This is a genomic window from Serratia sp. CY55921, assembly GCF_052167655.1.
Lineage (GTDB): Bacteria > Pseudomonadota > Gammaproteobacteria > Enterobacterales > Enterobacteriaceae > Serratia > Serratia ureilytica.
In genome coordinates this window covers 57084-114008 of the sequence record NZ_JBJNMU010000005.1, presented here as the reverse complement: position 1 = coordinate 114008, position 56925 = coordinate 57084, and the positions used below count along the sequence as shown (strand labels likewise).

At 59.3% G+C, this 56925-nt stretch carries 53 protein-coding genes (1 of these 53 cut by a window edge); 22 read left to right on the top strand and 31 right to left on the bottom strand.

The genetic code is table 11. The features are described 5' to 3' along the window. Positions 1–121: 121 nt before the first annotated feature. Positions 122–1033 carry a LysR family transcriptional regulator gene (locus ACJ8M3_RS19990; protein ID WP_033645108.1) on the top strand — a complete coding sequence of 304 codons (912 nt, stop codon included), beginning with the start codon at positions 122–124 and terminating at the stop codon, positions 1031–1033. 11 nt (positions 1034–1044) lie between these two features. Here the strand turns inward: ACJ8M3_RS19990 and ACJ8M3_RS19985 are convergent, their stop codons facing one another. From ACJ8M3_RS19985 to fdnG, 10 genes are all read right to left on the bottom strand, one after another. Continuing rightward, a complete protein-coding gene (locus ACJ8M3_RS19985) occupies positions 1045–1320 on the bottom strand; it encodes a type II toxin-antitoxin system RelE/ParE family toxin (protein WP_033636570.1) in 276 nt (91 codons plus the stop codon). Further along, the gene (locus tag ACJ8M3_RS19980) at positions 1320–1580 is read right to left on the bottom strand and encodes a CopG family ribbon-helix-helix protein (protein ID WP_033639076.1); all 261 of its coding nucleotides are present in this window, start codon (positions 1578–1580) and stop codon (positions 1320–1322) included. Before ACJ8M3_RS19980 ends, ACJ8M3_RS19985 begins: the two co-directional genes overlap by 1 nt. Positions 1581–1662: 82 nt before the next feature. Then, on the bottom strand, positions 1663–3504 hold the full coding sequence (selB, locus tag ACJ8M3_RS19975) for a selenocysteine-specific translation elongation factor (protein ID WP_176589458.1): 1842 nt from the start codon (positions 3502–3504) through the stop codon (positions 1663–1665). Then, positions 3501–4895 carry an L-seryl-tRNA(Sec) selenium transferase gene (gene selA / locus ACJ8M3_RS19970; protein WP_069100545.1) on the bottom strand — a complete coding sequence of 465 codons (1395 nt, stop codon included), beginning with the start codon at positions 4893–4895 and terminating at the stop codon, positions 3501–3503. Before selA ends, selB begins: the two co-directional genes overlap by 4 nt. Before the next feature lie 69 nt (positions 4896–4964). Then, positions 4965–5570, bottom strand: a complete 606-nt coding sequence (locus ACJ8M3_RS19965) for a glutathione S-transferase (RefSeq protein WP_069100544.1) — start codon at positions 5568–5570, stop codon at positions 4965–4967. Positions 5571–5610: 40 nt separating this feature from the next. Further along, positions 5611–6261 carry a DcrB-related protein gene (locus ACJ8M3_RS19960; RefSeq protein ID WP_033645112.1) on the bottom strand — a complete coding sequence of 217 codons (651 nt, stop codon included), beginning with the start codon at positions 6259–6261 and terminating at the stop codon, positions 5611–5613. A 114-nt stretch (positions 6262–6375) separates the two neighbouring features. Then, the gene (gene fdhE / locus ACJ8M3_RS19955) at positions 6376–7305 is read right to left on the bottom strand and encodes a formate dehydrogenase accessory protein FdhE (RefSeq protein WP_069100543.1); all 930 of its coding nucleotides are present in this window, start codon (positions 7303–7305) and stop codon (positions 6376–6378) included. Continuing rightward, complete coding sequence (gene fdoI, locus ACJ8M3_RS19950) at positions 7305–7940, bottom strand: formate dehydrogenase cytochrome b556 subunit (protein ID WP_004934017.1); 636 nt, start codon at positions 7938–7940, stop codon at positions 7305–7307. The genes fdhE and fdoI overlap by 1 nt, the downstream gene beginning before the upstream one ends. Beyond that, positions 7937–8839 (bottom strand): formate dehydrogenase subunit beta, encoded by a 903-nt coding sequence (gene fdxH / locus ACJ8M3_RS19945; protein WP_004934014.1) that lies wholly within the window; start codon positions 8837–8839, stop codon positions 7937–7939. The genes fdoI and fdxH overlap by 4 nt, the downstream gene beginning before the upstream one ends. A 12-nt stretch (positions 8840–8851) precedes the next feature. Then, positions 8852–11899 carry a formate dehydrogenase-N subunit alpha gene (gene fdnG, locus ACJ8M3_RS19940; protein ID WP_103101707.1) on the bottom strand — a complete coding sequence of 1016 codons (3048 nt, stop codon included), beginning with the start codon at positions 11897–11899 and terminating at the stop codon, positions 8852–8854. Positions 11900–12326: 427 nt separating this feature from the next. Here fdnG and sodA point away from each other — a divergent pair, with 427 nt between their 5' ends. Next, the gene (sodA, locus tag ACJ8M3_RS19935) at positions 12327–12947 is read left to right on the top strand and encodes a superoxide dismutase [Mn] (RefSeq protein ID WP_089197726.1); all 621 of its coding nucleotides are present in this window, start codon (positions 12327–12329) and stop codon (positions 12945–12947) included. A gap of 125 nt (positions 12948–13072) precedes the next feature. Next, positions 13073–15001: a methyl-accepting chemotaxis protein gene (locus tag ACJ8M3_RS19930; protein WP_089197566.1), complete on the top strand. Its 1929-nt coding sequence runs from the start codon at positions 13073–13075 to the stop codon at positions 14999–15001. Positions 15002–15033: 32 nt separating this feature from the next. On the opposite strand, the gene ACJ8M3_RS19925 is transcribed toward ACJ8M3_RS19930, so the two are convergent. Beyond that, a complete protein-coding gene (locus ACJ8M3_RS19925; RefSeq protein WP_031299772.1) occupies positions 15034–15648 on the bottom strand; it encodes a histidine phosphatase family protein in 615 nt (204 codons plus the stop codon). Between the two features lie 131 nt (positions 15649–15779). Between ACJ8M3_RS19925 and yiiM the strand changes: the two genes are divergently transcribed. Continuing rightward, positions 15780–16451 (top strand): 6-hydroxyaminopurine reductase, encoded by a 672-nt coding sequence (gene yiiM / locus ACJ8M3_RS19920; RefSeq protein WP_033645117.1) that lies wholly within the window; start codon positions 15780–15782, stop codon positions 16449–16451. Positions 16452–16553: 102 nt separating this feature from the next. Then, on the top strand, positions 16554–17333 hold the full coding sequence (locus ACJ8M3_RS19915; RefSeq protein WP_047025984.1) for a class I SAM-dependent methyltransferase: 780 nt from the start codon (positions 16554–16556) through the stop codon (positions 17331–17333). A gap of 11 nt (positions 17334–17344) precedes the next feature. Here ACJ8M3_RS19915 and ACJ8M3_RS19910 read toward each other — a convergent pair whose 3' ends face one another. Both ACJ8M3_RS19910 and ACJ8M3_RS19905 read right to left on the bottom strand, forming a co-directional pair. Continuing rightward, on the bottom strand, positions 17345–17707 hold the full coding sequence (locus ACJ8M3_RS19910) for a YibL family ribosome-associated protein (protein ID WP_021504152.1): 363 nt from the start codon (positions 17705–17707) through the stop codon (positions 17345–17347). A 73-nt stretch (positions 17708–17780) separates the two neighbouring features. Beyond that, positions 17781–19247, bottom strand: coding sequence for an aminotransferase-like domain-containing protein (locus ACJ8M3_RS19905; RefSeq protein WP_033645119.1), 1467 nt, complete (start codon positions 19245–19247; stop codon positions 17781–17783). Between the two features lie 148 nt (positions 19248–19395). Between ACJ8M3_RS19905 and ACJ8M3_RS19900 the strand changes: the two genes are divergently transcribed. Next, a complete protein-coding gene (locus ACJ8M3_RS19900; protein ID WP_060660109.1) occupies positions 19396–20004 on the top strand; it encodes a LysE family translocator in 609 nt (202 codons plus the stop codon). Here ACJ8M3_RS19900 and ACJ8M3_RS19895 read toward each other — a convergent pair. The 4 genes from ACJ8M3_RS19895 to ACJ8M3_RS19880 all read right to left on the bottom strand — a co-directional run bounded on the left by ACJ8M3_RS19895 (position 20001) and on the right by ACJ8M3_RS19880 (position 25026). Beyond that, entirely contained in the window at positions 20001–20552 is a 552-nt protein-coding gene (locus ACJ8M3_RS19895) for an MltR family transcriptional regulator (protein WP_016929575.1), read from the bottom strand. The two genes, ACJ8M3_RS19900 and ACJ8M3_RS19895, sit on opposite strands and share 4 nt — an antisense overlap. Positions 20553–20646: 94 nt before the next feature. Further along, the gene (locus tag ACJ8M3_RS19890) at positions 20647–21792 is read right to left on the bottom strand and encodes a mannitol-1-phosphate 5-dehydrogenase (protein WP_033652306.1); all 1146 of its coding nucleotides are present in this window, start codon (positions 21790–21792) and stop codon (positions 20647–20649) included. 58 nt (positions 21793–21850) lie between these two features. Beyond that, positions 21851–23764 carry a PTS mannitol transporter subunit IICBA gene (locus ACJ8M3_RS19885; protein ID WP_033652307.1) on the bottom strand — a complete coding sequence of 638 codons (1914 nt, stop codon included), beginning with the start codon at positions 23762–23764 and terminating at the stop codon, positions 21851–21853. Between the two features lie 542 nt (positions 23765–24306). Then, a complete protein-coding gene (locus ACJ8M3_RS19880; protein ID WP_025304780.1) occupies positions 24307–25026 on the bottom strand; it encodes a DUF3053 domain-containing protein in 720 nt (239 codons plus the stop codon). Between the two features lie 33 nt (positions 25027–25059). Here ACJ8M3_RS19880 and ACJ8M3_RS19875 point away from each other — a divergent pair, with 33 nt between their 5' ends. Then, a complete protein-coding gene (locus tag ACJ8M3_RS19875; protein WP_308455557.1) occupies positions 25060–25839 on the top strand; it encodes a Fic family protein in 780 nt (259 codons plus the stop codon). Positions 25840–25879: 40 nt separating this feature from the next. Here the strand turns inward: ACJ8M3_RS19875 and glyS are convergent, their stop codons facing one another. Together glyS and glyQ are read right to left on the bottom strand one after the other, a co-directional pair. Further along, complete coding sequence (gene glyS / locus ACJ8M3_RS19870) at positions 25880–27949, bottom strand: glycine--tRNA ligase subunit beta (RefSeq protein WP_033645123.1); 2070 nt, start codon at positions 27947–27949, stop codon at positions 25880–25882. Between the two features lie 9 nt (positions 27950–27958). Beyond that, complete coding sequence (gene glyQ, locus ACJ8M3_RS19865; protein ID WP_004933966.1) at positions 27959–28876, bottom strand: glycine--tRNA ligase subunit alpha; 918 nt, start codon at positions 28874–28876, stop codon at positions 27959–27961. Positions 28877–29351: 475 nt separating this feature from the next. Here glyQ and ACJ8M3_RS19860 point away from each other — a divergent pair, with 475 nt between their 5' ends. Then, positions 29352–30026 (top strand): acyl-homoserine-lactone synthase, encoded by a 675-nt coding sequence (locus ACJ8M3_RS19860; protein WP_042783396.1) that lies wholly within the window; start codon positions 29352–29354, stop codon positions 30024–30026. Here the strand turns inward: ACJ8M3_RS19860 and ACJ8M3_RS19855 are convergent. After that, positions 29973–30719, bottom strand: coding sequence for a helix-turn-helix transcriptional regulator (locus ACJ8M3_RS19855; RefSeq protein ID WP_033652310.1), 747 nt, complete (start codon positions 30717–30719; stop codon positions 29973–29975). The genes ACJ8M3_RS19860 and ACJ8M3_RS19855 overlap by 54 nt on opposite strands. 592 nt (positions 30720–31311) lie before the next feature. Next, positions 31312–33300, bottom strand: coding sequence for an autotransporter domain-containing esterase (locus ACJ8M3_RS19850; protein WP_046687999.1), 1989 nt, complete (start codon positions 33298–33300; stop codon positions 31312–31314). Positions 33301–33497: 197 nt separating this feature from the next. Here ACJ8M3_RS19850 and ACJ8M3_RS19845 point away from each other — a divergent pair, with 197 nt between their 5' ends. The 8 genes from ACJ8M3_RS19845 to ghrB all read left to right on the top strand — a co-directional run bounded on the left by ACJ8M3_RS19845 (position 33498) and on the right by ghrB (position 40933). Next, positions 33498–34064, top strand: coding sequence for a DNA-3-methyladenine glycosylase I (locus ACJ8M3_RS19845; protein ID WP_042783395.1), 567 nt, complete (start codon positions 33498–33500; stop codon positions 34062–34064). Then, entirely contained in the window at positions 34061–34513 is a 453-nt protein-coding gene (locus tag ACJ8M3_RS19840; RefSeq protein WP_033645128.1) for an N-acetyltransferase, read from the top strand. The genes ACJ8M3_RS19845 and ACJ8M3_RS19840 overlap by 4 nt, the downstream gene beginning before the upstream one ends. Positions 34514–34761: 248 nt before the next feature. Beyond that, positions 34762–35424, top strand: a complete 663-nt coding sequence (locus tag ACJ8M3_RS19835) for an OmpA family lipoprotein (RefSeq protein ID WP_033645129.1) — start codon at positions 34762–34764, stop codon at positions 35422–35424. A gap of 124 nt (positions 35425–35548) precedes the next feature. Then, on the top strand, positions 35549–36583 hold the full coding sequence (locus tag ACJ8M3_RS19830; protein ID WP_004933951.1) for a LacI family DNA-binding transcriptional regulator: 1035 nt from the start codon (positions 35549–35551) through the stop codon (positions 36581–36583). A gap of 165 nt (positions 36584–36748) precedes the next feature. Next, positions 36749–37501 (top strand): sugar phosphate isomerase/epimerase family protein, encoded by a 753-nt coding sequence (locus ACJ8M3_RS19825; protein ID WP_060660112.1) that lies wholly within the window; start codon positions 36749–36751, stop codon positions 37499–37501. A gap of 7 nt (positions 37502–37508) precedes the next feature. Then, complete coding sequence (locus ACJ8M3_RS19820) at positions 37509–38474, top strand: sugar kinase (RefSeq protein WP_046688560.1); 966 nt, start codon at positions 37509–37511, stop codon at positions 38472–38474. A 139-nt stretch (positions 38475–38613) separates the two neighbouring features. Further along, positions 38614–39882 (top strand): MFS transporter, encoded by a 1269-nt coding sequence (locus ACJ8M3_RS19815; RefSeq protein ID WP_033645131.1) that lies wholly within the window; start codon positions 38614–38616, stop codon positions 39880–39882. 73 nt (positions 39883–39955) lie between these two features. Next, positions 39956–40933, top strand: coding sequence for a glyoxylate/hydroxypyruvate reductase GhrB (ghrB, locus tag ACJ8M3_RS19810; protein ID WP_033645132.1), 978 nt, complete (start codon positions 39956–39958; stop codon positions 40931–40933). A gap of 67 nt (positions 40934–41000) precedes the next feature. Here ghrB and ACJ8M3_RS19805 read toward each other — a convergent pair whose 3' ends face one another. The 5 genes from ACJ8M3_RS19805 to ACJ8M3_RS19785 form a co-directional block, all read right to left on the bottom strand. Beyond that, entirely contained in the window at positions 41001–41951 is a 951-nt protein-coding gene (locus tag ACJ8M3_RS19805) for a hypothetical protein (RefSeq protein ID WP_060660113.1), read from the bottom strand. Further along, positions 41941–43203 (bottom strand): ATP-grasp domain-containing protein, encoded by a 1263-nt coding sequence (locus ACJ8M3_RS19800; protein WP_060660114.1) that lies wholly within the window; start codon positions 43201–43203, stop codon positions 41941–41943. The genes ACJ8M3_RS19805 and ACJ8M3_RS19800 overlap by 11 nt, the downstream gene beginning before the upstream one ends. A 103-nt stretch (positions 43204–43306) precedes the next feature. Continuing rightward, positions 43307–44245 (bottom strand): phosphotransferase, encoded by a 939-nt coding sequence (locus tag ACJ8M3_RS19795; RefSeq protein ID WP_080273428.1) that lies wholly within the window; start codon positions 44243–44245, stop codon positions 43307–43309. Positions 44246–44250: 5 nt separating this feature from the next. After that, on the bottom strand, positions 44251–45390 hold the full coding sequence (locus ACJ8M3_RS19790) for a trans-sulfuration enzyme family protein (protein WP_046687995.1): 1140 nt from the start codon (positions 45388–45390) through the stop codon (positions 44251–44253). A 79-nt stretch (positions 45391–45469) separates the two neighbouring features. After that, on the bottom strand, positions 45470–46249 hold the full coding sequence (locus ACJ8M3_RS19785) for a 2OG-Fe dioxygenase family protein (protein ID WP_033645137.1): 780 nt from the start codon (positions 46247–46249) through the stop codon (positions 45470–45472). Between the two features lie 1034 nt (positions 46250–47283). On the opposite strand from ACJ8M3_RS19785, the gene ACJ8M3_RS19780 reads away from it, so the two are divergent. The 3 genes from ACJ8M3_RS19780 (at position 47284) to ACJ8M3_RS19770 (ending at position 49209) form a co-directional block, all read left to right on the top strand. Then, the gene (locus ACJ8M3_RS19780) at positions 47284–48534 is read left to right on the top strand and encodes a valine--pyruvate transaminase (protein WP_033645138.1); all 1251 of its coding nucleotides are present in this window, start codon (positions 47284–47286) and stop codon (positions 48532–48534) included. A 73-nt stretch (positions 48535–48607) separates the two neighbouring features. Further along, a complete protein-coding gene (locus ACJ8M3_RS19775; protein WP_025304767.1) occupies positions 48608–48829 on the top strand; it encodes a ribbon-helix-helix domain-containing protein in 222 nt (73 codons plus the stop codon). Further along, positions 48829–49209 carry a type II toxin-antitoxin system VapC family toxin gene (locus tag ACJ8M3_RS19770; protein ID WP_025304766.1) on the top strand — a complete coding sequence of 127 codons (381 nt, stop codon included), beginning with the start codon at positions 48829–48831 and terminating at the stop codon, positions 49207–49209. Before ACJ8M3_RS19775 ends, ACJ8M3_RS19770 begins: the two co-directional genes overlap by 1 nt. A 10-nt stretch (positions 49210–49219) precedes the next feature. Here ACJ8M3_RS19770 and ACJ8M3_RS19765 read toward each other — a convergent pair whose 3' ends face one another. The 3 genes from ACJ8M3_RS19765 to ibpA all read right to left on the bottom strand — a co-directional run bounded on the left by ACJ8M3_RS19765 (position 49220) and on the right by ibpA (position 51994). Then, positions 49220–50878, bottom strand: a complete 1659-nt coding sequence (locus ACJ8M3_RS19765; RefSeq protein WP_069101019.1) for a putative transporter — start codon at positions 50876–50878, stop codon at positions 49220–49222. Positions 50879–51045: 167 nt separating this feature from the next. After that, a complete protein-coding gene (gene ibpB, locus ACJ8M3_RS19760) occupies positions 51046–51474 on the bottom strand; it encodes a small heat shock chaperone IbpB (protein ID WP_004933922.1) in 429 nt (142 codons plus the stop codon). A gap of 106 nt (positions 51475–51580) precedes the next feature. Beyond that, positions 51581–51994 (bottom strand): small heat shock chaperone IbpA, encoded by a 414-nt coding sequence (gene ibpA, locus ACJ8M3_RS19755; RefSeq protein WP_004933919.1) that lies wholly within the window; start codon positions 51992–51994, stop codon positions 51581–51583. A gap of 309 nt (positions 51995–52303) precedes the next feature. Between ibpA and ACJ8M3_RS19750 the strand changes: the two genes are divergently transcribed. Next, complete coding sequence (locus ACJ8M3_RS19750; RefSeq protein ID WP_016929593.1) at positions 52304–52651, top strand: YceK/YidQ family lipoprotein; 348 nt, start codon at positions 52304–52306, stop codon at positions 52649–52651. A 30-nt stretch (positions 52652–52681) separates the two neighbouring features. On the opposite strand, the gene ACJ8M3_RS19745 is transcribed toward ACJ8M3_RS19750, so the two are convergent. After that, the gene (locus ACJ8M3_RS19745; protein WP_103101713.1) at positions 52682–53962 is read right to left on the bottom strand and encodes a DUF3748 domain-containing protein; all 1281 of its coding nucleotides are present in this window, start codon (positions 53960–53962) and stop codon (positions 52682–52684) included. A 462-nt stretch (positions 53963–54424) separates the two neighbouring features. Here ACJ8M3_RS19745 and ACJ8M3_RS19740 point away from each other — a divergent pair, with 462 nt between their 5' ends. Next, complete coding sequence (locus ACJ8M3_RS19740; RefSeq protein ID WP_042783385.1) at positions 54425–55393, top strand: threonine/serine dehydratase; 969 nt, start codon at positions 54425–54427, stop codon at positions 55391–55393. Beyond that, entirely contained in the window at positions 55380–56321 is a 942-nt protein-coding gene (locus ACJ8M3_RS19735) for an ornithine cyclodeaminase family protein (RefSeq protein WP_033645142.1), read from the top strand. The genes ACJ8M3_RS19740 and ACJ8M3_RS19735 overlap by 14 nt, the downstream gene beginning before the upstream one ends. Positions 56322–56346: 25 nt before the next feature. Here the strand turns inward: ACJ8M3_RS19735 and yidA are convergent, their stop codons facing one another. Continuing rightward, on the bottom strand, positions 56347–56925 hold the 3' portion of the coding sequence (yidA, locus tag ACJ8M3_RS19730; protein ID WP_033645143.1) for a sugar-phosphatase. 237 nt of this gene lie beyond the right edge of the window; the window shows 579 of its 816 coding nt (coding positions 238–816); its start codon lies beyond the right edge, outside the window; the stop codon is at positions 56347–56349.

Below are 56925 nucleotides of genomic sequence, written 5' to 3'. Positions count from 1 at the left end.
CTTTATTTCACTCACATTCAGACGGTTGGCATCGGATCATTATGATGCCGCCGCCCCCGCCTTGAAAAAGGAGTAATCCTGTCGTTTACTGTGAATCAGACTCATCCTGAGAGACGCCGCGATGGCCAGTTCCCTTCCGCCGCTTTACGCCCTGCGCGCCTTCGAAAGCGCCGCCCGCACCGGCTCGTTCACGCTGGCCGCCGACGCGCTGCATCTCACCCCCAGCGCCGTCAGCAAGCATATCAAAACGCTGGAGCAGCACTTTGGCTGTCGCTTGTTCCAGCGCAATGGCCCGCGCATCGAGGTCACCCCGCAGGGAAAAATCTTCGCCGCCGAGCTGCAGCAGGGGTTTGCGCGCATCGAGCAAGCCTGCGAGCTGTTCAGAAGCCACCGCGATCTGCTGCGGCTGAAGGCGCCCTCTACCCTGACCCTGCGCTGGCTGCTGGACTGCCTGAGCCGGTTCCGGCAAACGGCGCAGGCGTTCGAAGTGCAGGCAGCCAGCGTGTGGATGGACATCGACAACGTGGACTTTTTCAGCGAACCCTACGACTGCGCCATTCTGCTCGGCAACGGCTATTTCGGCGCCAACACCGCCGCCGTAAAACTGTTCGACGAATGGCTGATCCCGATTTGCGCCCCTGCGCTGCTCGCCGACGCGCAGCGCGATCTTGCCGCCTGCCCGCTGCTCCATCCTTCGCCCGATCGGCGCGACTGGCGGCGCTGGCTGCAAAAAAGCGGCATCGCGACCCCGATCGATCTTATGCGCGGCCAGGTATTTGATTCGCTGGAACAGGGCAACGCGGCGGCCATCGCCGGGCACGGCGTCTCGATCGGCGATCTGGCGCTGAGCCTGCGGACGATTGAGGAGGGGTTATTGGCGGTGCCCTGTGACGCCGCCGTGCGCACCGGCGACGGTTACTATCTGGTTTGGCCGGAGGAATCGGCGAAACGGCCGCTGATCGAGCGTTTACAAGCGTTTCTCGCCGCCCAAACGCCCGACGTCAGCCGGGCCGCCGTCAGGTTTATCGGGTAGGGGAATTCGGCCTATCGCTCTTCGCGGGTATGCCAAATACGCAGAACATAAATCGTTGCCGGCTGCACCTGGTAACGTATCTCATAACGGCCGACCAGAATACGCCTCACTTCCTGCGGTAAAAACTCGTCCAGTCTTTCACCCAGGCGAGGATTATCGAGCAACGCTTTAGGCGCGGCGACCAAGGCCTTCACCGAATTCGCTGCCGCAGTGCGGTTAGCCAAGGCAAGAAACTCAAACAAACGCGCCAAATCCGATAGCGCCTTACTCGTCCATTTTAACTCCATCAGCGCGGTACCGGCAGCGGCTCGTCACTGTCCAGGCTGGCCGCCCAGGCTTCTACCGACTCATGATCGATAACGTTTTGCTGTTCGACATCGGCCAGCGCCGCCAGCGTTAACCGACGGCGCTCTTCCTCTTGCTCAAGCCAGGCGGCGAGGGCTTGCTTCACTATCCATCCCCGTGAGCGTTCAAGTTTGGCGGCCATTTCATCCACCTTTTCAGCCAAAGGCAGCGGGACATGAGCGGTGATGACTTTCGTATTCATCGTCTTGCTCCTCAGTACAATCAATATCAATCAAAGTGATTAAAGCTGATTATACCGGCATCAGAGAACAAAAAACACGCAATCAGTTGCCGAACAGCCCGCCGTCTCGCAGCAGATGCTCGTTGCCCTTGCGGCGGGTAAAGCCGCTGCGATCGAAGAACTCCAGCACCTGGATCGCCAGCTTGCGCCCGACGCCGAGCCGATCGCGGAAATCGGCGGCGTTGGCGCCCCCGCGCTCCGCATCCAGCTCGCGGATCAGCGCCGCGAACTGATCGATGCGTCGGCTGAGGTAGTAGCGATCCACCACCACCGCCGTCACATGGCCCAGTTGAGCCGCCTTGCGCAGCAGCGCGCGCACCCGGCTCTCCTCTTCGCCCAGCTCGCTCGCCAGATCGCGCACCCACCACGGCTCGTCGCCGAACAGCGGCTCGATGCGCGCCCACAGCGGCGCCTCGTCGGCGCTGAACGCCAGGCCGTGTTCCGGCAGGTGCAGCCAGCCGCGCGTATTGTGCAGCGCGCCGGCCTTCAGCAGCCGATCGATCATCATAAACACCAGCGTTTCCGGCTGCTGAGGCAGGGCCATGCGCCGCAGGCGGGCGCGCCCTAAGCCCAGCTGATCGGCGTGCTGTTGGTGATACTCCGCCAGCACCTGCAGCAGGCGGCTTTCCGCCTGTTGCACCTGATCCTGCGCCAGCGCCCGGTCACCGACGATCAGCAGATCGCGGTTCGCCAGCAGTGCCGCCAGGCCGTCGTCGGTCAACTGACGCGCCCAGGCAAACGCCGCCAGCGACAGCGCGCCGTGCGGCAGCTCAAGCGCCAGCGCCTGCGCATCGTCCTGCGCCTGCGCCAGGGCCTGCAGCCAGGCCAAATAGTCCGGCTGGCGCTTGCCGCGCTTGGGCGCATTCAGCCTGAGTACCCGGGCCGCGCCCAGCGTTTGCCGCGCGCCGATATCGCGCAGCACCAGCCGATCGTTCTCCGCCAGCCACAGCGGACGATCGAGGATCAGTTCCGCCAGTCCGTCGTTCAGCAGCGAAATGCGTCCGGTGATGTGGCTGGCGGCATGGTGCAGATGCAGCGGCTGCCAATGGCGGATCGGCCGATCCGTCTCAAGCGCCACCAGAATGCGTTCCGCCGCCTCCGGCGGGCGCTGCGCCAGCAGCCAATCGCCGCGCGCGATCCGGTCTTTATCGACATCGCCGCTGATGTTAAGCGCGATGCGTTGCCCGGCCTGCGCCTGTTCCACGGTCTGATTCTGGGCATGCAGGCCGCGCACCCGCACCGGCGCGTCGGCGCCGGTCAGCCACAGCGTATCCCCCACCTTCACCCGGCCGCCGAGCGCGGTGCCGGTCACCACCAGCCCCGCCCCTTTGACGCTGAACGCACGGTCTACCGCCAGACGAAAACGGCGCGTCAGCGCATGCTCGCCGGGCGACAGCGCCAGCAAATGCGCGCGCAGCGCCTCGATACCCTCGCCCGCCGCCGCCGCGGTGACAAACAGCGGCGCATCGGGCCAGCCCTGGCGCGCCAGCTCGTCGCGCACCTGAACGCGCACCTCATCGATACGCGCCGCCTCCACCCGGTCGGCCTTGGTCAGCGCCACCGTCAGCGCCGCCCGCCCGCTCAGGCGCAGGATCGCCAGATGCTCGCGGGTCTGCGCCATCACACCATCGTCGCAGGCCACCACCAGCAGCGCATGGTCAATGCCGCCGACGCCCGCCAGCATATTGGCGAGGAATTTTTCGTGGCCGGGCACGTCGATAAAGCCCAGCACCCGGCCGTCCGGCTGCGGCCAGTAGGCGTAGCCCAGATCGATGGTCATGCCGCGGCGCTTTTCTTCCGGCAGGCGATCCGCGTTGATCCCGGAGATCGCCTGCAGCAGAGTGGTTTTGCCATGATCGACATGGCCGGCGGTGGCGATGATCATGATGCGCTCAACGCGTCGATCAGCGCCCCTTCCTGTTCCAGACAGCGCAGATCCAGCCACAGCCGGCCGTCGCCAAGGCGGCCGATCACCGGCTGCGGCAGGCGGCGCCAGCGTTCAGCCAGCGCTTCCAGCGTAGCGCCACGGCCGTCGCGCGGCGTGAAGGTCAGCGCATAGCTGGGCAGACGATCCACCGGCAGCGAACCGCTGCCAATCTGCGACCAGCACGGTTCGGCGCGCAGCGCGAAATCGGCGGTGAACCGTGGCGTCAGCGCCGTCAGCAGCCGCTCGGCCGTCTGTTGCATCTCCTGCTGCGGGCGGGTCAGCAGCCGCAGCGTCGGCAGTTGCTCAGCCAGTTTTTCCGGCTGCAAATAAAGCCGCAGCGTGGCCTCCAGGGCCGCCAGCGTCAGCTTGCCGACGCGCAGCGCGCGCTTGAGCGGGTGCTGCTGCAGGCGCGCGATCAGCGCCTTTTTGCCGACGATGATGCCGGCTTGCGGGCCGCCCAGCAGCTTATCGCCGGAGAACGTCACCAGATCGACGCCGGCGGCCAGCAACCGCTGCGGCATCGGTTCGGCGGGCAGGCCGTACTGCGCCATATCGATCAGCGAGCCGCTGCCCAGATCGGTGGCGGTCGGCACGCCCTGTTCGGCCCCGAGCTGCGCCAGTTCGGCCTCGTCGACCGCCGCGGTAAAGCCCTGAATGCTGTAGTTGCTGGTGTGCACTTTCATCAACAGGCCGGTCTGCTCGTTGATGGCCTGGCGGTAATCCTTCAGATGGGTGCGGTTGGTGGTGCCGACCTCAACCAATTGACAGCCGGCCTGGCGCATCACGTCGGGAATGCGGAACGCGCCGCCGATCTCCACCAGCTCGCCGCGCGACACCACCACCTCTTTGCCGGGGGCGATCGCCGCCAGCATCAGCAGCACCGCCGCCGCGTTGTTATTGACGATGCAGGCGTCTTCCGCGCCGGTCAGCCGGCACAGCAGACTCGCCACCGCCCGATCGCGATGGCCGCGCCCGGCGCCGTCCAGATCGTACTCCAGCGTCACCGCCTCCCCCATCACCGCGCTCACCGCATCCTGCACCGACTGCGCCAGCAGGGCGCGCCCGAGGTTGGTGTGCAGCACAGTGCCGCTGAGGTTGAACACCGGCAATAACGCCGGGCGTTGCTGCCGGGCCAGCTCCGCGCGCAGCGCCTGCGGCCAGTCGCCGCACCAGGCCGGTAAACGTTGCTGCTGTTTTATCGCGTCGCGCGCCTCGGCCTGCAGCCGGCGCAGCAGTTCGCCGATCAGCGTCTGGCCATGCTGCGCCACCAGCGGTTCAATCGCGGGTTCACGCAGCAGGCGGTCGATGGCGGGCAGTTGGCTGTAAAGAAGGTGGGATTCAGTGCTCATGGTCGCTCGGTTTTCAGTTTAGACGTATCGGCATAGCAAAACCCCGCCGCGGCGGGGAGAAAAGAACGTTCAGGGCGGCGCCGTGCGGGCGAAACTTTCGCGGGCGAACAGGCGTTCGGCCAGCTTGACCAGCGCCGGACGTTGGACGCACCAGTTGGGCAGGATGCGGCGGAAATTCAGGTAGCCCAGCGCGCAGCCGGTGGCGATATCCGCCAGCGTCAGCCGCTCGGCATTGAGCCACGTTTTTTCCTGCGCCAGCGCCTCCAGCGCATCCAGGCCGTGCGTCAGCTTGTCACGCTGGCGCAGCATCCAGTTTTCGTCCTGCTTTTCCGGCGCGCGCCGGCTTTCGCGGTACAGCGTCGCCGCCGCTTCGGTCACGCCGTCCGCCAGCGCCGCCACCTGGCGGACGCGCAGCGCTGCGGCGCGATCGGCCGGCAAAAACGCCGGCTCCACCGTCAGCAGTTCGAGGTATTCGGCCACGATCGGCGAGTCGTAAAACACCTCGCCGTCATCGGCGATCAGCACCGGCACTTTGCCGAGCGGGTTCTGCTCCTTCACCCGGCTGCCGGGCTCATACGGCGGATCGTTGACGAATTCAAACGCGATCCCCTTCTCCAGCAGCATCACGGAAATCTTGCGCACAAAGGGGCTGGTGTAACTGCCGATAAGCTTCATCCGGTCTCCTCCGCTTCGTCCTGGCCGCGGCGCAATGCCCTTACTTCACCGCCAGAGTATCGATAATCCGCTGCACCAGCGCCTGATGCACTTCCGGCGTTTTGGCCGGCGACAGCATTTGCAGCGTTACCACCCGTTTGTTGAACACCGTCAACACCAGGGTGGACACCACCTTTTGGCCGTTGACGGTCTGCTCGGTATCCACCCGGCGAAACTTCTGTTTGCCGACGGTGAAGTTCTCTTCTTTGGTGGTCTGGATATTCTGATAGCGCTCGGCCAGCACCGTGATGGCGCTCTGCGTCAGCTCTTTCAGCATTTTGTCGCTGGTATTGATCTTCATGCCGTCCGGCGGGATCACTTCGGACGAAACCGCGCTCTGGCGCGACTTGCCGTCAAGAAAGCGCTGGATGGTGGAGGTGCTGTCATTGACGATGCCGCTGTTCAGCGTTTGATCGCTAAAGCCCGGCGGCAACTCGAAGGTGATCTTGCCCTTCTGCAGCGACACGTTCAGCCCCGGCGGCGCGGGTGGGGCCTCTACCGGCGCAGGCGGCGGCGGTGGCGCGGGCTGCGTCACGGTCGGCTTGGTGTCCGGTGGCGGCACCGCCGGTTTGGTGTCGTCCTTGTTGTCGCAGGCCGCCAGTCCGATCGCCAGCACGGCGACCGCGGTCAGTTTTGCCAGGGTGTTTAACATCGTGGTTCCTTTCGCTTGGCGCGTCATGGCCTAAACGTAGCAACTCGCCCGGGCGAATGCCAGAAGCCCGTTCTGAAATTGCTTGTCCGGCCCCGCGCGAACGGGGCCGGGCGGTTACTCCGCCGGGAACAGGAACGGATTGATGCTGCTGCGGCCGAAGCCTTCCTCTTCCATGCGGGCGTCCAGCACCAGCGAAGCCAGATCGTCGGCCACCGCTTCGACCTGCGGGTCTTTTTCCTGATAGAGGATCTTCAGGTAAGTGCCGCAGTCGCCGCAGCTTTCCGCCTTCACCGCCGCCTGCTCGCTGTCCAGCGACCAGTAGTTGAGATCGCGGGTCTGCTCGCAGTTGCTGCACTTCACCCGCACCACGTGCCATTCGCTTTCGCACAGGTTGCAGTGCAGGTAGCGCAGGCCGTTGACGGTGCCGATATGCACCATGCTGGAAACCGGGATGCTGCCGCACACCGGGCAGAACTGGCGCTGCTCGCCGTATTCGGCGCGCGCCTTGCCGGGGATCAGGCTGGCCATCTGCGCCCAATAGAGCGACAGTGCGGCCCAGAGGAACGGCGCCTTCTCGCTGCCCACCTTGCCGAACTCGCGGTTGAGCAAGGCGTCGGCCATCAGCTCCAGCTCGTGCGCCGAGGTCTTCTCCAGGTTGTCCAGCACCACCAGAATGTGTTCCGGCGCCTGCGGACGCAGCTCGGCGATCAGCGACGTCAGCAGCTTGCGCCAGTGCTCGCTGCGCGGGAACACGCTCAGATCGAGCGGCGGTTTGCCGCTGGCGGCACCCTGCACCAACGCTTCACTCAGATCGAGCTGCAGCGGGTTATCGTGCAACGCATGCTGCTGCGCCTGCGCCAGCTCGGCGGCAAAGTTCAGGTAGTCACCCAGCGGGTTGTCGACCGCCAGCTGACGCAGACGATCGGCGCGGCGGCTGTACAGGCTTTTCAGGTTGGCGAAAAGTAACGGCGGGATGTTCTCCGCCGTTGTGGACTTCTCACGCTGTGCCCCTAACTGCTCTTTAGGAACGATGCGGATACTCATCAGGGTTTATCTTCCTGTCGTTTCTCGCGGACCTCACGGTACCAGCGCGGATGATGTTTCTTGGCCCAGGCCGCCGGCACCCAGCCTTCCACCATCGCGGTAATGGTGCCTTTTACCCACAATGCGGCGTAAATGTGCACCATAATCACGATGATAAGGCCGACCGCGGCCAGCGAATGCACCAGCAGCGCGATGCGGATCAGCGGGATGGAGAACGACGGCGCAAAATACGGCCGCCAGATCACCACGCCGCTGGCCAGCAGCAGCACCAGGCTGATAATCGCCGCCCAGAACACGCACTTCTGGCCGAAATTATAGCGCCCGGTGTCACCCACTTCCTCGTTCATGGCGATTTTGTGGATGTTCTTGGCCCAGACGATATCTTCCCGGTTGATCAGGTTATGCTTCCAGTAGCGCAGGAACATCAGCAGGAACGCGGCGAACATGATGACCCCGACAAACGGGTGCAGAATGCGCGCCAGCTGCGGCGTCCCGAAGATGTTCATCAGCCAGTTGAAGGAGGGGAAGAAGAACCCCAGCCCGCTGATGGCGGCGAACACGAAGCAGAACGCCACTATCCAGTGGTTGATGCGCTCCGGCGCGCTGTAACGCTGAATGGGCTTTTCCTTTCTCATTTGCGCGTCTCCTCGTCATGCGACTCGTCGTGCTCGTCCTCATCCTCGACGCGGTTAGGCCCGACGCCGACATAGTGGAACACGCTGGCCGCGAAGGTGGCGGCAAAGCCGATGGCCGCCAGGGGTTTCCACACGCCCTTCCAGAAGGTCACCGCCGGGCTGATGCTCGGGTTGTCCGGCAAACCGTGGTACAGCTGCGGTTTGTCGGCGTGGTGCAACACGTACATCACGTGCGTGCCGCCCACCCCTGCCGGATCGTACAGACCGGCGTTCTGGTAGCCGCGGGTGTTCAGCTCGCTAACGCGATCCGCCGCCACCTGCTTCATCGCTTCCTTGGTGCCGAAGTGAATGGCGCCGGTCGGGCAGGTTTTCACGCAGGCCGGTTCCTGGCCGACGTCCACGCGGTCGACGCACAGGGTGCACTTGTACACCCGGTTGTCGTCCTTGTTCATGCGCGGCACGTCGAACGGGCAGCCGGCGATGCAGTAGCCGCAGCCGATGCAGTGCTCGGACTGGAAGTCGACGATGCCGTTGGCGTACTGAATGATCGCGCCTTCCGACGGGCAGGCCTTCAGGCAGCCCGGATCGGCGCAGTGCATACAGCCATCCTTGCGGATCAGCCATTCCAGCTTGCCGTTTTCCTCCACCTCGGAGAAGCGCATCACCGTCCACGACTTGGCGGTCAGATCGGCGGGGTTATCGTACACCCCGACGTTGTGCCCCACTTCGTCGCGGATGTCGTTCCATTCGGAACAGGCCACCTGACAGGCTTTGCAGCCGATACAGGTGGTGACATCGATCAGTTTGGCCACTTCTTCCTGGTGGTCACGGGCGCGCGGCGCCGGCGTGAAGCCATTGGTGGCGGATTTACGAATGATGTCTTGAGATTGCATGGCCATAATTCGTCTCCGTTACACCTTTTCCACGTTGACCAGGAACGCCTTGAACTCCGGCGTTTGCGTATTGGCGTCGCCGACGAACGGCGTCAGCGTGTTGGCGATAAAGCCTTTCTTCGCCACCCCTTCGTAACCCCAGTGAATCGGGATGCCGATGGTGTCGACTTCCTGGCCGTGCACCTGCAGCGTGCGAATACGCTTGGTCACCACCGCCTTGGCCTTGATGTAGCCACGGTTGGAACTGACCTTCACGGTATCGCCCTGCTTGATGCCCTTCTTCTCCGCCAGCTTTTCGCCGATTTCCACAAACTGCTCCGGCTGCGCGATGGCGTTCAGCCGCGCGTGCTTGGTCCAGTAGTGGAAGTGCTCGGTCAGACGATAGGTGGTGCCGACGTACGGGAACTTGTCGGATTTGCCCATCGCCGCCAGATCGTCCTTGAACACGCGCGCCGCCGGGTTGGACACCACGTTCGGGTGCAGCGGGTTGGTGCCGAGCGGCGTTTCGAACGGCTCGTAGTGTTCAGGGAACGGCCCTTCCGCCATCTTGTCGGTGGCGAACAGGCGGCCCATGCCTTCCGGCTGCATGATGAACGGCCCGACGTCGCTGCCCGGCGCGGCGGTGCTGTAGTCCGGGATATCGGCCCCGACCCACTTGGCGCCGTCCCACTCCAGCAGCTGGCGTTTCGGATCCCACGGTTTACCCTGCGGATCCGCCGAGGCGCGGTTGTACAGAATGCGACGGTTGAGCGGCCATGCCCAGGCCCAGCCCAGCGTGTTGCCGAGGCCGGACGGATCGGCGTTGTCGCGCCGCGCCATCTGGTTGCCGGCCGGCGTCCAGCTGCCGGCGAAGATCCAGCAACCGCTGGCGGTGGTACCGTCGTCGCGCAGCTGCGCGAACGAGCTGAGCAGCTCGCCTTTTTTCACCACCACTTTGCCGTCGGCATCCAGCAGATCCGCCAGCGCCTTGCCGTTGTTCTCCTGCGCCACCTCTTCCGGCGCCGGGTTGTCCGGCGTCAGGTAGTCCCAGCGCATGTTCAGCACCTGTTCCGGCACCGCGCCGCCGTCGCGCGCATACATCTCGCGCAGGCGGCTGAAGATGCCCGCCAGGATCTCGCCATCGTTCAGCGCTTCACCCGGGGCGTCCGCGCCTTTCCAGTGCCACTGCAGCCAGCGGCCGGAGTTGACGATCGAGCCGTTCTCTTCGGCGAAGCAGGTGGACGGCAGGCGGAACACTTCGGTCTGGATCTGCGAGGAATCCACCTCGTTGAACTCGCCGTGGTTCTGCCAGAAGTTGGAGGTCTCGGTGTTCAACGGATCGATGGTCACCAGGAACTTCAGCTTGGACAGCGAAGCCACCACCTTGTTTTTGTTCGGGAACGACGCCACCGGGTTAAAGCCTTGGCAGAAGTAGCCGTTGACCTTGCCCTGCGACATCATCTCGAAGTACTGCAGCACGTCGTAGCCCTTGTCCCACTTCGGCAGCCAGTCAAAGCCCCAGCTGTTGTCCTTCTGCGCCTTGTCGCCGTAGAAGGTCTTCATCATGCTGACGAAGAATTTCGGGTAGTTGCCCCAGTAGTTCACCTGGCCCGGCAGCAGCGCCTTCGGCGTGTTGGCCTTCAGGTAGGTCTCGAGATCGGTCTGTTTCTCCGACGGCAGCGTCAGGTAGCCCGGCAGGCTCTGCGACAGCAGGCCGAGATCGGTCAGCCCCTGGATGTTGGAGTGGCCGCGCAGCGCGTTGACGCCGCCGCCCGCCATGCCCATGTTGCCGAGCAGCAGCTGGATCATCGCCATGGTGCGGATGTTCTGCGCGCCGACCGAGTGCTGAGTCCAGCCCAGGGCGTACAGGAACGAAGCGGTCTTATCCGCGACGCAGGTTTCGGCGATGTATTCGCACACCTTGAGGAAATCGTCCTTCGGCGTGCCGCAGATGTTGGTCACCACGTCAGGCGTGTAGCGGCTCACGTGCTGCTTCAGCAGGTTCCACACGCAGCGTGGATCCTGCAACGTGACGTCGCGCTTGGCGAAGCCGTTCTCGTCGAACTGGTAGTTCCAGGTGGTTTTGTCGTACTTGCGGTTTTCCGCGTCGTAGCCGCTGAACAAGCCGTCTTCGAAGGCAAAGTCTTCCCGCACCAGCAGGCTGGCGTTGGTGTAGGCCTCGACGTACTCGCGGTTAAACTTGTTGTTGGTCATCAGATACAGCAACACGCCCGACAGGAAAGCGATGTCGGTCCCGGAGCGGATCGGCGTGTAGAAGTCCGCCACCGATGCGGTTCGGGTAAAGCGCGGATCGATCACGATCAGCTTGGCATTGTTATGTATTTTGGCTTCCATCGCCCAGCGGAACCCCACCGGATGCGCTTCCGCCGCATTACCGCCCATGACGATAATCAAATTCGCGTTCTTGATATCAACCCAGTGGTTGGTCATCGCACCGCGACCAAATGTTGGAGCAAGACTTGCTACCGTTGGTCCGTGTCAGACACGCGCCTGGTTGTCTACGGCAAGCATGCCGAGAGCGCGACTAAATTTTTGCGACAGAAAACCGGTTTCGTTGCTGGCGGCCGAGGCGCACAGCATGCCGGTGGTCAGCCAACGGTTGACGGTAACGCCCTGGTCGTTGGTTTTGATGAAGTTGGCGTCACGGTCTTCTTTCACCAGCTTGGCGATGCGGGTAAAGGCGTCGTCCCAGCTGATGCGCTGCCATTTGTCCGACCCCGGCGCCCGGTATTCCGGGTACTTGAGGCGGCTTTCGCTGTGGATAAAGTCAACCAGGCCGGCGCCTTTCGGGCAAAGCGCGCCACGGTTTACCGGGTGATCCGGATCCCCTTCGATATGGAAAATGCTTTCTTTGGCGTTTTTGGCGCCATCACCAAGGCTGTACATCAACAGCCCACAGCCGACGGAACAATACGTACAGGTATTACGGGTCTCGCGGGCGCGCAGCAGTTTGTACTGCCGGGTTTCCGCCAACGCCACTTCGGGGGCAAAGCCCAGCGCGGCTACCGTCGTTCCTGCCATACCGCCAGCGCAGATCTTAAAGAACTGCCTTCTGCTGACCTGCATGGGGGTCTCCTTTACTCTCGATTGTCACATTGTTCAAATGGCGCTCCTCGCCAAAACGGCGGAGCGCTAATGTCACTGTTGTTATGCTGATACGCGACGCGGCGATATTACCACAGCGTGCTTGTGGTTGTTACACACTCGTGCTCATTCAGTGAACGCATTGGCACATTTCGATACATTTCGGCGTCGCAGCAGGCTCGGCGCTCTCTACAGTATAGAGAGTAACCAACGCATCGGCGCCAAGGCATGAAGAGGCGCTCAAGGCCTCCTTTCTATCAGTATGTTAACGCAGCGATTTGTTCATTAACCACACAGTCAGCAGGGCATTGATAATCATTTTCAATATCATTTAATTAACTATAATGATCCGACTGCTTACGCGGTGCTCGCCCTTTGCGCCGCCCATACACCACTGGAGATGATGATTATGAGTTATTCACTGCCATCCCTGCCGTACGCTTACGACGCACTGGAACCGCATTTCGACAAGCAGACGATGGAAATCCATCACACCAAACACCATCAGACCTACGTCAACAACGCCAACACCGTGCTGGAAGCTTACCCTGAGCTGGCCAAATACAGCGTTGAAGAGCTGATCCAGGATCTGGATAAAGTGCCTGCCGACAAACGCACTTTCATGCGCAACAACGCCGGCGGCCACGCCAACCACAGCTTCTTCTGGAAAAACCTGAAAACCGGCACCACGCTGGGCGGCGATCTGAAAGCGGCCATCGAGCGCGATTTCGGCAGCGTTGAGAAATTCCAGGAAGAGTTCGAGAAAGCCGCAGCCACCCGCTTCGGTTCCGGTTGGGCCTGGCTGGTGCTGAAAGACGGCAAACTGGACGTGGTGTCTACCGCTAACCAGGACAGCCCGCTGATGGGCGAAGCCGTCGCCGGCGCTTCCGGTTTCCCAATCATCGGTCTGGACGTGTGGGAACACGCTTACTACCTGAAATATCAGAACAAACGCCCTGACTACATCAAGGCGTTCTGGAACGTGGTCAACTGGGACGAAGCGGCCGCACGCTTCGCCGCGAAGAAGTAATTCGCCCCCGTTGATGAAGATGCCCGCCGCAGGCGGGTATTTTTTTGCCTGAAATCCGCTAAAGTTTGACCACTTCTTGCCGATGGTTTGTTCAATTGACGTTCGCCCGGAGAAGGAAAAACGCTATGGCGGCATTGCAAGCATTGGCAGGAAAGTTCACCCATCTCACCGTAGGTAAAAAGCTCGGCTTCGGTTTCGCGCTGTTGCTGCTGTTGGCGGTCGTCATCGCCGGCACCGGGGCGCAATACCTGCACATCATCGAATCCCGCGCCGATCGCATCGACTTCAGCAACCGGCTGAACGAGGAGATCAACCAGGCCAAATACAACCGCGCCATGTACGGCCAGACCTACCAGCCGGAGTATCTGCAGAACAACCGCGCCAATATCGATAACGCCGTCAAACTGATAGACCAGGGCCAGACGTTGGACTGGGACGCCCAAAGCCGCAAGGATCTGCAGCGTCTGGTGACGCTGATTGGGGAATATCAGCAACAGCAAAAAATCTTTGAGCAGGCGGTCTCGGCGAAAGACGCGGTGCGCCAGAGCTGGAACATGTCGGAAGTGCAGGCCAGCCTGAGCCAAGTGGAGCGGCAGCTCACCAACGGCGATCTGCAGTTGGCCTTCATCCAGCTGAACCAGAAGCTGACCCAGGTGCGCTACGGCGCGCGCGGTCTGCTGCTGAGCCTGAACAAGGAAACCGAAGCGCCGCTGATGGCGGCCATCGACGACGCGCGCGACGCGGCCAACGCCTTGAGCCGCCGGGTCAGCGACGCGCAGCGCCCGCAGCTGCAACCGCTGCTGGCCGCCCTGGACGATTACAAAAACCGTATCGCGGCCTACCTGCCGGCCTATGAGCACGAGCAGCAGATCAGCCGACAGCTCGGTGAACGCGCGCATGAGATCGGCACGCTGGTGAACGCCTTTATGCAGGACGAATTGGTGCAGACGCGCAGCAACATCAACCTGGCGCAGCTGCAGATGGGCATCACCACCCTGATCGCGATTATCGCCGGAGTGCTTATCGCCTGGCGCATCACGCTGCAGATCACCCGTCCGCTGCAAAGTACGCTGGCGATGGCGGAACGCATCGCCAGCGGCGATCTGCGCCAGGCGCAGACCAGCACCCGCCGCGATGAGTTGGGGCAGTTGCTGAACGCGGTGGCGGCGATGAGCCAAAATCTGCGCACCATGATTGAGAAGATCCAGATGGGGGTCAGCCAGGTCTCCACCGCCTCGGCGGAAATCGCCGCCGGCAACACCGATCTCTCTTCCCGCACCGAGCAGCAGGCGGCGGCGGTCGAGGAAACCGCCGCCAGCATGGAACAGCTGACCGCCACGGTGAAACAGAACGCCGACAACGCCCATCATGCCAATCAGCTGGCCACCGACGCCTCGCAGACCGCGCAACAGGGCGGCAAGCTGGTGGAGAACGTGGTCAGCACCATGCGCGATATTTCCAGCAGTTCGCAGCGTATCGCAGAAATTACCACCCTGATCAACGGTATTGCCTTCCAGACCAACATCCTGGCGCTCAACGCCGCGGTGGAAGCGGCGCGCGCCGGCGAACAGGGACGCGGCTTCTCGGTGGTCGCCAGCGAAGTGCGCAGCCTGGCGAGCCGCAGCGCCCAGGCGGCGAAGGAGATCGAAGGGCTGATCGCCGAATCGGTCAGCCGGGTGAAAACCGGCACCGAACTGGTGGAAAGCACCGGCAATACCATGGAGCAGATCGTCCGCTCGGTTACCCACGTGCGCGACATCATGGCCGAGATCGCCGCCGCCTCCGATGAACAGACGCGCGGCATCGCCCAGATTGGCCAGGCGATCGTCGAAATGGACCATACCACTCAGCAGAACGCCGCGCTGGTGGAAGAGTCCGCCGCCGCCGCCGATTCACTGGAAGAGCAGGCCGACATGCTGTTGCAGAGCGTTTCGGTGTTCCGTTTGGCGGAGCAGACCGAACCCGCCGCCGTGAAAGCCGCTGCGCAGAAAGCGCCAGCCGTAAAACCCGCGGCCGCCAACGCCGCAGCGGAAGAGAACTGGACCACCTTCTGACGCCCTCAGGCGAGGAATAGCCGTTCCTCGCCCTATCTTTGTGGCAACAGGTGGGTCGCGACTCCCCAATTCAACAAGTTAAAACCAGAGGCGGTCGCATCAAGCATTGCGTAGCCGCAATTGCGATGACCGTATCTGCGGAGGTCCTCCTGCGGGTCGGCCCCTTTAAGCCACCAAATCAGTGCCTGCAGAGCATGGCCGTGCGTAACAACACCAAGCGTTTGATTTTGTCCATCGACAGCCAGATCGGACAGACAAGCCATCAGGCGCCAGGCAACCTCATAAGCATTCTCCCCTCCCGGAGCCGACGCCTCTGCCTTACCGGCAAAGAGGCACTGCGTCGCTTCTGGATAATCGCGCATGGCCTGCGCATAAGATAATCCTTCCAGTCGGCCAAAATCTTGCTCCTGCAAACGCTCATCCATTTGCACAGTGCAGCCACATCTCTCAGCCAACGTCTCCGCTGTCGTAAAAGCCCGACCAGCCGGTGAACTGATCAACAAAGTGACCGATAACATTTGCAAGCGAGCGCCAAGCCCAGCGATTTGACGTCGCCCCTCTTCTGTCAGCGGACTGTCACTTCGCCCCTGAATAATCCCCGAGCGGTTCCATTCTGACTCCGCATGCCTCAATACAATGAAACGCATGGTTTTTTCTCGACGATAAAAGCCTAAATATAGACAGGAAAAACACATCCTTCCGTACAGGTAAATGCCGGGTAGTGTACGAGAACAACTCAGGCTATGCTGAGCCCTCGACGCGAGACACGGAGGCGCACATGCATCACCCAGACGTTTACATCGGCAGCATCCAACCCTATGAAGGCGGGCGCCCCAGCGCCATCGCCAAACGCCAGGTGGATGGCGCCATCCGGCTCACGCCGCTCGGCCTGGAAGGCGACGAACAGGCCGAAAAAAGCTACCACGGCGGGCCGGACCGCGCGCTGTGCCACTACCCGCGCGAGCATTATGCCCACTGGCGCGAGCAGTTTCCGGCGCAGGCCGAGCAATTTTGCGCCCCGGCCTTCGGCGAGAATATCTCCACCGAAGGGCTGACCGAACACAATGTGTTTATGGGCGACATCTTCCGCTGGGGCGAGGCGCTGATCCAGGTCACCCAGCCGCGCTCGCCGTGTTTCAAGCTCAATTATCACTTCGCCATCGAGGACATTTCGGTGCTGATGCAGCAAAGCGGCCGCTGCGGCTGGCTGTATCGGGTGGTGTCGCCGGGCGCGGTCAGCGGCGATCGTCCGCTGGCGCTGGCGGCGCGCAACAGCGATGTGTCGGTGGCCGAAGCCATCGCCATCGCCTGGCACATGCCGTTCGATGCGGAACAGTATCGCCGCCTGTTGGCGGTGGCCGGCCTCTCCGCCAGCTGGAGCAAGACCATGCTCACTCGGCTCGCCGAAGGGCGCCTTGAGGATTTCAACCGCCGCCTGCTCGGCCATTGAAAGCGCGGGCGGAAAAATGAAAAACGTGCGCCGAATGCCGCGTTAACCCTTTTCTTCCGCCTATACTGTAGCCGCACGTTTTTTCAGCCAGGAGCCAGGTATATGACCACCCCGACCCATTCGATTCATCACGCCGCCGCCGAGGGCTATCAGGCCAATGCCGATCGCTATGTGAAAGGCCGGCCGGATTACCCGCCGGAAATCGCCGCCTGGCTGCGTGACGTCATCGGCCTGCACGCCGGCATGACGGTCATCGATCTCGGCGCCGGCACCGGCAAGTTCACCCCGCGCCTGCTGGAAACCGGCGCGCAGGTGATCGCCGTCGAACCGGTGCCGCAAATGCTGGAAAAACTGTCGGCGGCGCTGCCGCAGGTGAAAACGCTGGCGGGCACCGCCGACGCGATCCCGCTACCGGACGAGTCGGTGGATGCCGTGGTGTGCGCCCAGTCCTTCCACTGGTTCGCCACGCCGCAGGCGCTGGCGGAAATCCAGCGCATTCTCAAGCCCGGCGGCAAACTCGGCCTGGTGTGGAACATGCGCGATGCGCGCGTCGGTTGGGTGCGTAAACTGAATCAGATCGTCGATAGCCACGAAGGCGATGCGCCGCGTTTCTATACCGGCGAATGGCGCAAACTCTTCCCGTTCAAAGGCTTTGAACCGCTGCAGGAGCAGGTGTTTATGCTCGGCCACCGCGGCGCGGTGGAGGACGTGATCTACAACCGCGTGCGTTCAACCAGCTTTATCGCCGCGCTGCCGCAGCCGCAACAGGAGCAGGTTATCGATCGGTTGCGCCAACTGGTGGAGGAAGAAGAGGAACTGCGGGGCAAGGACACGGTCACCGTGCCCTATCAGACCAAGGCGTATTTCACCACCAAGGTCTGACGCCCGGGGATTCAGAACGCTTTCTTGGCGTAGCCGGTGACCGCTTTCAGGCCCATCTCGCGGCCCAGCGCGGTCATCGGGTGCACGACGATCAGCCCGCGCGCGCTTTTCTTCAGCGCGCCCATATCGGCCTGCTCTTTCTTGGTGATCTCGCGGCTGAACGGCAGCTGGCTCAGCTTCTGCGCTTCGGCGCTCAGCTTCTCGCCGCGCACGTTTTTCAGGCGCTCGATCTCCGTCGCCAGTTTCTCTTTCTCTTTGGTGTGCTGCGCGATCAACTCAGGGTTGCCCTGTTGGATCACGGTGGCGTCTTTGTGGTTCAAGGCGTCCAGCAGGTCGCTCAGGCGCTTGATCTCTGCCTTTTCTTTCTCTTTCATGGTCTCTGGCCCGTTGTGCCCAAAATGGCACGCTAATCAATGATACCGGCATTGTAGCAAAAGGCGCGCGCCGTTACCCGCCCTGCGCAATGCCGGGCGGCAGGCCGCTCATCTCGCAGGCCCTGGCGCCGAGCCGAGCCAGCGCCTGGGTGTAGCGCGCGTTGAACGGGTAGCAGCAGGAGAGCCGCAGCGCGTTGCGGTAGCGCCCGCTCGGGGAATACAGGGTGCCCGGCGTCAAACAGATCTGCTCCTCCAGCAGCTGATGGAACAGCGCCACGCTGTCCACGCCGGGAGGGAATTCGACCCAGAACACGAAGCCGCCCGCCGGCTGCGTGGCCAGCGTGCCGCGCGGGAAATGCCGGGCGATCAGCGCCCTCGCCTCGTCGACCTGCGCCGCATAGCGCTTGCGCAGGTTGCGCAAATGGTGATCGTAGCCGCCGCTCTCCAGGAAGGTCGCCAGCGTTTCCGACAGCAGCTGCGACTCGGACATCGACGACACCGCCTTCAGCTTGCGCAACGCCTCGTGAAAACGGCCGCCGCAGATCCAGCCGACGCGAAAATCCGGCGCCAGCGTTTTGGTAAAGCTGGAGCAAAACAGCACCCAGCCGTCGCGATCGAACGCCTTCACCGCCGGCGACAGCGCGCCGCCGAACTGGATCTCGGCATACAACCCATCTTCAATCAACGGCACCTGATGATCGTTCATCAGCCGCGCCAGCCGCTTTTTCGCCGCCAGCGGCATGGTGCAACCCAGCGGGTTTTGCACCGTCGGCATGGCGATCACCGCATTCAGCCGCTTCTCGTTCAGCAGCAGCTCCAGCGCGTCCAGCGACAGCCCCAGCTGGGGATCGGTAGGGATTTCCAGCGCTTTCAGCCCCAGGCTGGCCAGCAGCGGCAGCAGATAAAAGTAGGTCGGTGACTCCAGCCCGACACAGTCGCCCGGTTTGGTGGTGACGCGCAGCGCCAGCTGCAGCGCCTCCATGCAGCCATGGGTCAACACCACGTCGCCCGGCTCCAACAGCATGCCGAGCGTCATTGAGCGGCGGGCGATCTGCTGACGCAGCCGCAGGCTGCCGGGCGGCAACGGATATTGTCCGATCAGACCCGGCTGGCGGCGCAGTTGGGAAGACAGCATGCGCCCCAGTTTGCCGCCGGGATAGAAATCGCTGGTCTGCGGGCAGGCCAGCGCAATGTTGGTGAAGGCCGGGTTCTGCTGGGCGGCGAACACCGTATCGATCAACGCCAGCACGTCGTCCGCCGGCGGCTCGATGCGGCCGCTGGGCGCCGAGGCCATCTTCAGCGCCGGCAGCGTGCTGCGGACATAAAACCCCGACTGCGGCCGCGCTTCGATCAGCCCGCGATCCTCCAGCGTGCGGTAAGCCGACACCACGGTATTGATGCTGACCCGATGGGTTTGCGCACAGCGCCGCACCGAAGGCAAGCGGTCGCCGGGCTGCAGCGTGCCGCGGCGAATGGCTTCGGCCAGCGTATCCGCCAGCTGCAGGTAACGGGTATCCGGGGTTTCATCGAGCAAGGTCACAGTTTCTCTCCAGGTAATGGGTACAGTTTACATTTCATACAACTGTAACCATGACAATATCCGATTTGTGATTCTGTCACCATCCCATCGCAGCGATTATGCTGATCCTCTCGTTATTACCGTCATTTTCACGTTCAAGGAACCTGCCATGCTGGACTCCGCCTTTGTCAGCTACGTCACCGTCATGTCGATCACTCCCGGCCCCAACAACCTGCTGCTGGCCTCGTCGGGCGTTAACTTCGGCCTGCGCCGCACCCTGCCGATGCTGTTCGGCATCTGCGTCGGTTGTGCGGTACAGCTGGCGATCATTATCCCGCTGCTGGCGCTGGCGCTGAGCTGGGCCGGCGTCATCCGCCTGCCGCTGGCGGTGATCGGCTGCGCCTATCTGCTGTGGCTGTCATGGAAGCTGTTTCAGGCGGCCTCGCCGGACGCCAAAGAACAGGCGCAGCCGATGAGCCTGCTCAGCGGCGCGCTGTTTCAGGCAATCAACCCCAAGGCCTGGCTGATGGTGATCAACGTGGCGATCCTGTTCACCCCGCGCGAAGGCGCCACTTTCGTCCATACGCTGTCTATCATCGCCGGTTTCGCGCTGCTGAACTTGCCGTGCGTGCTGCTGTGGGCGGTGTTGGGCGACCGGTTGCGCAACGCGCTGCGGGTCACCTGGAAACTGCGCGCCTTCAACGGCGTGATGTCCGGGCTGATGGCCGCCACCGCGCTGTGGTTGCTGTTCGACGAATGGCGCGCGGCCTTCGCTTAGCCGCGGCCGAGAGGAGAGAGTCGGGAAGGTTGTTTGGCGCCGATGCCGGCGATCAGGTCGGTAATGGACAGCACCATGGTGGAGCGCACCATCTGCTGATAGCGCTGGCGCTGCATGGCGATCAGCGCTTCATCCGCCTCGCCCGGCTGCAGGAAGGTCGGCACCGGCGGCAGCGCGGCCACGCAGTGCAGCTCGCCGAACGGCCCGAGGATTTCGTCGTCGACGAAGCGGTATTCCGAACCGTCGTGGTTCAGCTCTTCGCGCATCGCCATCAGCAGCTCGGCGTCTTCATATTCGTGGCGGGAAATCACCCCCAGCCCGTACATCAGCTTCAGGCGCACCGACAGCTCCCCCAGCGGGCCGCTGCCGGACAATAGCGGTTCGACGGCGTATTTCACCGCATAGTCGTCCTTGCGGAATACCTGCACCACCAGCACGTTGAGCGCTTCCGCCAGCAGCTCTACCGCCGCGATCAGGAAGCTGCGCACCGTTTTGCCCGCGTTCAGCTTTTCCAGAACCTGGTTTTCAAATGCCTGTGCTTCTTCCATCGTCGCTTTTCGAAAGGCGTGGGGAGGGCCGTCGATGCCGAACTCGGGTTCCAGGAGCGCAGCAAGCTGCGCTCGGGTGTTCATCATCACGATTCTACTTGTGCATGGCGTTATACACAGCAACGGCCTCTTCTACAACCTCGCTTTCCGCCGGCAGGCCGGAAATTTGCGCCAGCGCGGCTTTCGGCCCGAGCGTGTTCAGCAGTTCCGCCAGTTCCTGCGCCTGCGGATCCTGTTCGCTGCGGTAGCTCATGGCGGCGGCGATGCCCTGGATCAGGTTGGCATGCGGCAGGCCGTATTCCAGCGTGCCCAGCAGTGGTTTGATCAGGCGATCGCCGGCGCTCAGTTTGCGCAGCGGCTGGCGCCCTACGCGCTCGACGTCGTCGTGCAGATACGGATTTTCAAAGCGGCCGAGGATTTTGTTGATGTAGGCGGCATGCTTGTCGGCGTCGAAGCCGTAACGCTTGATCAGCACCGCGCCGCTCTCTTCCATCGCCCCTTTCACCACGCGGCGGATCGCCGGGTCGAGAATGGCGTCGCGAATGGTTTGCAGCCCGGCCCGTTGGCCGAGGTAGGCGGTGATGGCGTGGCCGGTGTTGAGGGTGAACAGCTTGCGCTCGACGAACGCCATCAGGTTGTCGGTCAGTTCCATGCCGGCGATCGCCGGAGGCTGGCCTTTAAACTGCGTCTGATCGACGATCCATTCGCTGAAGGTTTCCACCGTCACTTCCAGCGGATCGCTACTGTCCGCCGGCGGCACGATGCGGTCGACCGCCGAATCGACAAAGCCGACGTGCTGTTCAACCCATGCCTGCTCGTCCTGCGGCAGCGCGGCGAACACGTGCTGCTTCAGCTGGCTGGTGCCGCGCACCATGTTCTCGCAGGCGATGATGTTCAGCGGCTGCACATTGCCCTGCTGATGGCGCAGCACCAGCCCTTTGGCGATCGTGCCGGCGATTTTGGCGAGAATTTGCGGACCCACGGCGGTGGTCACCAGATCCGCCTCGGCGATCAGCGCCGCCGCGGCCTCGCTGCCGCTGTTGACGGCGCTGACGTTGTTGACGCGCTCCACGCGCTCTTGCTCGCCCACCACGTGCACCGAGTAGCTTTTTCGGCTGTTCAGCAGATCCAGCACCGTTTGATTGACGTCGGCGAAGGTCACCTCAACCCCCGCGTCCGCCAGCAGCTTGCCGATAAAACCACGGCCGATATTCCCTGCGCCAAAATGTAATGCTTTCATAACTCTACCTTCTTAATGTCGAAGGGTGCAGCAAGCTGCACCCTTTAAAATGATTCCGTTATCCGGCTTTTTTGCCGCCGAGCAGGTCCAGCACTTCCTGAACGCTGGTGGTATTCGCCAGCCGCTCGATCACGCTCTCGTCATCCAGCGCGTTGGTCAGGCTGGTGATCACCTGAATATGCTCGTTGTTGCGCGCGGCGATGCCGATCACCAGACGGGCCACTTCATCCTCTTCATCGCCGAAGCGCACGCCCTGTGGGTACTGACAGAACACCACGCCGGTGCGCAGCACCCGGTCTTTGGCCTCGATGGTGCCGTGCGGCACGGCGATCGATTCGCCCAGGTAAGTGGAGGTGAGCTTTTCGCGCTCCAGCATCGCCGGCACGTATTCCGCCTCGACGTAGCCGCCCTTCACCAGCTGCTCGCCGGCGAAGCGGATCGCCTGCTCTTTGTCGCTGGCCTGCAGGTTGAGGAACACGTTGCTCTCGCTCAGCTTGAACAGGTTCGGTTCCCCGGCTTCAAAGCTGTCGTCCAGCGCGCCCAGCACCTTCTGCTGGTTGTCGGTGGTTTTGTTGACCGCCACCAAACGCTCAACCAGATCGCTGTACAGCTTGCTGTCGAGGAAGTTGGTCAGCGAGATGTGCTGGGCCTGCGGCGCGTGGCGCATCGCGCGCTCGGTCAGATCGCGGTGGGTGATCACCAGATCCACGTCGTCCGGCAGGCTGTTGATGGCGCTGTTGGTCACCGAGATGTTCTTCAGCCCGGCGTCGGCCACTTTCTTGCGCAGCACCCCGGCGCCCATGGCGCTGGAACCCATGCCCGCATCGCAGGCGACGATGATTTTGCGCACGGTGCTCAGATCGCCGTCGACCGATGCCGCCGCGCCGCCTTTGGACTGCGATTTCATCTCTTGCATGCGACGGGTCGCGGCTTCCAGATCGTCATCCTCTTTCACCTTGGAGGTTTTCAGCAGGAAAGCGGATACCACGAAGGAGACGGCGAAGGCTGCGCATACCGCCGCAATGTTGGCGAAGTAAGCGCCTTTCGGCGTCATCGCCAGCACCGCCAAAATCGAACCCGGGGAAGCCGGAGAAACCAGGCCGCCGTTCAGCATCGTCAGGGTAAAGACGCCGGTCATGCCGCCCAGGATCACCGCCAGCAGCAAGCGTGGGTTCATCAGCACGTAGGGGAAGTAGATTTCGTGGATGCCGCCCAGGAAGTGAATGATCGCCGCACCGCCGGCGGATTGCTTGGCGCTGCCGCGGCCAAAGAACATGTAGGCCATCAGCACGCCCATGCCCGGACCTGGGTTGGCTTCTATCAGGAAGAACACCGATTTGCCGGCTTCCGTGGCCTGCTGAATACCCAGCGGCGAGAAGATGCCGTGGTTGATGGCATTGTTCAGGAACAGGATTTTCGCCGGTTCAACGAAAATGGACGCCAATGGCAGCAGGTTGTTCGTCACCATCACGTGCACGCCCGCCGCCAGCAGTTTGGAGAGCACCTCCACCAGCGGCCCGATGCCCAGGAAGGCCAGGATCGCCAGCAGCATGCCGATGATGCCGGCGGAGAAGTTGTTCACCAGCATTTCAAAGCCGCTTTTGATCTTGCCGTCCACCCAGCGATCGAAATGCTTGATGGCCCAACCGCCCAGCGGGCCGGCGATCATCGCGCCGAGGAACATCGGCATGTCGGCGCCGACGATAACGCCCATGGTGGTGATGGCGCCGACCACGCCGCCGCGATCGCCGCCCACCAGCCGCCCGCCGGTGTAGCCGATCAGCAGCGGCAGCAGGTAGGTGATCATCGGGCCTACCAGCTTAGCCAAGGTCTCATTCGGCAGCCAGCCGGTTGGAATGAATAGCGCGGTGATAATCCCCCAGGCGATAAAGGCGCCGATGTTGGGCATCACCATGTTGCTCAGGAAGCGGCCAAAGTTTTGCACTTTAACCTTGATGTCTGGTGAAAACATAAAACACACCCCTATTGTTACGCGCTGACAATAGAGCGCGTGATTATTGTTGTGACGATCCAGCCGTGTTGCCGCTGTATGCGAAACGGACTCTATCACGCTGTTTTTGTCACGCGAACTTCTCGGATTTTTTGTGATACAAATCACACACAACACCCCAATAAACCACCCTTTATAGTGACTAAGATCACATTTATGGCGTGTAAAAAAAGCACAGTGAGAAAAAAGTCGCCACAAAACCCCCAATAAAGTGACTATGATCACATTTTTAAATTGGCGTTTTGTTTTTAAATTGTGACATTAGTCACAATTTATTTTTAGCTGCAGCGCCGATCGCAACGCTCTGTTTGATCTTCCCTGTGAGCACTCATCCCGCCGGGAACTAGCGAAGTGATGAATGAAAGAAAACTACATTGCCTAATGAATGGATTAATTGAAGTGTAGTACAGAAGCCTGCGCAATAAGCCAGCAAGCGATTGGAAACGCTGAGGGGAAATAAAACAGGCCGGCAATGCCGGCCTGTTTCGCGCCTGGACGCGTTATTATTGCGTCACGCTTTGAATGGTTTTCTGCGCATTCATCAGGTTCTGCTGCTTAGCCACCAGATTCGACATCATGGTGTTGTATTGCGCCACCTGCTGCGCAGTGCGGAACTGCACGCCGTTGTTGTTGAAGCTGACCTGATTGCCCTGGCTCTGCAGGAAGTCGCCGACCTGCACCAGATCCTGCACAAAGCTGGCGGTAGTCGGGATCGCCGGCATCAAGGCGTTGGCCGGGGCGGTGACTATCTTGTCATAGGCCTGGTTGTACACCGCCTTCAGATCGTCAGGCTGCTTCAGCGCCGCGTGGGCAGTATCCGCCTGCGATTTGGCCGACTGGATCTGCTGGCCCAACAGGTTCAACGCCCCGACCGATTGCTGCAGCGCGTCGCGTTTGTTCAGGTAGTCCTGCGCGGTGCGGATCTGGTTAATCTGATCCAGCGCCGGCGTCAGGCTGGCGCCGACCGACTTGGACAACTGCTGCGAAAAGCCGACCAATATCGCGTAATCACCGGCATAGTTGCCGAACTTCTGTTTCTGGTCTTCGCTCAGCGTGGGGATATTCGCCCCGCTGCGCATCACGGTATTCTGTAAGTAATCGATAAATGCTTTGCGCTGTTCCGGCTCTTTATCGCCGCAGGCGGTCAATTGCATGACCACCAACAATGCCAATACCGGTGCCAACCAACGCGCGAAACCTCTGCTCTGGATCCCTACCGCCATGTGACATAACTCCTGTTATAAACCTGCTTTTTCATTGGACTCCGCCCCTTTTTCCGCACTCCGTGCGCCTATAAGAATAGATCAACTGGCGGCGTTCCGATACGCGATTCCGCTTGCGGTGAACATTGTCTCGGCCGGGCGGTTGAAAACGGCGTACTGCCTGATGCTGGCCGCTATCGTCAAAGCGGCGTCGGCGTGATGAACGGCAATGTTGTGATCCATATGGCTCCACCGGCGGAACGCGTACCGTTGCTAATCCGTCAATTGCTCATCTGGCTGCAACAAACCGACCTGCCACCGCTGATCGGCAGCTGTGTATTTCACTATGAATTCGAATTTATCCATCCCTTTGCCGATGGAAACGGCCGTATGGGACGGTTGTGGCAAACGCTGATTTTGTCACGCTGGGATCCGTTGTTCGCCAACGTGCCGGTTGAGAGCCTGGTACATGATAACCAGCCCGGATATTACCAGGCGCTGAATGCCAGCAACCAAAAGACCGATTGCTCACCCTTCGTTGAATTCATGCTGGAAATGATTCTAAAAGCGCTTGAGCTGAGCATTACCCCCCAAGTCACCCCCCAAGTCACCCCCCAAGTCGCTGACTTGCTAGCGGCGCTGCAAGGGGAGATGTCGCGAGAAACGCTTCAGAATGTTCTACAGTTGCAAGATCGAAAATCTTTCCGCGAGCGCTATCTACAGCCGGCCTTGAATGCGGGTTGGATTGAAATGACGCTACCGGATAAACCCAAGAGCCGTTTACAACGCTATCGCTTGACCGCTGCCGGTATCAGACTGTTACGCCAACCATAAAAAAGGCGCCCGCAGGCGCCTTTTCACAGCAAAGAATCGCTTACTGCAGCACGGAGATATCCGCCACCTGCAGGAACAGCTCGCGCAGTTTGCTCAGCAGCGTCAGACGGTTAACGCGCACTTCCGCATCGTCCGCCATCACCATCACGTTGTCGAAGAACGCATCCACCGGCTCACGCAGCGCGGCCAGTTCCACCAGCGCTTCCTGGTAGTTGCCCGCCGCGAAATACGGCTGCAGCTTGTCGCGCAGCACCACCAGGTGAGTCGCCAGCTGGATCTCCGCCGCATCCTTCAGCACCGAGGCGCGCACGCTGTCGTTCAGCGTTTCGGTAGACTTGGCCAGAATGTTGGAGACGCGTTTGTTGGCCGCAGCCAATGCCGCCGCCTCGTCCAGCGTACGGAAATGGGATACCGCCTTGACGCGCGCGTCGAAGTCGGCCGGTTTGGTCGGACGGCGCGCCAGCACCGCCTGAATGGTATCGACCGCGTGGCCTTCTTCCTGATACCAGGCGCGGAAACGACCCAGCATGAATTCCACCACGTCGTCGACCACCTTGGCATTGGTCAACTTGCTGCCGTACAGGCGCACGGCCTCTTCGGTCAGAGTCTGCAGATCCAATGGCAGGTTTTTCTCGACGATGATGCGCAACACGCCCAGCGCGGCGCGGCGCAGCGCGAACGGGTCTTTATCGCCCTTCGGATGCTGCCCGATGCCGAAGATGCCGGCCAGGGTGTCCATCTTGTCGGCGATCGCCAGCGAGCAGGCCACCAGCGACTGCGGCAGCGCATCACCGGCGTAGCGCGGCTGATACTGCTCGTTCAGCGCAACGGCGACGTCTTCCGCCTCACCGTCGTGGCGCGCATAATGCATGCCCATCACGCCCTGGGTGTCGGTGAATTCGAACACCATGTTGGTCATCAGGTCACACTTCGACAACAGGCCAGCACGGGTGGCGTGGTTGACGTCGGCGCCAATCTGGCCGGCAACCCAGCCCGCCAGCGCCTGGATGCGATCGGTTTTGTCGCGCAGGGTGCCCAGCTGCTGTTGGAACAGCACGGTTTCCAGGCGCGGCAGGTTGTCTTCCAGACGTTTTTTGCGGTCGGTGTTGAAGAAGAACTCGGCGTCGGCCAAACGCGGACGCACCACCTTCTCGTTGCCGGAGATGATCTGCTGCGGGTCTTTCGACTCGATGTTGGCCACGAAGATAAAGTTAGGCAGCAGTTTGCCCGCGGCGTCGTACACCGGGAAATACTTCTGGTCGCCCTTCATGGTGTACACCAGCGCTTCCGCCGGCACCGCCAGGAATTTCTCTTCGAATTTGGCGGTCAGCACCACCGGCCATTCCACCAGCGAGGCCACTTCTTCCAGCAGGCTGTCGCTCAGATCGGCCTTGCCGCCGATCTTCTGCGCCGCCAGTTCGGCGTCGCGTTTGATAAGGGCTTTGCGCGCTTCGTAGTCAGCGACCACTTTGCCGCGCTCCAGCAGGATCTGCGGGTATTGGTCGGCATTGTCGAGGGTGAACTCGGCTTCGCCCATGAAGCGGTGGCCGCGCACGGTGCGCGCGGATTCGATGCCCAGCACGGTGCCCGGGATCAGATCGGCGCCCAGCAGCATCGTGACGGTGTGCACCGGACGCACGAACTGCACGTCGGAATCGCCCCAGCGCATCAGTTTCGGGATCGGCAGCTTGCCGAGCGCGGTGCTGACCATGCCGGCCAGCAGTTGTTGCGCCGACTGGCCTTTGACATGGGCGCGGTACATCAACCACTCGCCCTTGTCGGTCACCAGGCGCTCCGCCTGATCGACGGTGATGCCGCAGCCGCGCGCCCAGCCTTCGGCCGCTTTGCTCGGTTTGCCTTCGGCGTCGAACGCCTGAGCGATCGCCGGGCCGCGTTTTTCAATTTCGCGATCGGCCTGCGCCGCGCTCAGGTTGGCCACTTTCAGCGCCAGACGGCGCGGTGCGGCGAACCAGCTCACGTCACCGTGTTCCAGGCCGGCGTTGTCCAGCTCGGCGGTGAAGTTGGCGGCGAAAGATTCCGCTAGGGAACGAAGAGCCTTCGGCGGCAGCTCTTCCGTGCCGATTTCCACCAGGAAAGTCTGTTGAGTCATGGCTGCCTCTTAGTTCTCGTTCTTCTTGTTGCACATCGGGAAGCCCAGCGCTTCGCGGGAAGCGTAGTAGGCTTCGGCAACGGCTTTGGTCAGCGTGCGGATGCGCAGAATGTAGCGTTGACGCTCAGTCACCGAAATCGCCTTGCGCGCGTCCAGCAGGTTGAAGGTATGGCCCGCCTTCAGGATGCGTTCGTAGGCCGGCAGCGGCAGCGGTTTTTCCAGCGCCAGCAGCGATTGGGCTTCTTTCTCGTACTGCTCGAAGCAGGAGAACAGGAAGTCGACGTCGGCGTATTCGAAGTTGTAGGTGGACTGCTCCACTTCGTTCTGATGGAACACGTCGCCGTAGGTGGTGACGCCCAGCGGGCCGTTGCTCCACACCAGATCGTACACGCTGTCCACGCCCTGGATGTACATCGCCAGACGCTCCAGGCCATAGGTGATCTCGCCGGTCACCGGCTTGCACTCCAGGCCGCCGACCTGCTGGAAGTAGGTGAACTGCGTCACTTCCATGCCGTTCAGCCACACTTCCCAACCCAGGCCCCAGGCGCCGAGCGTCGGGTTTTCCCAGTTGTCTTCCACGAAGCGGATGTCGTGGATGGTCGGATCCAGACCCAGCTCTTTCAGCGAGCCCAAGTAGAGTTCCTGAATGTTGTCCGGCGATGGCTTAATCACCACCTGGAACTGATAGTAGTGCTGCAGACGGTTCGGGTTTTCGCCGTAGCGGCCGTCGGTCGGGCGACGGGATGGCTGCACATAAGCGGCGGCCATCGGCTCCGGCCCCAGTGCGCGCAGGCACGTCATCGGGTGTGAGGTTCCCGCGCCGACTTCCATGTCCAATGGTTGAACGATGGTGCAGCCCTGGCGCGCCCAATAATCCTGCAGTGTCAGGATCAGGCCCTGGAAGGTCTTGGTATCAAACTTTTGCATGTTGAATTCGCACGCGATACAAGTGGATTTATATGGAATGCGCCAGTATACCCTTTGACCGTAAGATATACAGCCAGAATCCGGCAACAAGTGCGAATCGGGGCGAGAAGCGCTGGATTTTCACCCGTCGGCCAAGAAAACCGTCGGCGACATCGGCGCCGCAGAGGGCGAGGTAACCGCACCGCTTTCGCAGGCTCGGGTATCGGCTGGCTTTAGAGAAACGCCGATTCATCTCCCGCATGCTTCCACTACCGGCAGCTTGAGGCTTCTTCGACAAACAACAGGCGTGTTGAACAATATTCAAATAAGTGAATGGAATGAAAAAAAACATAACTCAGTGTTATATATTTACTTTATTCTTACCGACGCGGCATCGACTGAAATTTACTTGCCATAGTGACTCTGGTAGTATAACAAGAACAAATAACAGCCGCAGCTAAAAAGCCATTTAAGTCGCTTAGGAAAAAGATTGAAAATGATAGAGCTCTTTGACGTAGACTATAATTTGCTGCCAGATAACAGATCGAAAGAACTATTCTCTTTAAGAAAAAAAACGTTTAAAGACCGTTTAGACTGGCTCGTTAATTGCGAAAATAACATGGAATTTGACGAATACGACAACCGTCACGCCACCTATATTTTCGGCACCTACCAAGATCACGTCATTTGCAGCTTGCGATTTATCGAAACGAAATACCCAAACATGATCAGCGATGGCGTATTCGACAATTACTTTAACGATATAAAACTCCCCGAAGGGAATTACGTTGAAGCCAGCAGATTATTTATAGACAAGGCGCGCATTCAAGCACTTCAACTCCATCAAGCGCCAATTAGCACCATGCTTTTCCTGTCGATGATAAACTATGCAAGAAGCTGCGGCTACGAAGGCATATACGCCATTATCAGTCACCCGATGCGCATTATTTTCCAACGCTCCGGCTGGCATATCTCGGTGGTAAAAACCGGATGCTCCGAAAAGAATAAAAATATTTATCTGATCTATCTGCCGATAGACGATGCCAACCGGAACAGATTGCTGGCGCGCATCAACCAACACGCCACAAAGTGGGATAACCCGTTGGATTCCTGGCCATTATCCTTCCGAGTCAGCGAGAAGCGGCCGGATGAGCTGCAGCTCCACACCTAACCTGATGGCATGTTTGGCATTGGTGACGCCAAGCTTTTTGACGGCGTTGCCGATGTGATATTTTACGGTGGTGAGTTTTATTCCCAGGATAAGGGCAATTTCTTGATAGGATTTACCTAAGCTCGCCCAGTAGATGATCTCATTTTCACGCTTGGAGAAAAACTCCCGCTGGTTCATTTTTTCAAAGTCAGCAGGCGTGCTCATTTCCTGGTAGAGCGCCGTCATTTTTCCGTGCATGGTAATCAGCAGCATTTGAATTTCGGCCTTATTATTGTCAATCTGCTGTTCAACATCCGCATCACAATGCTTATCCAACATAATGGATAACACCACCAGATTATGATGATGATCGTGCAAGACGAAAGTATACCCATTAATAATATTGTAGTTCTTGGCCATATCAAAAATCTTTGGCAATTTTAATCCTGCGCCAATTTCCAAATCTTTATCCCAGGTAAACGGGGTGATTCTATGCGATGCGGTAATCAAAACGGGATCAATAAACTGATAGTTATTTTTGATATAAAACTCGAACCACTCCGTTCTATTGGAAATGATTGAAAAGCTAGTCGGATTTCTTTTATTCATTATAGCATAGGCATATTTTATATTATTGTATTTGCTCAGCCCGCTTTCCAACTCTTCTTTTATAGAGGCATTAATGGTTTCATTATTGAAAAAAAAGTTAGACACTCACCAATCCTCTTCAAGAAATAACATCACTATAAAACTGAGAAGAGTATAACCCGGTTGCGCCGCCAAGTAAATTAAACCGACAGGCATAATAGGAAGCGTTAATAATCAACAGGTGTTTTAAAGAGTCAATTAAAATAATTTCGGAGGGGAAATTAATTTAATCGAGAAATAAGCGCGTCGCTGAAGAAGGGGCGGCAGAGGGCATTATCCGGCAAAGAAACACAAAGAAAACAAAATCATAACAACTCGGCATCATGACATGCATCTGACAAAAGCGTTCTGTCACGTTGAAGATGAGAGGGGGCCAGACAGGCAGGCGAAAACGCCCCGCATCCGATGATGAAGGGAAAAAGCCATTGACAGTGAAGATTTGGATATACAATAATAACCAAAATTTTCCCTGGTGTTGGCCAAGTGGCTACCTGATCCTTTATAGGATCAGTTTTTTTTTGTAGCGCTGTATTTTATCGTTATGCAATAACGATAAGAACTTTCAGCGATAAATGATAGTTGTACTAAAGTACAGTCTCATCCGCCCACATCGCCTCGCCATCTCGCCGTCACAGGCTCTATCCTCTCCCGAGAGTTCTCAGAAGCGCGCGCTGACGCCGACGTTATACATAAACTGCTCGCCGCTGCTCAGGCCGCCGGTTTGCGAGACGGTGGCGAAGGCCGACACTCTGTCCGTCAACGGCATGTTGGCCCCCAGCGTGACATCCACCCAGTTTTTGTCCTGACCCGCACTGTCGCGAGTAAATGAGGTTTGCGTCGATTTCAGGCCGCCGCCGGCGCGGTAGACGTCATCGCCGAACTGATGCTGATAACTCACTTCCGCATAGGGGTTAAACACGCCGAATTGCGTATCCAACCGCCAGCCCAACGCGCCGATCTGCGAATGGTAGGTTTGATCGTTGAAGCGCATGGCGGTGCTGTCATCACCGTCTTCGCTGTAGCCGGACACTTGGCTGTAATCCCAGGCGAACTGCGCCACCGGCCCGGTGGTGAGATAAGCAGCGATAGGGAAGTCATAGCCGGCGGTCACGCGCGCGCCCCACTGCTTGCCGGAGGTCGAACCGGTTTCGGTGCGCGTCAGCGGCCCCAACCGCATGCTGCGGCGGATGTCGTCATAATCCATCGTCGCATAGTGCAGATCGGCATTGACCCACCCCTGCTCGAATATGGCCAGCGAACTGAAGGCCGACAGCAGCACCCCACGCGCCTTGTAGTCATAGCGGCTGGAAGGATGCTGAGCGTCGTTGGAACCGGCGATCAACGCACCGATCAACCAGCTGTCGGTCAGTTGATAGTCCACGCCGACGGTCAGGTTGTGGGTGGTGGCGTTGCCATCCCCCGCCGCCCGGTTATCGGCATAGTCATAGTGCTGGCCTGCGTAGCCGCCGAACACGCCCAGCGAGCCCTGCGGATTGTCGCCGTTGCGCAGCTGCTGGAAACGGCTATCGAGCGTGGCGCGGCTGTCACGCGCCATCGCTGCCGTCGCCTGATTCAGCGCCACCACCTGCGCCGGGCCATCCAACACCGCCTGGATATAATCCGCAATCAGCAGGTGCGCCTGCGGGCTGGGGTGGAAATGGTCGGAGAACAGATAGGACTGGCCGGCGTCGAAGCCGGGCATGTCGGAACGGCAAACCGCCGAGGAAACGCCCGCCGGACAAGCCATGCCGGCCGTGTTGGCGAAGCCGAACTGCGCCGGATTGGCGATCGCTTCTGCGAACAGCTTGTTCACGTCCACCCGCACGATATTGCCGCCCCCCTGCGCCAGCAAACGGTCTTCGCTTTGATTATAGAAATCGGTCAGCTGAGCGGCCTGCGCGCTCAGGCTGTCATATGCCGCCACAAGCTGGGCGGCGATCGCCTGCTGCACCTGAGGGATCGCGCTGCCCTGCTTCGCCGCGGCGGCCAACGCCGCGTGGATCGCCTGCGTGCGCGAAGCGTTGTCCGGGGTAGCCACCGAATTGAGCGTGGCATAGGCCGCCTGAATCGCCGCCCCCTGTACCGGCGGCAGCGCCTGCTGAATGATCAGTTCCATCAGCTGCGGCGTGGAGCCGATGTTCGGCACCGTCGGCACGATCACCGTGCCGGCGCCGGCGTTCAGCAGCGAATGCACCTGCGCGGCGGCGGCCGCGGCGCTGTTATAGGCCACGCCGGGCGCGGTAGCGGCGTTCAGCGCCGCCGCCGCCAAATCGTTACCGCCGATCCAGTGAATATACAAACCGTCGCCATCGGCCTGGCCGTTAACCCGATTCAGGTAGCGCTGCACCTGATCCTGAGTGTTGTCGACCGGGTTCAGGCCCGGCACCGCCACGGCGCCGCCGGCGGCGTAGTTTTCACCGCCGTTGTCCGAGGCCACCAGCGCCGCGCCGATGCGTTGCGCCAACGCTTCGTCGTACAGCAGGTGCTGACTGCCGTCATAGGTGAACCGGCCGTTGTTGCCGGTATCACTCAGGCTGTCGCCAAAGACGTAGAGTTGGTCATACGCCTGAACCGGAAGGGTCACACTGCAAAGTAACGCCACTGCAAGCGCCGCCGGGCGGGGCATGCATGTTATTTTTAGAGGCATGAATCGACTCCTGAGAGCCTGCAAATGAAGGCAATGTCGTTTTTATCGTTGGCCGGTTTTCCACCGGCCATGTAGTAACTATTGTCGGCTTTTTCGTCACGTCAAGCGGGGCTGCGGACAAAACAATCAGAGGCTTGCCAAGTTCACCGCTTCGAGCGATGATTACTGTTCATAAACACAGCATAAGGACATTCAGGATGGCAGACGAACGTTGCGGTTGGGTGACGGCCGATCCGTTGTATCTCGAGTATCACGACAAGGAATGGGGCACGCCCACCACCGACGCGCGCGAGCTGTTTGAAATGCTGTGTCTGGAGGGACAACAGGCCGGTCTTTCCTGGATCACCGTGCTGAAAAAGCGCGAGAACTACCGCCGCGCCTTCCATGATTTCGATCCGCAGCGGGTCGCCGCCATGACCGAACAAGACGTGGAAAGGCTGCTGCAAGACAGCGGCATCATCCGTCACCGCGGCAAGATAGAAGCCATCATCACCAACGCCAAAGCCTATCTGGCGATGGAGGCGGCCGGCGAGAATTTCGTCACCTTCATATGGGACTTCGTCGGCGGCAGGCCGCAGCTCAACCGCTGGCAAGCGCTGAACCAGGTTCCGGCCAAAACCGAGCAGTCCGACGCCATGTCCAAGGCGTTGAAAAAGCGCGGCTTCAAGTTTATCGGCTCCACCATCTGTTACGCCTTCATGCAGGCCAGCGGGCTGGTGAACGATCATCTCACGGGGTGCATGTGCTACCCAAAGCCACGGTGATCCGCCCCTGTGGCCCGGCGGATATCGACCGGCTGATGGCGCTCTGGCTGCCCAGCACCATCGCCGCCCATCCGTTCGTGGCGGAAAAATACTGGCGTGAAAGCGCCGCACTGGTGCGGGAAAATTACCTGCCGCGCGCGCAGAGCTGGGCCTGCTGGCATGAAAACGAGATCGTCGGCTTTATCAGCGTGCTGGACGAACAGTTCATCGGCGCGCTGTTTGTCGATCGGGCGTATCACGGCCGCGGCGTAGCCCGGGCGCTGATGACGCACGTGCAGCAGCGCTACCGCCGGCTCAGCCTGGAGGTTTATCAGCAAAACCTGCGCGCCTGCGCGTTTTACCACAAGCACGGTTTTCAGGTGACGCAGCGCCTGTTTAACGACGAAACCCAGGCCTATACGCTGATCATGAACTGGCCGGCAATCGAGAATTCAACCGGTTACGGTTAAAAAAGGCGCATTCGCGCCCTGGCGGCGCGCAATTAGGAATCCGCTGCATGGCGCCGCCCGGCGTTTTGTCGCATAACTCCCCCAGCACTTACCCGCGCTCATCATTTGTCACGTTTTTCTCCGGAACTGCCGGCGAGCCAACGCGTCATAGTAGCGCGGTGATGCGGGCCCCACCTGCGTCGCCTACTTTTTTGCGCCCCCGTGTTGGGCCGGCGCGTACAGATATTGATGCCATTAAGGACAAGAACATGAAAAAACGCATTGCAATTATTGCCGGCGCAGTGAGCGTCGCGCTCACGCTGTCGGCCTGTACCACCAACCCTTACACCGGCGAATCCGAAGTCGGCAAGTCCGGCATCGGCGCGGGCCTCGGGGCCGCACTGGGCGCCGGCGTCGGCGTACTGTCCTCTTCCAAGAAAGATCGCGGCAAGGGCGCGCTGATCGGCGCGGCGGCCGGTGCGGCGCTCGGCGGCGGCGCTGGCTATTACATGGACGTGCAGGAAGCCAAACTGCGCGACAAGATGAAAGGCACCGGCGTCAGCGTCACCCGTCAGGGCGACAACATCGTGCTGAACATGCCGAACAACGTGACCTTCGACAGCAGCAGCGCCACGCTGAAACCGGCGGGCGCCAATACCCTGACCGGCGTCGCCATGGTGCTGAAAGAGTATCCGAAAACCGCAGTCAACGTCATCGGCTACACCGACAGCACCGGTTCCCGTTCGCTCAACATGAACCTGTCGCAGCAGCGCGCCGATGGCGTAGCCAGCGCGCTGATCACCCAGGGCGTGGCGGCGAACCGTATCCGCACCGCCGGTGCCGGCCCGGACAACCCGATCGCGTCCAACAGCACCGCGGAAGGCAAGGCGCAAAACCGCCGCGTCGAGATCACCCTCAGCCCGCTGCAATAATCCCGCGCGGGGCGCCACCGGCGCCCCGCCGCTTCCCTGCGATTTTCTCCTTATCCTTCAACATTCCCGCCCGCACGCCGGGTATGGTAGTCTCCTTGGCAATTAACCGCAGGAGGGATCGGCTGTGAGCACTGTCAAGGCAACGCGCGCCTCAGGACGCGCCACCATCAGCGATGTAGCGAGCATCGCCAAAACCGGCAAGACCAGCGTGTCACGCTATCTGAATGGTGAACAGCACCTGCTTTCCGACGATCTCAAACAGCGCATCGAACAGGCGATCCAGCAGCTCGACTACCGCCCAAGCCAGATGGCGCGCAGCCTGAAGGGCGGCCAAACACGCCTGATCGGCCTGATCCTCGCCGATATCACCAACCCCTATTCGGTGGACGTGATGCGCGGCATCGAGGCCGCCTGCCGCCAACACGGCTTTACCCTGCTGGTGTGCAACACCAACAACGAAGTCAATCAGGAACAGCACTACCTGCAGCTGCTCAGCAGTTACCGGGTGGAAGGCATCGTGGTCAACGCGGTCGGCATGCGCGAGGAAGCGTTATCCACGCTGCAACAGTCGATGCTGCCGATGGTGCTGATCGACCGCAAAATCCCCGACTTCGCCTGCGACGTAGTGGGCCTGAACAACCGCGAAGCCGCCACCGTCGCCACCGAGCACCTGCTGCAACAAGGCTTCGAAGCGATCCTGTTCCTCAGCGAACCGCTCGGTACGGTCAATACCCGCCTGGAACGCCTGCACGCCTTCAGGCATACCATGGCGCAGCACCCTGCGCTGCTGGCGGAGCAGGCCGAAACGCCGCTCAACGATCGGCAAAAACTGGAACAGGTGCTGAGCGATTTCAGCGGCCGTCATCGCGGCATGCGCAAGGCGGTGATCTCCGCCAACGGCGCCCTGACGCTGCAGGTGGCGCGCGCCATGCGCCGGCTCGGCATCCAGTGGGGCAACGACATCGGCCTGCTGGGCTTCGACGAGCTGGAGTGGGCGGAACTGGCGGGCGTCGGCATCACCACGCTGAAACAACCCACCTACCAAATGGGGCACGCGGCGCTGGAGCGGCTGGTGCAGCGTATTCAGGGTCTGGCCGCCCCCAGCGGCGAGCAGATGTTCTCCGGCGAGCTGATCGTCCGCGGCTCCACCACCCGCTAACCCGCCTTCTCCGGGGCCTTAACCGCCCCGCCTTCATCGGCTGTTTTTTGCTCAGCTTCGTGATTGCGATCATATTTTTACACTCTGTCGCTTTCTACTGGAACCGGTTCCATTTAACGTACCGGTAACAGCAGCGGCGGCGACAATGCCGCCTCAGGAGTCAAAATGAAAACAGAAATCATCGTGGTCACCGGCGCCTACGGCGCCGATACCGTCAAACAACAGGGCGGCCAGCGCGCGCTGTTGCCCATCATCGCCGGCGCGGGCGCCGACGGGGTGGAGATCCGCCGCGAACTGTTCGCCGCCGGCGAACTGGACAGCCTGCCTGCGCTGTCCCAGGAGATAGAACGCCAGCAGCTGTTCGCCGTCTATTCCGCCCCTGAGGCGCTGTTCACTCCGCAACATACGCTGAATCCCAACCTGCCGGCGCTGCTGGCGGAAGCGCAGGCGCTGAACGCGCGCCAGCTGAAGCTCTCCCTCGGCCATTTCCGCCCCGGCTTCGATTTTACCGAGCTGAAAGTGGCGCTGGAGCAACATCCGGTCAAACTGGTGGTCGAGAACGACCAAACGCCGGACTGCGGCATTTTGTCGATGCTGAACGCCTTTTTCCATGCAGCGGAAGATAGCCACCTGCCGGTCAGCATGACCTTCGATATGGCCAACTGGCTGTGGGTGGGGCAAGACGCCTTCGCCGCCGCCGAGCGCCTGGCCCGCCACGTCGGTTACGTGCACGTCAAGGCCGCCACGCAAGGTCCGCGCGGCTGGCGCGCCATTGCGCTGGACGATACCGACGGCAGCTGGCGCGATCTGCTGGCCCGCCTGCCGCACGATGCGCCGCGCGGCATCGAATTCCCGTTGCAGGGTGATGACCTGGAAGCCGTCACCCGCCATTACGTCAATATTTTGCGTGCGGAGTAACCCCATGATGACAACGTTAACGGCAACGACGGCGCAGCAGGCGCCCCTGGATGTGGTCACTCTGGGTGAAGCCATGGCGATGTTCGTGGCGGCGCAGACCGGCGATTTGGCGGAGGTGGAAACCTTCACCAAACGCATCGCCGGCGCCGAACTGAACGTGGCGATCGGCCTGGCCCGTCTGGGCATGAACGTCGGCTGGGTCAGCCGCGTCGGCAACGACTCGTTTGGCCGCTTCACCCTGCAGCAGCTGAAAAAAGAAGGCATCAACTACCGGCAGGTGACGGTCGACGGCCACTATCCGACCGGTTTTCAGGTGAAATCCAAGACTACCGATGGTACCGATCCCAGCGTGGAATATTTCCGTAAAGGCTCGGCGGCCAGCCGCCTGTCAGTCGCCGATTTCAACCGCGAGTATTTCGGTTCCGCGCGCCACCTGCACCTGAGCGGCGTGGCGGCGGCGCTGTCCGGCGAATCGCTGGCGCTGTGCCACCATGCGGCGCGCGAGATGCGCGCCATGGGCAAAACCATTTCGTTCGATCCCAATCTGCGCCCGGTGCTGTGGCCCAGTCGCGAGGTGATGATCGAGCAGCTGAACCAGCTGGCGTTCGCCGCCGACTGGGTGCTGCCGGGGTTGAAAGAGGGACAGATCCTCACCGGCCAGTCGACGCCGGAAGGCATCGCCGATTTCTATCTGGAGCGCGGCGTGCAGGCGGTGATCATCAAAACCGGCCCGGACGGCGCCTGGTTTAAAACCGCCGCCGGCGATAAAGCGGCGGTGGCCGCGGTCAAGGTCGACAACGTGGTGGATACCGTAGGGGCGGGTGACGGCTTTGCCGTCGGCACCCTCAGCGCCCTGCTGGAAGGCAAAACGCTGGTACAGGCGGTGCAACGCGGCAACAAAATCGGCTCGCTGGCGATCCAGGCCATCGGCGACAGCGAAGGCCTGCCGACCCGCGCGGCGCTGGCCGAATAACAATAAAAAAACGACTTCTCCGCATGACGTCAGCCTCTAGCCCTACAACCGGGACGCGTCGGGAGAGCATCTGCCCCTTCGTCTTTCATGCCCAACGGGCTGGGCGAAAGGGATGCAACACCACTGAAGGATACTGAACATGAACAAAGCGACTGTCGCGGCCAAACGCTGGTGGTACATCATGCCCATCGTGTTTATCACCTACAGCCTGGCCTATCTCGATCGCGCCAACTTCAGCTTCGCCTCCGCCGCCGGCATCAATGAGGATCTCGGCATCACCAAGGGCATGGCCTCGCTGCTGGGCGCGCTGTTTTTCCTCGGTTATTTCTTCTTCCAAATTCCCGGCGCCATCTACGCCGAGCGCCGCAGCGTCAAAAAACTGATCTTCTGGTGCCTGATCCTGTGGGGTGGCTGCGCCTCGCTGACCGGCGTGGTGAGCAATATCCCGATGCTGGCCGCCATCCGCTTTATCCTCGGCGTGGTGGAAGCGGCGGTGATGCCGGCAATGCTGATCTACATCAGCAACTGGTTCACCAAATCGGAGCGTTCACGCGCCAATACCTTCCTGATCCTCGGCAACCCGGTGACGGTGCTGTGGATGTCGGTGGTGTCCGGTTACCTGATCCACGCCTTCGGCTGGCGCGAAATGTTCATCATCGAGGGCATTCCGGCGGTCATCTGGGCGTTCTGCTGGTGGGTGCTGGCGAAAGACAAACCGGCGCAGGCCGGCTGGTTGAGCGCCGATGAGAAACAGGCGCTGCAACAGCAGCTGGACGAAGAACAGAAAGGCATCAAGGCCGTGCGCAACTACGGCGAAGCCTTCCGTTCGCGCAACGTGATCCTGCTGTGCGTGCAGTACTTCGCCTGGAGCATCGGCGTATACGGCTTCGTGCTGTGGCTGCCTTCCATCCTGCGCAGCGGCATGCAGATGGGCATGGTGGAAGCGGGCTGGCTGTCGGCGGTGCCTTACCTGGCGGCGACCATCGCCATGATCGTGGTCTCCTGGGCGTCGGACAAAATGCAAAACCGCAAGCTGTTTGTCTGGCCGCTGCTGCTGATCGGCGCGCTGGCGTTCTTCGGCTCTTACGCCGTCGGCACCAACCATTTCTGGATCTCTTACGGCCTGCTGGTAGTCGCCGGCGCCGCGATGTACGCCCCTTATGGGCCGTTCTTCGCCATCATTCCGGAAATGCTGCCGAAAAACGTCGCCGGCGGCGCCATGGCGCTGATCAACAGCATGGGCGCGCTGGGTTCGTTCTTCGGTTCCTGGTTCGTCGGTTACCTGAACGGCGCCACCGGCAGCCCGGCGGCTTCCTACATGTTTATGGCCATCGCACTGGTGGTGGCGGTGGTGTTGACGCTGATCGTCAAGCCCGCCCGCAACGAGATCCAGCCGCAGATGGCTTGATCCGGTTATACTTTTTCTCTGTCAATCAACCCGAGGGGGCGCCAGGCCCCCTTTGGCCCAGCTGGAGTTCGTGATGAAACCTTCTATCGTATTGTACAAAAGCCTGCCCGCCGACCTGCGTGAACGTCTGGAACAACACTTCACCGTACACGCGTTCAACGGCCTGCAGCCGGAGAACCGCGAGGAACTGCGCCAGGCGTTGCAGCAGGCCGAAGGGATCATCGGTTCCGGCGGCAAAATTGACGAAGCCTTCCTGCAGCAGGCGCCCAAACTGCGCGCGGCCTCGACCGTTTCCGTCGGCTACGACAACTTCGACGTCGAGGCGCTCAACGCCCATAACGTGCTGTTGATGCACACCCCGACGGTGCTGACCGAAACCGTCGCCGACACCATCATGAGTCTGGTGCTGGCGACGGCGCGCCGGGTGGTGGAAGTGGCGGAACGGGTCAAGGCCGGCGAATGGCGCGGCAGCATCGGGCCGGACTGGTTCGGCGTCGACGTGCACCACAAAACCATCGGCATCCTCGGCATGGGCCGCATCGGCCTGGCGCTGGCGCAGCGCGCGCACTTCGGCTTCGGCATGCCGGTGCTGTACAACGCCCGCCGCACGCACGAAGAGGCGGAGCAACGCTTCAACGCCCGTCGCTGCGACCTGGATACCCTGCTGGCCGAGTCGGATTTCGTTTGCATCACGCTGCCGCTGACCGAACAAACTTTCCATCTGATCGGCCGCGATCAGCTGGCGAAGATGAAGAAAAGCGGCATTCTGATCAACGCCGGCCGCGGGCCGGTGGTGGATGAGCAGGCGCTGATCGAAGCGCTGCAAAACGGCGTGATCCACGCCGCGGGGTTGGATGTGTTCGAGAAGGAACCGCTGCCGGCCGACTCGCCGCTGCTCAGCATGCCGAACGTAGTGGCGTTGCCGCACATCGGCTCCGCCACCCATGAAACGCGCTACGGCATGGCCGCCTGCGCGGTGGATAACTTGATCGCGGCATTGACCGGCACGGTGAAAGAAAACTGCGTCAACCCGCAGCTGTTGCAGAAATAACTCAGCGCGGCCGGCGATCTGCGGATCGCCGGCCTCGCCGCTTTTTGCGGCTGTCGACGGAGTATTTTCACTCCGTCAACCTCACGGGCTTCCCCCTTATCTTGCTGACGACAAATTTGCCCACGTCGTCATTGGCGATCAGCATGACCAGCAGCAGCATCACCAACACCGCCAGTTTCATATGGCTGTAGGCTATCGACGGGTCAAAAGCCTCCAGCAACAGCGTAATGCAGGGTGAAACATTCACAATAATGTTGGTGGTCAAGGCGCTGGTGAGTTCAATACCCTTTTGCAGCATCCATAGCGGCAATATATTCCCTAATATGACGATGATCGGCAGGTACATCCAGAAGCTGGATTGCGTCGTTGCCAATACGCCTTCGCTCGGCAACATCAGCGCGCAAACGCCAATGAGCAAGGGAAATCTGAACGACTGAATATTGACGGCGTTAAACGCTTGTTTGGACAATGATTTTGCAATATAGGTGCCGACAGCCATACAGGTTGAGGTGACGAGACACACTAAGCCAAGCGCCAGAACAAATAGGGTGTTTGAATCGAAGGGGTTAAAACGCTGCCCTTTCACGGCCAATATCATCAGCACGGCGACAATAAAAGCCAGCATCACGGCTATAACGATGTTTTTTACACCCACCGAATTTCGGTTATAAATCTCAATGAAAACAGAAATGATCGGGCTCAGTCCAAAAAGCATGGCCACCAGAATGGAGGGCTCCGTCCATTTCAACCCAACGAAAAGCCCAACCCAAGCTCCCAGCGTAGAGATATTCAATAATAGAATTAACTTCCAGGCGTTGAGGCAAGCTCGCAGCTTGACGGGGAAAAACAGCACGGAGATCACAAAGAAACCGAGCCAGGTCAAGGTGAAAGTCCAAAACAATAATACGAACAGATCGATGCTCTGCAACAAACCTGAGAGAAAAACATCTATGGCCGCACCCAGGATGCAATATCCAAGAATGTACGTTGGGCCGGACGCCTTGATTTTACTGTTCATAGACTTCAAACATGCCCTTACTTTCAAGGCCAACGATATATTGATAGTCGGCATTGAGCTGATCGGCGCAACGGTGGCTTAACGCAATCCAGCCCGGAGAGCTGTAAACGTCCGTCGTGAGTTTTATTTCCTGATCAACATCCGGCAGATTTGATTTCTTGTAGGATGGCAAACCGGCGATGGTATCGACATGCTTAACAGCCTTGATAGTGCCAGCGCTAAAAGATATCAGCTCTTTAATTTTTAAATAGTTTAACGGTTTATATTCCTCTGCGACCGCTTCCAGGAATGCCTCGGTTGAACACACGCTCAGTACCAGTTCGTCAATCTGCGTGCGCTTCAACGCCAGGGATGACAACGCCGGAAAACCCGCGCCGTGCGGTCTGGCCCCGGTTTCAATTAGCGTCCAACCGTCTTTGGTTAAAAACAGTTCCGAGTGCGCTGCGCCAAACGTGATCCCTAAAGCATCCAGACAGCTAAAGATGTAATCTTTGAGCTGAGCGTGATTCTGCGCATCGAAGGAGGTCAGTTCGGTGAACTCACAGATGGAATCGGCCCCGTTGTAACTGCCCTTGCCCATCTTCCATATCGCACAGATCTTGTGACGGCCTTGATAACTGACAGTATCGACGACGTACTCTTCCCCCTCAATAAAAGGCTGCAGAATAATGACTTCATTTTTTAAATTGAGCTGATTGCTTTTTTTGAACAAATCACCCGAATGAGCTTCAACTTCTTCAACCGTTTTGCAAACAAAAACGGAGTCCGTGCCTGCGCTGTCAACGGGTTTTAGCACCAGCTTCCGGTATTTTTTAAACAGCTCGGTCGCATATTGCGTGGCGTCTTTAAGGGTAGTTAACCGGTGCGTGGGGATATGATTGATCGCGCTATTTTTCAGGCACTCCTGCATCAGGTATTTATTCCTGCGAGAACGGCTCGTGCCGGTATCGTTACCGGGCAGGTCCAGAAGCTCAGCCAGATGATCTGCGAGTTCAATGCCTGTTTCACAGCCTGCAATCACCGCGATAACATCATACTCTTGCAATTGATTGAGGATCTCATCCCCCGTGTATTGCAAACTGATAAAGAAATCATCCCCTCTGTAGCTATTCAGCAGCTTCGCCGGGATATCTTCTCGACTTTGAATGTGCGCGCACCCGTATCCTTTTTTATTGAATTCCGGTGCCACATCATTTCCGGATGAGTAGGCGTCAACGAGGATGACGATTTTTTTCGTGTCTTTGATGTCCATGCAGCGGGTTACTCCGTACTATAATCAGGGCCGAATATTAACGTTCGATTGTCTTGGCGTCGAATTTACGCTCGACGCCCTTTTACTTTATGAAGGGAACGTGTCAGCAAATTTGTGAGAAGTCGGTGCGTTCAATACTTTTAGCCAGGCTTGTCATTTCGCGATATTTATCAGATTTATCACCACCCGGCTGATAGATTCTATACCGCCAATAACGCCAAAGAGATGTCAGGATGGCGGCGTATTCCGTATAGGTTTTCAACACCTTAATTTCGCGCGCTTCAAGCATTCTTATAGAATTATAACCCGCGATGATATGCTTCGCTTTTTCCGGCGACAGCGTCCCATTGATGCCGCAGGTGCCGACAATCGCCATGGCGATATCGAAAACGGAGTGATAAATACAGGTCAACTCAAAATCTATCATGCCGACGAACTGCTCGCCTTCAAACAGCATATTGTCGTAGAAAAGATCGGAGTGGATGACAGAGGTAGGCAAGCCGCTGATGCGTTCTACGGCAAGATGCCTGAGTCTGTCTTTGGCCCAGCGCTCATAATCCTGATCGATATTGGCATCGAGGGCATCCATGAACTTTTTCTGCTCATAGAAGACTGAGTCTGTTAAGAAATTAGGGACGGGGATCGTATGCAGTTTCGCCATGGCAACGCCGAGCTGCCTGAGCATATGTTCGTTGAAATCCCGGCGGACGGCGCCATCCATATAGGTTCTTAATAGAGAGTGCTTGCCCCTTAATATAATTGAATAGCTTTCTTGCCCTTTGGGTTTGACCAGCAAGGAGGTCTCATAATCATGTGCTTCCAGCCATACCAGCGTCTTCGCCATGATCTCAACATCATCACGGCTTTGCTCTTCAATAATGCTGAAAACACAGCGGCCGATATCCGTTTCGAGGCAGTAATTGGTATTGCCAGATCCCATCCCCAAGAAGGCGCTGCTTTTTACCGTCAGCCCATAAAGAGATTCTATGCGGTGAACTTCATCACTATTCAACGTTGAGCCTGTTTGCATTTCTAATTCCATATCATTCACTTGAGCGCTTGATGCAAATCTTCATACAAGTCATTAACGTCTTCGATGCCGACTGACATTCGTATTAATTGCCTCGTAATCCCTGATTTTTTCTGCTCCTGCTCGCTAAGACTTCTGAACGACGATGAGGCCTGATAAGGCGAGTTCAGCGTGGTCTCCAAATCCCCCAAACTGTTGGAAGGGACGATGAGATTTAACTTCTTCTGAAAACTTGTCGCGTCAAACCGCGGGGCGATTTCAAAGCTGACCATGCCGCCGAACCCCCTCATTTGTTCGCGGGCTACGCTATGATTATGATGACTCGGCAACCCCGGATAGAACACGTTCGTCACATTAGGGTGCTCATTTAAACGGCTGGCCAGTTCCATCGCGTTGCGGTTAATGGCATTCATTCGAATGGCCAACGTGCGCAAGCTTCGCTCAAGCAGATGACATGACTGCGCGTTCAGACACCCGCCAAAGTCATTCATATATTCGGCCATTGCAGCAATGGACTCTTCACTGCCGACAGCCACGCCGCCTGACACATCGCCGTGGCCGCCCAAAAACTTGGTGGCGCTGTGCAATACCAAATCGACGCCATATTCCAGAGGGTTTTGGTTGATAGGCGTCGCCACGGTGTTATCAATAATGGTGAACACCCCCCGACTCTTGGCGAATCGGGTCAATAGCTCAATGTTCAGGATTTTAAGCAATGGATTTGTCGGTGTTTCGATATATATCATTCGCGTATTCGAATTGACTAATGCGATGATGCTCTCTACTTCACAACTCTCCGAAACGCTGTATGTGATGCCTAATTTTGCAAAATGATTCTGTACAAACTTGAGCGCACCTGAATACACGCCGTTTTGTAAAACAATATGGTCACCGGCTTTTAAATGCGAAAGCATCGCCGTCGCGAAAGCCGCCATACCGGAACTGAATACCAGAGCGGCCTCACCACCGCTTTCCAATGCGCACATCTTCTCGGCAACGGCGCGTTGATTGGGTAAGTTACCATGTCTTGGATAGACATCTTCTGTCATATCAAGATGCTTGTGAGAACTCGCGGAGAATAGCGGAGAAAGAATGCCACCATGCATTTCGTCGATAATGGTTCCGCTGTGAACGGCAAGAGTTTCTTTTGCTAACACGGTTACTGCCTATTTTCGAGTATCAGGAAGTGGGGGGCATGCCTTGAATAAAGGATCCCCCCGTTCATGTGAGTCTTTATTACGATGGGTTATTTGGCACCGCGAACATCGGGGTGAAATCGATTAATATGACATCGCGGAAGCCCACCTTACCGTGCCCATCCACATGAACCGGTTTCACCTGGTGCCAGACTAGATCATCAACGATGCCGATGGAGTCCAGCGGTTTGAGCATCGCCTCATTACACAGGATGTTCGTCTTGGTGTTATCTGTAATGATGTTCTCACCGCCAGAAACACCATCACGATTGATCAAATGTATCCAGGTGCAAGGCTCGCCATCCTTATGAAGTCGATTCGGTACGGAAATCCCCGGCGCATCAACCGTCGCTTTCATTCTGATGAAGTGAATGCCGACCTCCATGGGAATCGTGGAAGCATACTCATGTAACGGGGAGTTTTTAAAATCATGCAGGACAAGCGACGTGATCAGATTATTTGACAAAATTTCGTTTGGAACAGGCTGAAACTTCCTTGCCTCCTCAACGACTTCATCATTAAATCCGACATCTTGTTTGTAACTGTAGGCGTGTTCGGAAGATTGAGGAATCAAGAGATTAAAGCAAGGTAAAAGCACATATTTACTGTGCTGCCGATAGCGCCCCGCATTTTCACCGTAGGGATCCAGAGCAAGCGTATCGAAATGCCGCTGAATAATACTTAAGTCTGATTTTTGCGCATCGGTAAGGTTAAAGTCATCCGAAGCCAATTTGCAATACCCTACATCTGTCATCATGGGGTATGCGCTCACACGGCACTCAAGTGTGTTCTCAAACTCTTTAATGTTACCACGAATCATCGTGCAATCTTCCTTTTTACTCTGATTGGAATAACGACATATTGATGTTCACCGCAATGCTCATGAACATTGAACAGCAAATGCTTCCCTGTTTTTCAAGTGAAGTAATTCATCTCACAAATAAAAGAGCTTGATTATTTATTCTTTAAACTTCCTGCACGCTAAAAAGTGCGAAAGAGACTTTTATAGATTTCTTTTCCACTTATTTATCGAAACCAGACTTGCGCTGTTTTTCATTGCTACCTGACCTCATCTCACTTGTGCGCGGTGAGCGAAAGTCTACGCTGCATACGGGTTTTCAAATGACGCCAGGTGAATCGGCGCGAAACCTTTATCCTCCAACCCTACCCGCCTAATGGGCTGCGATGCCTGGCGATGCGCATCTGCCGGACACAGAGCGCCCTACCCTGGCGTTACGCCGCTAAATGCTATTTGCGGCTCCCTCGCGGGTAGTATGATTAGTGTTTTTTATACAAAATAGCCAATTTTCAGCAACGGCAACGTACATGCCCCATGCCGGCCAGCAGGAGACACCGCTCATCAAACCGATTACTCTGTAGTCTGTAGATAGACAGGGACGAAACTGGCAATCAACCCATGGTCAGGCAAGTAAAATCGCCTTGAAAGCCGTGCTTTTGGCATGGCTTCATCCACGCTACCGCACTACTCATCCCTTTCCGAGCATTAGTTTAGATAATCTTTATTGTTAAGTTAAATTTAACGGATGCGGAAGTTACTCGATATGGTTATAAATTGCCATAGTGTTAATGAAATGCAGCGAAAAAGTGTAATCTGGGTCGGGACCGCAAAACCTGTGCCAACCCTAAGATCGCGTGGCTGAATCGCGTGGCTGAAAGGTTGAGGCGATAATGGCGTGGGCCGGCGAACGGTCACAATAATCCAGCGTAATATGCTGCTAATCGAACGCAGGGCAAAACTTGTGCCCACCGGTCGATTTGTCAGCCGCATTGCAGCGGGGTTTATCTGGCGGTATGGTGGGTGATTACCTGCTAAAAAACAGTACTGCTGCACCTATGACTTTCTCACTTTTCGGCGAAAAATTTACCCGTTATGCGGGCATTACCCGTTTGATGGACGACCTGAACGAAGGCCTGCGCACCCCCGGCGCCATCATGCTCGGCGGCGGCAACCCCGCACAGATCCCAGAGATGGAAGCCTATTTCAAACAGCTGTGCCAGGAGATGCTCGACCAGGGCAAACTGACCGAAGCGCTGTGCAACTACGACGGCCCGCAAGGCAAGGACGCGCTGCTGAAAGCGCTGGCCAATCTGCTGCGCGACGAGCTCGGCTGGGAGATCTCGCCACAGAATATTGCTCTGACTAATGGCAGCCAAAGCGCATTTTTCTACTTGTTCAACCTGTTCGCCGGCCGCTACGCCGACGGCTCGCGCCGCCGCGTGTTGTTCCCACTGGCGCCGGAATATATCGGCTATGCCGATGCCGGGCTGGATGAAGGGCTGTTCGTCTCCGCCAAACCGAACATCGAGCTGCTGCCGGACGGCCAGTTCAAGTATCACGTCGATTTCGAACATCTCACCATCGGCGATGACATCGGCATGATCTGCGTTTCACGGCCGACCAACCCGACCGGCAACGTGATCACCGACGAAGAGCTGATGAAGCTCGACCTGCTGGCGCAGCAGCGCGATATTCCGCTGGTGATCGACAACGCCTACGGCGTGCCGTTTCCCGGCATCATCTTCAGCGACGCCACGCCGCTGTGGAACCCGAACACCATCCTGTGCATGAGCCTGTCCAAGCTCGGCCTGCCGGGCTCGCGCTGCGGCATCGTGATCGCCGACGAGAAGGTGATCACCGCGTTGACCAACATGAACGGCATCATCAGCCTGTCTCCAGGCAGCATGGGGCCGGCGATGGCGACGGAAATGATCGCGCGCGGCGATCTGCTGCGCCTGTCGAACGAGGTGATTCGCCCGTTCTACAAACAGCGCGTCGAGCACACCATCGAGATCATTCGCCGCTACCTGTCGCCGGAACGCTGCCTGATCCACAAACCGGAAGGGGCTATCTTCCTCTGGCTGTGGTTCAAGGATCTGCCGATCACCACCGAAGTGCTGTATCAGCGCCTGAAAAAGCGCGGCGTGCTGATGGTGCCCGGCCACTACTTCTTCCCGGGACTGGAGCATGAATGGCCACATACCCACCAGTGCATGCGCATGAACTACGTGCCCGATCCGGAGAAAATCGAGCGCGGCGTGGCTATTCTGGCGGAAGAGATCGAACGCGCACATCAGGAAGGCTAACGCCGACTGATTGAAAATCGACCGATAAAGATATACGATGCATATATCGTATATCTTTTTTGGAGGGCCAACGATGACTCGCATCGTGATCGATTTACCTGAAGAAGACCTGCGGCAGCTCGATAATCTGAAAAATATCCGCCACGTTCCCCGGGCCGAAATCATTCGTCAAGCAGTCTCCCGCTATCTGACGGAGAACCACGTGGAAGATCCCAGCAACGCTTTCGGGCTCTGGTCCGGGGCGATGGGAGATGGCGTGGAGTACGAAAATCGTCAGCGCGAGGAGTGGGAATAATGGTGGCTCAACGGGCGTTATTCGACACCAATATCCTGATCGATTATCTCAACGGCATTCCTCAAGCCAGGGACGTTCTGGTCGAGTATCACATCAATCCGGCCATCAGCGCCATCACCTGGATGGAAGTGATGGTAGGTGCTAAAAAACAGGGTCCGGCACTGGAGCTGAAAACACGTCAGTTTTTAGGGCAATTTCTGCTGCTGCCTATTACCGATGAAGTCGCCGAACGCGCCGTAGAACTGCGCCACTCACAGCATGTGAAACTGCCAGACGCCATTATCTGGGCCACCGCGCAGGTGGGATTCCGGATGCTCATCTCCCGCAACCCCAAAGATTTCGGCACTGACAATGGCGTGTTGATGCCTTATCGGCTGTAGACGATCCGCACTACAACGTCCAGAACAGCACCGCCAGCAGCTGCGGCGACATGATGCGCAGGAACATCGCCAGCGGGTATACGGTGGCGTAAGACAGCGCGGCGGCGCCGCTGGTGGGATGCAGGCCGTTGGCGAACGCCAGCGCCGGCGGATCGGTCATCGACCCCGCCAACATGCCGGACAGCGTCAGATAGTTCATCTTGCCCACCGTGCGCGCCAGAATGCCGACGCTCAGCAGCGGAATGGCGGTGATCAACGCGCCATAACCAATCCATGTCAGCCCCTCGCCATGCAGCAACGTATCGATAAAATTGCCGCCCGATTTCAAACCGACCACCGCCAGAAACAGCACGATGCCCAGTTCGCGCAGCGCCAGGTTGGCGCTCGGCGGCATAAACCAGTACAGCTTGCCGATACTGCCGATGCGCCCCAGGATCAGCGCCGCCACCAACGGCCCGCCGGCCAGCCCCAGCCGCAATGCCGCCGGGAAGCCGGGCACAAACAGCGGAATGGAGCCCAGCAGCACCCCGAGGCCGATGCCGATAAAGACCGGCAGCATCTGCACCTGCTGCAGCTTTTGTTGGGCGTTGCCGACGATTGCCGTCACCGCGTCGATGGCCTCCGGCCGGCCGACCAGGTTGAGAATATCGCCAAACTGCAGCGTCACGTTGCTGCCGGCCACCAGCTCCACGCCGGCGCGGTTGAGGCGTGAAATCACCACGTCATATTTCTGCTTCAGGTTCAGATCGCGGATTTTTTTCCCCAGCACCTGCTCGTTGGTCACCGCCGCCCTCACTACCTGCAGCGCAGTGCCGCGCGTGGACAGCGAAGCGTCAACCTCTTCGCCGATCACCAGCCGGGCGTTCTCCAGATCTTCGCGTTTGCCCACCAGGTGCAGATAGTCGCCGAGCTCCAGCCGCTCATGCGGCGCCGGCACCATCAACAGCTCGCCGCGTTTGAGGCGCGAACAGACGATCGCTTCACCGTTGAGCAGCGGCACGCTTTTGATCGCCATGCCCTGCAGATTGGGGTTACGCACCGCCACGTTCATGGCGTACAACAGCTCGCGCTGATTGCCCAAGCTGCTTTCAAACGCCTGTGCCTCGCGCTCGATGTTGATGCGGAAAACCAATCGGATCAGCCACATCACCAGCAGGATGCCGCAAATGCCGAACGGATAGGCCATGGCGTAACCCATGCCCATGCCGTCCACCAACGCCGGATCGGAACCGAGATCGGTCAGGATTTGCTGACCGGCGCCCAGCGCCGGCGTGTTGGTGACCGCGCCGGAGAACACGCCGAGGATGATCGGCAGCGGCACGTCGAACAGCTTGTGCACCGCCGCCGCCACTGCGCCGCCGGTCAGCACCAGCAGCACCGCGAAGGCGTTGAGCCGCAGACCGGAGACGCGCAGCGAAGAGAAGAAGCCGGGGCCAACCTGAATGCCGATGGTGTAAACGAACAGGATCAGGCCAAACTCCTGGATGAAGTGCAGCATGTCCCCGTTCAGGCTGATTTGCCCGCTCTGGGCGAAGTGGCCGACCAGGATGCCGCCGAACAGCACGCCGCCAATCCCCAGCCCGACACCGTACAGCTTCCAGTTCCCCATCCACAGCCCAATGACGGCCGCCAACGCCAACATGCTGACGGTCAGGGCGATATCGCTCATAGGTCACATCCTTGCCAAAGTTGAATAGGGGATTTGCGGACATAGACACACAATTAACAAGGATTATGGCATCGGGCAGACGGGGGGACTGTGGCGTGCGCCACATAACGCAACGGGGGAGATCCGTCTGGATCTCCCCCACATGATGATGACCGTTTTTCAGTCGGTTATTTGGCTTCCAGCTCCGGCGTCGCGCCGATGGCGATGCGCTGAGGCTGCAAGGCTTCCGGAACCTGACGCACCAGATCGATGTGCAACAGGCCATTTTCAAATTTGGCCTCGGACACCTGCAGGTGTTCCGCCAGAGTGAAGGTCAGCTGGAACTCTTTGCACACCAGCCCCTGATGCAGGTACTCGACCTGTTTTTCCGGCGGCGTGGGTTTACCGCTGACGGTCAGCCGCGGCCCTTCCACTTCGATATTCAGTTCGCTCTGCCGGAAACCGGCCAGCGCCAGAGAAATGCGGTAGTGATTGTCATCGCTTTTCTCGATGTTATACGGCGGGAACCCCTGGGGTTCCTGGCCCCCCATGGAACTGGCCAGTTTATCAAAACCAATCCATTGACGCAGAAGCGGGGATAGATCGTAATTACGCATAGGAACAACTCCTTTCATTAAGCGAGATGTGTTTATTCAGCCCCCTGACGGCAGGCGGATTATTACTGCATATTTGCCGACAGCGTTCCTGCCGGCGAAAACGGAATTATTTAATTTCGATACGGCGCGGTTTTAATGTTTCCGGCACGATGCGCTGCATATCGATATACAGCAGACCGTTTTCCAGTTTGGCGCCTTTAATTTGAATATGTTCGGCCAGCTGGAATTTACGCTCGAAATTACGCTCAGCGATGCCCTGATATAAATAGGTTTTTTCTGCCGGTTCGTTATTGTGCGCACCGCGCACGATCAGCAGATTATCTTGCGTGGTGATCTCCAGCTCCTGCTCGGCAAACCCGGCTACCGCAATGGCGATGCGATAATGATTTTCGTCCACCAGCTCGACATTATAAGGGGGATAACCGCCGTTGCCCTGGCTCTGGCCGGCCTCCAGCGCGTTGAACAGGCGATCGAAACCAATGGCGGAACGGTATAGCGGAGAAAGATCGAAATTACGCATAAAACAGCCTCCTAAGGCACTTCAGCGAGGTTGAAATAAATACGCCTTCCATTCTGGACAGGCTAATTAAGCCAGAATTCCCTTACGGCAAATTCTCAATCCGGCTCTGATGATAAAATGGGGGTTGATTTCATCAATTCAACGGGCGAGGATCAAAAAAAGCGCTTTTCGGTTAGGTGAAAGTTTTTTTACCACTTACACTAAAGTGAGAGAGCCGCCACAGAGCGGGATTTTGCTTCTTTTAAAGCAGCAACAGGATGTTATAAATCAGCTTAATTTAGGGGCACAGCAACCCTGCAGGATGGATTAATGACGACGATGAAAGCGATAGCGACGGGCTGCATGTTGTTGGCGACCAGCGGTTGCTCCAGCGTGATGAGCCATACCGGCCCGAATCAGGGTTACTATCCCGGCACCCGCGCCAGCGTGGACATGCTGAAGGACGACAACACCAGCTGGGCGATGATGCCGCTGGTGGCGCTGGATCTGCCGTTCTCCGCAGTGATGGATACCGTGCTGCTGCCTTACGACTATCTGCGTTCAGGCAATGACGCCACCGCAGACTCGCCAAAAGCGCGCATCCTGCGCAGCGAGCAGCAGAATCTGGCGGCAACCGGCAACCCCGGCGAGGGCAACGACAGCACCGCCACACACTAATCACGCACGCAGCGGGCCATCAGGCCCGCCTTACGCCTCAACCACAAAGATCTGGTTGAATCCGGCAATCTCGCGCATAAACGCCACTTTCTTGCCATCCGGCGAAAACACCACGGCATCCCCCGACGGCGGCTGCACGCTGCGCTGCGTTAAACGCTGCAGGCGGCCGCTGGCGACCTCACACAGCATCACGCTGTTGTCACACACCAGGGCTATCGTCCCGCCCTGCGGGTGCCAGCTGAACGCCGACTGGATGTCATGCTCGCCGCGGCTGACCTGGCGCGGCTCACCGCCGTTCGGCGACACCGTCCACAGTTGCACCACGCCGCCGTCATCCTTCATCAGAAAAGCGATCTGGCTGCCGTCCGGCGAGCTGCGCAGCCAATGGCGCGGCGCACCGACCACGCCCGGAAAACGGCGTTCACCGGTAAAGGTCACCCGCCGCTGCCTGACGCCAAGCGGCGGCGCCGGCAGCTCGCTTTCCGTCCCCTGCAGCGGCACCGCGCCGGCCCTGGCGTAGTCGGCGTCGCTCTCCGGCAGATCGACGATAAACACCTCCGGCAGTTTCTCGCCGGCGGCGGAAAGCGTATCGCCGATGAACGCCAGCGCCCAGCGCTGTCGGCTGCCGTCGGCCTTACGGTAGCCTTCGCGGCCAATCCAGCCTTCTTCGTAGGCGCGATTGATCTGATCGCTGCCCGGCTGCGGCTGCGGCACGGTCTCGCTAACCAGCACGCAATAGTGGCTGCCGTCATATTCACGGGGATGCTGTTTCGGCGGATTGACCCCGTGCAGCGGCACAGCCACGCCGACGTTGCGCAGATCGCGCGCCGGATCGCATTCATGCATCACGTGATCGTTGTAGGTAAAGCTGAGGCGGCTGCCGTCCGGGCTGAAAACGTGCACATGGCTGCCGCCGCGCAGCGCGCCGGGCGTGTAGGGCGCCGTGATATCCAGCGCGTCGAGGGTAATGGCCAACTCGCGATCCGGTTCGCTGACGATCACCCCGCGGCGGTGATGAAAATCATACTGCCAGGCGCTGTCCGGGTGTTCCGGGCCGTGGATGAAGACGTAACGCGCCGGCGCATCGGGGCTGACCGTGACCACGCCGACGTGTGCGCCGTGCTGGGCGCGATAAACCACTTCCACCGCGCCGCTGGCGACGTTAACCCGCTCGATGCTCAGGCCGGTGAAAGAGGCGCCGCGCGGGCGCACGTCATAAGCCAGCCATTGGCTGTCCGGCGTCCAGACGTTGATATTGGTTAACTGATGCCCGCGTGGGTCGAAAGTCAGTTGTTTTTCCCGATGGCTCATGGCGGCTCTCCTGCGCATGCTGGCACTGAACGGCCATCTTACCGGATCGGCAGCCGCGTTTCATATGGCCGGCGAGGACGAGCCGGGGGCTTTCCCGCGTCGAAATGTCCATGAGACTTATCCGTTAAGCCTATCGACGACGCCGGCAGGAAATAAACGCCCGGCTAGCCGGCCACATTCCTGATGGGGAAACTCAACGACGCCCAAACGGTATAAGTAAAGGAAGCGAGCATTATTTTATTGATTATCCTTCTCCTCATTAAATACGCCCACAGCGGCACCTTACTTAACGCAAATAAATAAAAAATTGTGCCGCTAAACGCCCAGTAATGTTTATTTTCACCGCATACGCGATGCCGTACCCCCGCCATTTCCGCTTTCTGGCCGGGTTGCCCGACGGGGTTTACAATCCATACAAAAAAGTACAAACTGGATTTTAAGTCTAAAAAATCCGGAGCCGGTATGAACCCCCTTTTCGATGCCATTGTTTCTGCCCATCAGCAACTGCGCCCTCAGGTGCGAGTCACGCCATTGGAGCGCAGCGTGCTGCTTTCTCAGCAATTGGGTTGCGAGCTGTATTTGAAATGCGATCACCTGCAGCACACCGGTTCCTTTAAATTTCGCGGCGCCAGCAACAAGCTGCGGCTGCTGGATAACGAGCAACGCCGGCGCGGCGTGATCGCCGCCTCTACCGGCAACCACGGTCAGGCCGTCGCTTTGGCGGGGCAACTGATGGGCGTTGGCGTCACGGTTTATGCGCCGGAGACGGCGGCGAGCATCAAGCTCGACACCATTCGCGCGTTGGGCGGCACCGTGGAATTGGTGCCGGGCGATGCGCTGAACGCCGAACTGGCGGGGGAACAGGCCGCACGCGAACAGGGGAAAACCTATATCTCGCCGTATAACGACGAGCAGGTGATCGCCGGCCAGGGCACCTGCGGCATGGAGCTGGTTGAACAGCTCACCGATCTGGACGCCGTGTTCGTGGCGGTCGGCGGCGGGGGTTATATCGCCGGCATCGGCACCGTTCTGCGGCAACTGTCGCCGAACACGCAGCTTATCGCCTGCTGGCCGGAAAACGCCACCAGCCTGTACAGCGCGCTGGAAGCGGGCCATATCTTCCCGGTGGAAGAGCAAGAAACCCTGTCCGACGGCACCGCCGGCGGCGTCGAGCCGGGCGCCGTGACCTTTCCGCTGTGCCAACAGCTGATCGACCGCAAAGTGCTGGTCAGCGAGGCGGAGATTAAACACGCGATGCGCCGGATAGCCGCCAGCGATCGCTGGATTATCGAAGGCGCGGCCGGCGTGGCGCTGGCGGCGGCGATCAAACTGGCGCCGGAATACCAGGGTAAAAAGGTGGCGGTGGTGCTGTGCGGCAAGAACATCGTGCTGGAGAAATACCTCAAGGCCATCGCCGATGCACATCCTTAATCGGCAGCAAATCCTCGCCGCGTTCGATGCCGAGACCATAACGCCGCTGCTGAAGCAGGGTTTTATCGCCTACTCGCAACAGCGGGTGCAACAGCCGCCGGTGCAGCATTTCCTGTTCGAGCGGGCCGACGGCGACTGCTGCATCAAGTCCGCCTGGTTGGAAGGCGACGAACTGTTCGTGGTCAAGATCTCTACCGGTTTCTATCGCAATGCCGAACACGGCCTGCCGAGCAATCAGGGGCTGATGATGGCGTTCTCCGCCCAAACCGGCGAGCCGCAGGCGCTGCTGCAAGATGAAGGTTGGCTGACCGCGCTGCGCACCGCCCTGGCCGGCCGCATCGTCGCCGAGCTGTGCGCGCCGCCGCATATTCAGGCGATCGGCATTGTCGGCACGGGCCTGCAGGCGCGGCTGCAGCTGCAATGCCTGAAACCGGTGACCGATTGCCGCGAGGTGTGGGTGTGGGGGCGAGACGAACAGGCGCTGGCGGCGTATCGGCGCGATACCGAAGCCGAGGGTTTTCGGGTGCGGGTTACGCAGAATGCGGCGGAACTGGCGGCGCACTGTCAGCTGATCGTGACCACCACGCCCAGCCGCGAACCGATATTGCAGGCGGCGGATATTCGGCCCGGTACGCACATCACCGCCGTGGGCGCCGACACGCCCGGCAAGCAGGAACTGGCGACCGAGCTGGTGGCCCGCGCAGACGCGCTGCTGGTCGATGCGCTGACGCAGTGTGCGGACTATGGCGAGATCGCGACGGCTTATCGGCAAAATAGGCTGATTTCAACGCCGATCGTCGAAATTGGCGCCGTCTTGGCGCAGGGAGGGCGGGTACGACGCGAGCCGCAGCACATCACCATCGCCGATCTCACCGGCTTGGCGATTCAGGATCTGCAGATCGCCAAAGGGGTGTTGGCGAAAGTATAAAGGGGCGCCGCAGCGCCCCGCGTTATCAGGCGTTGAGCACGAACTTCTCGATAGCGCGCGCCACGCCGTCTTCGGTATTGGCGCTGGTGACAAACTGCGCCACCGCTTTCAGCTCGGGAATGGCATTGCCCATCGCCACGCCGACGCCGGCATATTCGATCATCGCCGTATCATTGGCCTGATCCCCCAGCGTCATGATGTTCTCCCGCGCCACGCCGAGATGCTCGGCCAACATTCTCACCCCGGCGCCTTTATCGACGTTTTTGTGCAGGATCTCGAGGAAATAAGGCGCGCTTTTCAGGATGGTGTAACGCGCGCGCGTTTCCGCCGGGATGCGCGCGATGGCGCGGTCCAGCAGCTCCGGCTCGTCGATCATCATCACTTTCGGGAAACGCATCTGGCGATCCATCTCTTCCACGCTGCGGTATTTCAGCGGAATACCGGTCATTTCCGCCTCGTGTATGGTGTACTTGCCGATGTCCTTGTTCGGGGTATACAGGGTATCGAAATCAAACGCCTGGAAGTGAACGCCGAACTCGCGCGCCATCTGCTCGAAATGCAGATAATCCTCAAAGCCCAGCGTTTCTTGCAGAATGCAGGCGCC

Bases quoted from the DNA above. Each gene is read 5' to 3' on its own strand.
- ACJ8M3_RS19960 (WP_033645112.1), bottom strand. From the start codon at position 6,261: ATGTTAAACACCCTGGCAAAACTGACCGCGGTCGCCGTGCTGGCGATC.
- ACJ8M3_RS19885 (WP_033652307.1), bottom strand. From the start codon at position 23,764: ATGTTTTCACCAGACATCAAGGTTAAAGTGCAAAACTTTGGCCGCTTC.
- selA (WP_069100545.1), bottom strand. From the start codon at position 4,895: ATGAGCACTGAATCCCACCTTCTTTACAGCCAACTGCCCGCCATCGAC.
- ACJ8M3_RS19800 (WP_060660114.1), bottom strand. From the start codon at position 43,203: ATGGACATCAAAGACACGAAAAAAATCGTCATCCTCGTTGACGCCTAC.
- ACJ8M3_RS19775 (WP_025304767.1), top strand. From the start codon at position 48,608: ATGACTCGCATCGTGATCGATTTACCTGAAGAAGACCTGCGGCAGCTC.
- ACJ8M3_RS19765 (WP_069101019.1), bottom strand. From the start codon at position 50,878: ATGAGCGATATCGCCCTGACCGTCAGCATGTTGGCGTTGGCGGCCGTC.
- ACJ8M3_RS19820 (WP_046688560.1), top strand. From the start codon at position 37,509: ATGACAACGTTAACGGCAACGACGGCGCAGCAGGCGCCCCTGGATGTG.
- ACJ8M3_RS19985 (WP_033636570.1), bottom strand. From the start codon at position 1,320: ATGGAGTTAAAATGGACGAGTAAGGCGCTATCGGATTTGGCGCGTTTG.
- ACJ8M3_RS19925 (WP_031299772.1), bottom strand. From the start codon at position 15,648: ATGCGTTTCATTGTATTGAGGCATGCGGAGTCAGAATGGAACCGCTCG.
- ACJ8M3_RS19890 (WP_033652306.1), bottom strand. From the start codon at position 21,792: ATGAAAGCATTACATTTTGGCGCAGGGAATATCGGCCGTGGTTTTATC.
- ACJ8M3_RS19845 (WP_042783395.1), top strand. From the start codon at position 33,498: ATGGCAGACGAACGTTGCGGTTGGGTGACGGCCGATCCGTTGTATCTC.
- ACJ8M3_RS19835 (WP_033645129.1), top strand. From the start codon at position 34,762: ATGAAAAAACGCATTGCAATTATTGCCGGCGCAGTGAGCGTCGCGCTC.
- ACJ8M3_RS19780 (WP_033645138.1), top strand. From the start codon at position 47,284: ATGACTTTCTCACTTTTCGGCGAAAAATTTACCCGTTATGCGGGCATT.
- ACJ8M3_RS19900 (WP_060660109.1), top strand. From the start codon at position 19,396: ATGCTGGACTCCGCCTTTGTCAGCTACGTCACCGTCATGTCGATCACT.
- ACJ8M3_RS19825 (WP_060660112.1), top strand. From the start codon at position 36,749: ATGAAAACAGAAATCATCGTGGTCACCGGCGCCTACGGCGCCGATACC.
- glyQ (WP_004933966.1), bottom strand. From the start codon at position 28,876: ATGCAAAAGTTTGATACCAAGACCTTCCAGGGCCTGATCCTGACACTG.
- ACJ8M3_RS19785 (WP_033645137.1), bottom strand. From the start codon at position 46,249: ATGATTCGTGGTAACATTAAAGAGTTTGAGAACACACTTGAGTGCCGT.
- ghrB (WP_033645132.1), top strand. From the start codon at position 39,956: ATGAAACCTTCTATCGTATTGTACAAAAGCCTGCCCGCCGACCTGCGT.
- ibpA (WP_004933919.1), bottom strand. From the start codon at position 51,994: ATGCGTAATTTCGATCTTTCTCCGCTATACCGTTCCGCCATTGGTTTC.
- ACJ8M3_RS19770 (WP_025304766.1), top strand. From the start codon at position 48,829: ATGGTGGCTCAACGGGCGTTATTCGACACCAATATCCTGATCGATTAT.
- ACJ8M3_RS19735 (WP_033645142.1), top strand. From the start codon at position 55,380: ATGCACATCCTTAATCGGCAGCAAATCCTCGCCGCGTTCGATGCCGAG.
- ACJ8M3_RS19895 (WP_016929575.1), bottom strand. From the start codon at position 20,552: ATGGAAGAAGCACAGGCATTTGAAAACCAGGTTCTGGAAAAGCTGAAC.
- ACJ8M3_RS19740 (WP_042783385.1), top strand. From the start codon at position 54,425: ATGAACCCCCTTTTCGATGCCATTGTTTCTGCCCATCAGCAACTGCGC.
- ACJ8M3_RS19915 (WP_047025984.1), top strand. From the start codon at position 16,554: ATGACCACCCCGACCCATTCGATTCATCACGCCGCCGCCGAGGGCTAT.
- glyS (WP_033645123.1), bottom strand. From the start codon at position 27,949: ATGACTCAACAGACTTTCCTGGTGGAAATCGGCACGGAAGAGCTGCCG.
- ACJ8M3_RS19880 (WP_025304780.1), bottom strand. From the start codon at position 25,026: ATGGCGGTAGGGATCCAGAGCAGAGGTTTCGCGCGTTGGTTGGCACCG.
- ACJ8M3_RS19750 (WP_016929593.1), top strand. From the start codon at position 52,304: ATGACGACGATGAAAGCGATAGCGACGGGCTGCATGTTGTTGGCGACC.
- fdxH (WP_004934014.1), bottom strand. From the start codon at position 8,839: ATGGCCATGCAATCTCAAGACATCATTCGTAAATCCGCCACCAATGGC.
- sodA (WP_089197726.1), top strand. From the start codon at position 12,327: ATGAGTTATTCACTGCCATCCCTGCCGTACGCTTACGACGCACTGGAA.
- ACJ8M3_RS19910 (WP_021504152.1), bottom strand. From the start codon at position 17,707: ATGAAAGAGAAAGAAAAGGCAGAGATCAAGCGCCTGAGCGACCTGCTG.
- ACJ8M3_RS19930 (WP_089197566.1), top strand. From the start codon at position 13,073: ATGGCGGCATTGCAAGCATTGGCAGGAAAGTTCACCCATCTCACCGTA.
- selB (WP_176589458.1), bottom strand. From the start codon at position 3,504: ATGATCATCGCCACCGCCGGCCATGTCGATCATGGCAAAACCACTCTG.
- ACJ8M3_RS19965 (WP_069100544.1), bottom strand. From the start codon at position 5,570: ATGAAGCTTATCGGCAGTTACACCAGCCCCTTTGTGCGCAAGATTTCC.
- ACJ8M3_RS19745 (WP_103101713.1), bottom strand. From the start codon at position 53,962: ATGAGCCATCGGGAAAAACAACTGACTTTCGACCCACGCGGGCATCAG.
- ACJ8M3_RS19795 (WP_080273428.1), bottom strand. From the start codon at position 44,245: ATGGAATTAGAAATGCAAACAGGCTCAACGTTGAATAGTGATGAAGTT.
- ACJ8M3_RS19980 (WP_033639076.1), bottom strand. From the start codon at position 1,580: ATGAATACGAAAGTCATCACCGCTCATGTCCCGCTGCCTTTGGCTGAA.
- ACJ8M3_RS19860 (WP_042783396.1), top strand. From the start codon at position 29,352: ATGATAGAGCTCTTTGACGTAGACTATAATTTGCTGCCAGATAACAGA.
- ACJ8M3_RS19990 (WP_033645108.1), top strand. From the start codon at position 122: ATGGCCAGTTCCCTTCCGCCGCTTTACGCCCTGCGCGCCTTCGAAAGC.
- ACJ8M3_RS19815 (WP_033645131.1), top strand. From the start codon at position 38,614: ATGAACAAAGCGACTGTCGCGGCCAAACGCTGGTGGTACATCATGCCC.
- ACJ8M3_RS19805 (WP_060660113.1), bottom strand. From the start codon at position 41,951: ATGAACAGTAAAATCAAGGCGTCCGGCCCAACGTACATTCTTGGATAT.
- ACJ8M3_RS19850 (WP_046687999.1), bottom strand. From the start codon at position 33,300: ATGCCTCTAAAAATAACATGCATGCCCCGCCCGGCGGCGCTTGCAGTG.
- fdoI (WP_004934017.1), bottom strand. From the start codon at position 7,940: ATGAGAAAGGAAAAGCCCATTCAGCGTTACAGCGCGCCGGAGCGCATC.
- fdhE (WP_069100543.1), bottom strand. From the start codon at position 7,305: ATGAGTATCCGCATCGTTCCTAAAGAGCAGTTAGGGGCACAGCGTGAG.
- yiiM (WP_033645117.1), top strand. From the start codon at position 15,780: ATGCATCACCCAGACGTTTACATCGGCAGCATCCAACCCTATGAAGGC.
- ibpB (WP_004933922.1), bottom strand. From the start codon at position 51,474: ATGCGTAATTACGATCTATCCCCGCTTCTGCGTCAATGGATTGGTTTT.